The sequence below is a fragment of the Aestuariimicrobium sp. Y1814 genome, from assembly GCF_050113895.1.
Classification (GTDB): domain Bacteria; phylum Actinomycetota; class Actinomycetes; order Propionibacteriales; family Propionibacteriaceae; genus Aestuariimicrobium.
This window is the reverse complement of sequence record NZ_JBNJRW010000013.1, coordinates 1-55657: the sequence shown is the minus strand read 5'-3', so window position 1 is coordinate 55657 and position 55657 is coordinate 1. Positions and strand designations below refer to the sequence as shown.

Here is a 55657-nt window from a genome sequence, read left to right as displayed (position 1 = left end):
GCCGCTGGGGTAGGTGCCGTCGATGGGCAGCGCCGAGACCGGCAGGTCGTCGCCGCGGCCCGACAGCATCGGGGCGGTGACCTCGCGGACGAAGGTGGGTGCGTCCAGCGGCACCGGCGCGATCAGGTCACGCCTGCTGGTCACCCGGCCGGGCACCTCGACCCGGTGCAGGTGCGAAACGGCCATGTCGACGGTGGTGTGGTTCTTGGCCACCACCTCCATCGACTTGCGCGCATAGGTCTTGGTAATCGCATCCTTCTGCGCGGCGATCGCGACCTCCTTGGGCAGCACCCCCGAGATCGCGAAGAAGCAGGTCTGCAGCACCGTGTTCGTCCGCCCGGCGAGCCCGGCATCGCGGGCGACGGTGTTGGCGTCGACGACGTACAGGTCGATGTCGAGGTCGATGACCCGGCGCTGCATCGGGGCCGGCAACCGGTCCCAGGTCTCCTCGGCCGGGTAGGGGCTGTTCACCAGCAGCGTGGTGCCCTGCCGGGCGAACTCGAGCACGTCGACCCGCTCCAGGATGCTCCAGTGGTGGCAGCCGATGAACCCGGCCTGGTTGACCAGGTAGGGCGCGCGGATCGGGTTGGGGCCGAACCTCAGGTGCGAGACGGTTCGGGAACCCGACTTCTTGGAGTCGTAGACGAAGTAGCCCTGGGCGTGGAACTTCTCATCGGACCCGAGGATCTTGATGGTGTTCTTGTTGGCGCCGACGGTGCCGTCGGAACCCAGGCCGTAGAAGACGGCACGCAGGGTCTGCGGGTCCTCCAGGTCGAGGTCGCGGGGGTAGTCGATCGACAGGTGCGAGACGTCGTCGGTGATGCCGACGGTGAACCGCGGCTTGGGGGTGGGCCGGGCCAGTTCGTCGAAGATGCCGACCACCATGCCGGGGGTGAACTCCTTCGACGAGAGGCCGTAGCGCCCGCCCACGACCTGGGGCATGCTGGCCCGTCGTCCGGTGGTGCTGGCCTCACCCAGGGCAGCGACCACGTCGAGGAACAGCGGTTCACCGCCCGAGCCGGGTTCCTTGGTGCGGTCGAGTACCGCCAGCACCCGGGTGGACTCGGGGATCGCGGCCAGCAGCTGCTCGGTGGGCAGCGGGCGGTACAGCCGCAGGTGGACCATGCCCACCTTCGCCTGCGGGTCGCGTTCGTTGATGGCGTTGACGGCCATGGCGACCGTCTCGGCACCCGAACCCATCACCACGACCACCCGCTCGGCCCCAGTGTGACCGACGTAGTCGACCAGATGGTAGCGCCGGCCGGTGAGCTCGGCGAACTCGTCCATCACCTCGGCGACCACGCCGGGGGTCCGGGCGTACATCGGGTTGACCGTCTCACGGGACTGGAAGTAGGTGTCCGGGTTCTGCGCGGTGCCGCGGATGAACGGGTTGGCCGGGCTCAGTGCGCGGGCGCGGTGCTCCCGGACGAGGTCGTCGGGCACCAGGCTGCGCAGGTCGTCGTCGCTGAGCAGTTCGACGGTGTTCAGTTCGTGGCTGGTGCGGAACCCGTCGAAGAAGTGCAGGAAGGGGATGCGGGTGCGCAGGGTGGCGGCATGGGAGATCGCCGCGAAGTCGTGCGCCTCCTGCACCGAGGACGACGACAGCAGCGCGAACCCGGTCTGGCGCACCGCCATCACGTCCTGGTGGTCACCGAAGATCGACAGGCCCTGCGCGGCCAGCGACCGGGCGGCCACGTGGAAGACCGTCGAGGTGAGTTCACCGGCGATCTTGTACATGTTCGGGATCATCAACAACAACCCCTGCGAGGCGGTGAAGGTGGTGCTCAGCGCACCACCCTGCAGCGCACCGTGCATGGCGCCGGCGGCACCGCCCTCGGACTGCATCTCGATCACCCCGGGCACCTGGCCCCAGATGTTGGTGCGCTGCCCGGCCTGCCATTCGTCGGCGAGTTCGGCCATCGTCGAGCTCGGGGTGATCGGGTAGATCGAGCACAGTTCACTGAGCCGGTAGGCGACGTCGACGGCGGCCTCGTTGCCGTCGATGATGGTCTGGCGACGTTCGCTGCTGGTCATGCCTGGCCCTCCGGGATCATCTCGATGGCGTGCACGGGGCATTGGTCGAAGCAGGTCGCGCAGCCGGTGCACTTCTCGTAGTCGAACCGGTAGCGGTGGCCCTTGCCGAGTTTGATGATGGCGTCCTCGGGGCAGGAGCCCAGGCAGCCGTCGCACTCGAAGCAGTTGCCGCACGACAGGCATCGTCCGGCCTCGAAGTGGGCCTCCTCGGGGGTGAGACCGGCGACGACCTCACCGAAGTCGCTGCGCTCGTCCAGCGCCCGTTCGGGGTGCTGGCGGCGGGCATGGTCGCCGAAGTACCAGGGGTTCATCATGTCGAAGTCGACGATGGGGTGCTTCGGCGGACGACTGCCGTCGGCGCGGTTGAGCCACGCGTCGATCTGGCGGGCGGCGGTCTTGCCGTGCCCGACGCCGATGGTGACGGTGCGGTCGCTGGGCACCGCGTCGCCGCCGGCGAAGATGCCGGGCACGTCGGTCATCAGCGACTGCGGGTCGACCTGGACCACGTCGTCGTCGAAGCTCAGCCCCGGGATGTCGTGCAGGAACCGGGTGTCGGCGCGCTGCCCCAACGCCAGGATCACGGTGTCGGCCTCGAGGGTCTCGTAGCGCCCGGTGCCGACGGCGCGGCCCTCCTCGTCGAGTTCCATCACCTCGATCTGCACGGCATGGTCCTCGACCGACGAGATGGTGCGCAGCCAGTTCATGGTGACGCCCTCACGTTCGGCTTCCTCCCGCTCGTCGGCGTGGGCCGGCATCTGGTCGCTGGTGCGCCGGTAGACGACCACCGACTCCTCGGCGCCGAGCCGGCGGGCCACGCGGGCGGCGTCCATGGCGGTGTTGCCGCCGCCGTAGACGGCGACCCGGCGCCCGATCAGCGGACGTTCACCGCTGGCGACGTCACGCAGGAAGCTGACCGCCTCGACGATGCGGGTGGCATCGGCGGCCGGGATGTCGACCCGCTTGGACAGGTGGGCGCCGACCGCCACGAACACGGCATCGAAGCCACCCTCGTCGCGTTCGGCGTTGAGGTCGGTCACGGTGTGGTTCTGGGTGAAGGTGACGCCCAGGTCGACCAGCCGATTGATCTCCGCATCGAGCACGTTTCGGGGCAGCCGGTACTCGGGGATGCCGTAGCGCATCATGCCGCCGGGTTCGTCGGAGGAGTCGCGGACCTCCACGTCGTGGCCGAGCCGGGCCAGGTGGTAGGCGGCCGACAGCCCCGAGGGGCCCGACCCGATCACCAGCACCTTGTAGCCGGTGTTGTTGCGCGGCTTGGAGAACTGCCAGCCCTGCTCGATGGCGACGTCACCCAGGTAGCGCTCCACCGAGTGGATCGAGACCGGGTCGTCGAGCTCCTTGCGGTTACAGGCGGTCTCGCAGGGGTGGTAGCAGACCCGCCCGTGGATCGCGGGGAAGGGGTTGTCCTTGACCAGTTGGCGCCACGCCTGTTCGGCCTGACCGGCCTTGATCAGCCGCAACCATTCCTGGATGTTCTCACCGGCCGGGCAGCCGGCGTTGCAGGGGGGCAGCAGGTCGACATAGATCGGCATGCGGGTGCGCACCGGCCCCACGCGGGCGAATGTGCGCTCCAGGTTCGGCAGCGGTGTCAGGTCGTTGTGCTGGCTCATCCCGAGGCCCCTTCCGGCCATCTCCGTCGATGACCACTACCACGGATAGTAGTAAGCCGGTTTCGGCGCCCGACCCAGGGGGTGGGGTGTGCCATGCTGGGGCGTGCTTGCTGACCAGAACGCTGCTGACCGCGACCGCAACGACCCCGCCGAACCACCCGTGCCGCTGGTGGTTTCCGTCCGTGACTGCGGTGCCCGCGGCGACGGGGTCCGCGACGACGCCGATGCCATCGAGGCCGCCGCGGCGCTGGCCGGGGCCGGTGGGCACGTGTTCTTCCCCAAGGGGGTCTACCAGGTCGGACGAGGACTGACCCTGCCCGCCAACCAGACCTGGTCGGGCCCGACCATGAACATGGATTCCAACGGGCCGCGCACCATCATCCGCGGCACCGGGGAGGGGCCGGTGATCACCTGCCAGGCCGGCACCCTGCAGTCGCTCCGCATCGAGGGCCCCGGTGCCCGGGTGGCGGGCAGCGTGGGCCTCTACGTGCGGGCCAGTTCTTTCACGCTGCGTGATGTGTCGGTGCGTGACGTGGAAACCGGGGTCTCGCTGCTGCAGGTCTGGTACGGGCACCTGGACCGGTTGGCCTGCTACCGGGTCATCACCGGGGTGCGCATCGAGTACAGCTACAACGTGGTGCTCGCCAACGTGCGGGTCGCCGCCGACGATGGCCACGGCACCCCCGGGACGGCGGTCGAACTGGTCGACCGGTCGATGGTGACCCTGCTCGGGGGTGCGATCGAGGCCTACCGGGTCGGTGTCGTGGTGCCCGACGGCGCGTCGCTGGCCTGCTTCGGCACCTACTTCGAGACCAAGCTGGGTGCCGAGGCGGTGGGCATCAAGCAGACCGGGGGAGCACGGTCGAACGTGGTCGCCTCCGGCTGCCAGGTCTACCTGACCCACCACCACGCCTGGATCGACGCCTCCGAGGCAGGCGCCGGCGAGACGGTGACCGCCACCGGGAACAAGTTCAAGGGCGGGGTGGCCGGGGTGACCAGCCACGCCTACTACTGGGGTGGTGACACCGCGGTGCGGATGACCATGGCCGGCGACTCGTGGGCCGATGTCGTGGGCAGCGGCCCGGTCTACGCCCCGGACGAGCCGCTGCCGCCGGGCTCACTGTTGGCGCCGCCGCACCGCCCCGGCGCCGGTGGGGTGGTCGGGCAGCCGGCGGTGCAGGTCAGCAGCAATGTGGTGCTCACCGGCCAGCACATGCTGGCCACCGGCTCGGGCCGCACCCGGCCGGCGACCACCGACATGCCCATCGGGGCGATGTTCTTCGACCAGGGCCTGAAGCGACCCGTCTGGTGGGACGGCACCACCTGGCGCGACGCCGAGGGGCACGCCTCACCCCCACGCCAGCACGGGCTCAGCCACTGACCCGGCGGGAACAATCGCGGCGCGGGTAGGGTGTGCGTTCATGAAGATCACGGTGGTGTCCATGCACACCTCGCCATGGACCCAGCTCGGGTCCGGGGACGGCGGCGGCATGAACGTGGTGGTGCGGCACACATCCGAAGAGCTGGCCGCGCTGGGCCACCAGGTGCAGGTGGTCACCCGCCGCACCGACCCCGACACCCCCGAGCACCAGCAGATGGCGCCCGGTGTCGACCTGGTCACCCTGACCGCCGGCCCGCAGGCCCACCTGGCGAAGTCACGCATCGACGAGCACATCGATGAGTTCCGCACCGGCCTGGCCGGCCTGGCGCCCGGTGACATCGTCCACTCACACCACTGGATGAGCGGGGTGGCCGCGATGCCGGTGGCCGAGCAGTGGGGGGTGCCGCATGTGATGAGCTTCCACTCCATCGCCGCCCCCCAGCTGCACGTCGACCTCGGCCTGGGTGAACCGCCCGAGTCGGGCCGGCGGGTGCCCGGGGAACTGCTCTGCGCCCGGGGCAGCGACCGCATCGTGGCCGTCAGCCACGCCGAGGCCCGCACCGTGGTGGAACGCTTCGGCATCGACGCCGGCCGGGTCACCGTGGTCGCTCCCGGGGTCGACCACGACCTGTTCCGTCCGCTGGCCCCCGGGGAACCCACCCTCGAGCGGCGCGGGGCCGACGACGATTTCCTGCTGTTCGCCGCGCGGCTGCAGCCCCTGAAGGGCGCCGACCTGGTGGTCGAGGCCCTCGGCCACCTCGAGCCCGCGCATCGACCCCGGCTGGTCATCGCCGGTGAGGTGTCGGAGGACTTCGCCGACTACCAGGGCGTCATCGACGAGATCATCGCCCGCCACGACCTGGCCGAGTGGGTCAGCTACGCCGGCGCCCGGCCCCGCGACGGGTTCGCCGCGCTCGTCCGGGAGGCATCGCTGATGGTGATCCCGAGCCACTCGGAAACCTTCGGCCTGGTCGCCCTGGAATCAGCCGCGTCCGGGGTGCCGGTGGTCGCCTCGGCCGCCGGGGGACTGGTCGAGTCGGTCGCCGAGGGACGATCGGGTCGGCTGGTGGCCCGGCGTGACCCCGAGCTGTGGGCCGCCACCATCACCGACCTGCTCACCGACCGCGAGGCGCTGACCGCACTGGGCCGTTCGGCCCACGAGTGGAGCCTCGACTTCAGCTGGGCGGAATCTGCCCGGCGCCTCGAGCAGGTGCTCACCGACCTGCTCTGAGGCGCCGCCGCGTTCGGGGTCCCAGCGGTCTCAGTCGAGCAGGTGCTTGTGGGCGTAGAGCTGCTGCCACAGGCCCTTTCGTTCCTTCACCTGGCGCTCGAAGTAGGCCCGCAGCCGGGACTTGTCCTCGGGTTCGTCCTTCAAGGCCGACCCGACCAGGGCCGAGGCAATTTCGGCGCCACCCGGCGTCCCGTCACCGAACCAGGCCGACTGCATCGCGGCGGCGATCCCGGTCTGCACCGCCTCCGCGGTCGACATGGCCGTCGACAACCGTTCGACGCCACCCTCACCGGCTCGTCCGGTGCGCAGTTCACGGAAGACGGTCACCAGCAGTTCGGTGACATCGGGCCGCAGCCGGGCCGGCACGGAGGCCGCCTCCAGCGCCGCGTTCGCCTCCCGTTCCACCAGCGCCATCTCGACGGCCAGGTCGGGGATCGCCCCGATGGTCTCGAAGTTGAACCGTCGCTTCAACGCCGCCGACATCTCGTTGACGCCACGGTCGCGGGTGTTGGCGGTGGCGATCACCGTGAACCCCCGCGCGGCGAAGACCGCGCGGTGGTCGTCGTCGAGTTCGGGCACCTGCAGCACCCGGTCGGACAGGATCGACAGCAGCGAGTCCTGCACCTCGGCGGGGCAGCGGGTGATCTCTTCGAAGCGGACGACCTTGCCCTGCTTCATTCCCCGGTACACCGGGGCCGGCACCAGCGCCCGCGGGGTCGGGCCCTCGGCCAGCAGCAGGGCGTAGTTCCACGAGTACTTGATGGCGTCCTCGGTGGTGGCCGCCGAACCCTGCACCGTCAGGCTGGTGTCGCCGCTGACTGCTGCGGCCAGCAGTTCCGAGAGCAGCGACTTGGCGGTGCCCGGTTCACCGATCAGCATCAGGCCGCGGTTGGTCGCCAGCGACACCACGCAGCGTTCGACCAGGTCACGACGCCCCACGTACTTCTCGCTGATCGGGCCACCGTCACCGAGCACGAACTCGACCACTGAGGGGGCCGACAGCTGCCAGCCCTCCGGGGCGGTGCGGCCCAGCTGCTGGTCGCGTTGCTTCAGCACCGCCAGCTCCTCGGCCCACCGCACCTCGGCGGGGGGCCGCTGGATCTGCTGCTCGGGCGCTGCGGCGCCCCGTTTCGCGGCGGCCATCAGCCGGCGATCATCTGCAGGGTGGCGATGACCTCGTTGACCAGCGCCTTGGGGGCACGGTTCCACGGCACCTTGACGAAGTTGTCGTCGCGCCAGCCGTCACCGTAGCCCAGGTCCTGGGCATCCCTGATGCCGTCGAGCAGGTACACCGACTCGATGGCCTGGTCCTCCTGTTCGTTCATCGGGCCCATCCACATGCCCGAGTACATGATGACCGCGGTCAGGTCGGCCGACTCGAACTGCAGTGCGTGCAGCACGTAGACCCCGTTGTCGAGGGCTGATCCGCGCTGCCAGCCGTACTTCGTGAATGCCCCGAACAGCTTGCCGGCGGGGAACTCACCCTGGGGGATGTCCAACAGGTTGACCTCGTCGCCCTGGTCGGCGGGCAGTGAGTAGACCGGACGATCCAGCTGCTGGAAGGGGGCGACCAGCTCGTAGTCGGCCAGCACATCGGCCCACTGGGAGATCTGTTCCGGCGCCAGGTCGACCGGGTGGACGATGCCGAGCTGCTGGTCATCGCTGATCTCGACGGGCTCGTCGTCGGGGTCGACCGGGGAGCCGTCCTCGTCGAAACGCACCGTCGCCAGCAGCTGCTGGTCGTTGTCGTAGATGCCCCAGACCAGCGCCGACAACAGGCCCCGCAGCAGCGGTTGGCGGGCGATGAACTGCTGGTGCTCGGCGAAGCTCCAGCGGCGCCCGCTCATCATCGCCTTCTCGAAGCGCGCCGACTGGGTCTTGGCGAGCCCGGTCAGGGTCTTCTTGAGGATCTTGAACTCCTCACGGGCGGCGTTGGCCGCCTCGGCATCGTCCGACTTCAGCACGTTCGGCAGCGTCGTCTTCGGCTTGCCGGTCGGACGTCCCTCGACCAGGTCACGCACGATCACCTTGGCCTCGGGGGTGAGGTTCACCAGGAACTGGCGCGACCCGTAGTCGAAGGTGCGGGTGCCGCGCTCGTCGAGCCCACCGTCGGGCACCACGCGGTCCTCCAACTGTTCGCGGGTGAACCCCCGCGACTCGGCGATCTCGCTCATGGCCTCGTTGGCGCGCTTCTTCAGGGCCGCGAACTTCACCTTCGCGGCGATCCCCGAGATGGACTGCAGTGCGGTGTCGGTGCCGACATTGCGCAGGGCATCCAGCCCGGTGACGGCCCGTTTGTGCTGGCTCATGCCGGGCCACTCACGCACCATCGGGGTCAGGGCGTGGACGAATCGGTCACCGCCCAGCAGGCCGGCGCCGGTCATCAGCCAGTTGTTCTTGGACGGCGCGGCATTGGCCATCCACAGGTTCAGCAGGGCGACGGCGAAGCGGTCGCGGCTGGTCGGGTCGGCGTGCTCACGCACTGCGGTGACCAGCGGGTGGTCCACGTCCCCGCTCGCCAGGGCGGCCAGCAGCAGTTCCACCTGCTCGGGGGCCAGGATGGCGTCGCCGACCAGCAGGGGCGGCAGGGCCGAGGCCGACAGGTAGGCCGGCAGCGTGCCCCGCGTCGGGGCTTCGGTCCGGGCGGCCGCCTCGGCCCACCACGGGGTCTGGTCGTCGAGCCGGGGCAGGTCGGCCTCGGCCAGGATCGCCTCGACCTGGCCACGGACCCCGCCGCCGGTCTGGTCGAGCGCTGCGCGCAGCTGCTCGACGGCCAGTTCACGCAGGAACGGTGCCACCGCTTCGGCTCGCGCCGAGTTCAACGAGGCCCCCAGCAGCAGCGCCGGGTGCTCCTTCAACCAGGCGCTGGCCGCCGCCGCACCCTTGGTGGTCAGGGCGTCGGCAAACAGCGCCACCGCCCCGGGGCCGGTCAGCGCGTAGCCGGCGGCCACCAGCATCTCCTCGGCCACGTCCTTGGCCTGTTCGTCCAGTGAGTCGATCAGCAGCCCGAAGCCTGCCACGCCCGTGCTCACCAGCCAGGGCACCACCTGGTCGGGACGCATCAGTCGGGCGCCGGTGTGCTTGGCCACCGCCACCCGTTCGGCGGCGGTGGGCATCAGCATGCACAGTTCGATGGTGCTGTGGTACATCGTGCCGAAGGCACCGCGCGGCACCTCCCGCAGCGCGGCGGCGATCTGGTCGGAGTGGCTCTCCAGAGCAGCGGCTCGGAAGTAGTCGTCCTGGTCTGCCAGGTTCCAGCCACCCCAACTCTGCTGGGTGACCAATGGGGTCGGCAGAATGGCCGGCAGCATCGCCCTGGCCGCCTCCATCGCCTCGGGCGCCTGGTGGGCCCACAGTGGGCGCAGCGACAGCAGCCGCAGCCGGCCGCTGCCCTTCACCAGCTCGGCGGCCGAAGCCGTGGCATCAGCCTCGATGGCCGCCGGGAACCAGGCCGGGTCCAGGATGGACTGTGGGCGGCGGCTGTTCGACTTGGCTGTCAGTTCGGCATCAGCGGCGTCGAGGAACTCCTGCCAGAACAGTGCCCGCTCGGGGCTGGGGTGGGTGGTGAACAGCGGCTCGGTGAACTGCCAGCGGTGGGTGGGGCGGTAGGAGTTCTTGTCGTAGACGCGGTGCTGGGCGACCCGGGCTGCGCGTTCGGTCTCGGCCTCGGCGTCGAAGGGATCGGTCTCCAGCTCGATGCTGACCGGGGTGGACAGGTCCCACGCCTGCTCGTAGGGGGTGACCCACAGGCCCAGGTCGTCGCCGTCACCGGACACCTCGATGGGTTCGACGGGGGCCGGGGCGGCCGCCGGGGCGGGGGCTGCCTTCTTGGCCGGGGCAGCCTTCGGTGCCGTGGGCTCGACCGGGGTCAGGGCCGCGTCGTCGGCGCCCGCCTCGTCGGTGTAACCCTTCTTGACCTTGGCGGCCACCTGCTTGTGCGCGTCCTCCAGCGCCTTCTCGGCCGAGGGGTAGCTCTTGGTCTTCGTGGTGCCGGCGGTGCCTCGCCTGCCGTAGCTGACGGTGATCTGGTCGCCCTCGGCGTCGATGTACCAGAACTTGTCCGAGGTGCCCTCAGTCAGGGACAGGCGTCGTTTCATGGTGGCGAGTCTACGAACCCGTGGGTCCAGCAGGGCTCAGCCCACGATGCGGGTGCTGGTCACCACGTCATGCACCAGGTGGGCGGGGGCAGCCGACCACGGCAGCAGGGGCCAGGGTTTGCGGGGCACCCGCTTGCGCAGGCCGTCGAGCAGCACCACCCGGGTCACCCTCGTCGATTCGTAGCCTCCTTGGAACTCCAGCAGGGCGGTCTGGTTGCTCCAGTGCCAGGGCAGCAGGGCACGTTTGCCGACGAACTGCCAACCCCAGGCGTCCAGCACGCCGGTGAACTTGAGTTCGTGGCAGCCCATCCCGGACAGGCCGCGCAGGTCGAACTCGTCGCCCTGGTCGGGCGGCAGCACCCCGATCGGGTAGTCAAGCTGCCGGAAGGGGACCGCCAGCTCGTAGTCGCTGAGCACCTGCTGCCACTCGCGGACCAGGCCGGGGTCCAGGTCGACCGGGTGCGCCATCCCGACCGGTTGGTCCCCGACCTGCACGGGCTCGTCGGCCTGGTCCACCGGCTGGCCGTCCTCGTCGAAGCGGAACGCGGCGACCACCTCGTCGTGGGAGCCGTGCAGGGTCCAGACCACCCCGGCCAACAGCGGACGAAGCACCGGGTGCCCCAGCACCTGTCGCTCGACCTCACCGGGCCGCCACCGCAGCTGGGCGCCCAGCGCCTTGCGGTAGACGTCACGCTCGCTCGTGAGCACCGCCTGGACGCGCCTGCGGGAGTCGGCCACCAGTGCCTTCGCCGCAGCCACCAGGTCGGGGTCGTCGGCCTTGCGGGGGGCCGGCAGCGTGGTGCGCCGGGGGCCCGTGGCCACCCCGTCGACCAGTTCACGGATCGTGAGCTTGCCGTCGCTGGACGGCAAGACCTGGAACTGGCGCGGCCCGTAGTCGACCACGAGCTGGCCGCGGGAGTCGAAACCGCAGGTGTCCGGGTTGGTCATCGCAGGTGACATGGCCCGACTCTAGGGGGTCGGCGGCCGGCTCAGACCAGCGGCCGGGCGAACACCGAGGCCACCAGCAGCCGGCGCACCGGCAGCGGGGACTGCTCCCGGCCCACCCGCTCGGCCAGGTCGGCCAGTCGGGTGCTGCCGGCCCGGCGCAGCCGCACCGTCAGGTCGGGCCACACCGACGGGTCGCCGCCGACCCGGTCGAGCCCGGCCACCAGGGTCTGGCCGAGGGCCTGGTCGAGTGCCGAGAGCACCGCCGCCGCACTGGTCAGCTCCTGCTGCTGGGCAGGCGCATCGGCCACCGCGGCCATCCCCTGGTCGTCACCGGGGGCCACGAAGGGCTGCACCGACTGGTCATCACCGCTGAGCAGCAGGGGAGTCACCACCGGTCCGTGGCCGGTCCAGCGCCACCGGCCCGCGACGTGCAGCACCTGCGGGGCCTGCTGGTGCCACTGCTGCAGCAGCGCTGCCGTGGCCTGCGCCGAGGCCGCGGTGCGCCGGGTGATCGGCAGCGCCAAGGTGGCCCGGCTGCCGGTCGCATCGACCAGGACCGCGCGCAGTTGGCGAGACGCCGGGTCCAGGCCGACGGCCTCGACGGCCACGAAGCTCACCGCCGCCAGGTCGGTGCCGGCCGAGCGGTCGTCGAGGGCTGCCGGCAGGCGGGTCTGGTGGTGGGCCAGTTCGTCGAGGGAGTTCACCAGGAACGGTGCGGCCAACTGGTCGAGGCCGGGGCGTGGCATCGCGGTCACCCGCCGGTTCGTCGGGCTGAAGTCGCCCAGCCCGAAGCGCTTGCCGCCGCTGACCAGCACCTGCCCGCCACCCCACTGGTGGAACGGCACCCCACCGAGCAACCCGCCGACCAGTCGCGCGCTGGGCCGGTGGTCGGGGTCGCTGACCAACTTGCGGACCCGCAGCGGCGACCCGGTGCGCGCGTCGACCAGTTGGGCCACGGCCACCACCTCGTCGCCATTCTCGACCAGTTCGGTGCCCATCCCGATCAGCTTCGCCCGGCCCACATCGGTGGCCTCGGCGTTCGACCCGGCGACCAGCCGGTCGGGCACCCGTTCGTCCACGGGGGCGCGCAGGCTGGTGACCCTGGCCAGCAGTTCGCCGGTGAGCCCGACCAGGTAGTCGGGGTCGAACCGGGCATCGGCCCTGGCGTAGTGGCCGGCCTCGGTGAGCACGTCGTCGGCGAGCCCGGCCAGGTGGTGCAGTTCGGCCTCGTGGGCGCGGGTCACCAGCCGCCGCCACGGGCCCTGCAGCGAGCGGTGGCTCGGTTCGAGCCCGACGGTGACCAGTTCGCCGACCAGGTGCTCCACCTCGTCGAGCACCCGGGGGTCGGGACGCCACTGGTCGCCGCTGGTGCTGCGCAGCCCGGTCGTCCCGAACGGGGTGCCCCGGGCCACCGCGACCGCCACCGCCACGTGCAGGCAGGGGTCGGGCTCACGGCAACTGCACTTGGCGTAGTTCAGGTCGGCGCCGGCCAGGAACCGCACCGTCACCGGGCTCGGGTGGTGCAGGCGCACCACGGCCAGCCCGTGGGTCGACCCGACGTGCCCGAGCGGGCCGGCGCCGACCAGCCGCGCGGCCTGCCGCACCAGCGTCGGGCCCAGGGCTGCGGCCAGCGCCTCGTCATTGATCGAACCCGGGTCGAAGACCTCCTCGGGCGCCAGGTCGGACGAGGGGCTGGGCGCCGCGGGCGTCGCTGGTTCGTCCTGGGCAGGTGCCTCGTCGGCCGGTTCCACGGCCTCGACCGGCTCGACGGCATCGGCCTGGTAGGCGAGCACGGCGCGGACCAGGTGGCGGCACTGGGCGCCGGCCAGGCAGGTGCACGTCCAGTCCCCGAAGGGGCGCCCGGCCAACAACTCACAGCGCACCTCGTCGTCGAAGTCGACGACCACGGTGCCGTCGTCGGCCTCGGTGACCTGCCAGGTGACCTTGCGTTCCTCCACCTCCTTGGCGGCGCGGCGCAGCGTCCCCTTGTTGGTCAGGTCGGCCAACGCCTGGGGGCTGAGGGCGAGCAGGTCGGCGCGGCTCACCGGATCGTCTCCGCGACCCAGTCGGCCAGGTCATAGGGGGTCATCGCCGCGACCCGGGCCCCGAGCCGGCTCAGGGCCAACCCCAGCGACTTGTTCCAGTCGGCGGTGCCCTCGGAGTTCAGCGCGCCGAGCACGAGCACTTTCGTCCCCTGTTGGCAGAGCCTCGAGACGCAGTTGCGCAGCGCCTGCTCCGAGCCGCCCTCGTACAGGTCGGTGATCAGCACCACCATGGCCCGGCGTGGGGTCTGCACCAGGCTCTCGGCGTAGAGCATGGCCCGGTCGATGTAGGTGCCGCCGCCCAACTGCACCTGCATCAGGGTCTCGACCGGGTCGATGGACGACTCGGTCAGGTCGACCACCTCGGTGTCGAAGGCGACCAGGTGCGACTTCAGCGCGGGAATGCCGTGGAAGATCGAGGCCGTGACCGCCGAATGGATCACCGAGTCGACCATCGAACCGGACTGGTCGACCACGATGATCACCTGCCAGCGTTCCGACTCGCGCCGAGTGCGCGACGAGAACAGCGGTTCGCGGATGATCATGCCGCCGGTCTCGGGGTTCACGTTCTTCAGGTTGGCGCGGATCGTGGCCTTGGGGTCGAAGTTGCTGGCCACCTTGAACCGGCTGCGCCGGGTCGGGTCGCGCCGCCCGGTCAGCGCCACCCGCAGCCGGGGCCGCAGTTTGGCGACCAGTTCGTCGACCACCTTTCGGACGATCACCCGGGCGGCCCGCAGCACCTCGTCGCTCATCAGGTGCTTGGTGGCCAGCACCGCCTTCAGCAGCGTTTCCGAGGGTTCCACCCGCGCCAGCACCTCGGGGTTGGTGACCAGCTCGGTCATGCCGTAACGCTCCAGGGCATCGTTCTCGAGCACCTCGCGGGTGCGCTGCGGGAACAGGGTGTGCACGTGGTTGATCCACTCCGGCACCGTCAGCTGACTGGACCCCGAGCCGCCCGGGCCCTTGCCGCTGTCGCCCCCGGGTGCCCCGGTGCCCTCCCGGTCGTAGAGGAAGGCGAGTGCGGCGTCCTGCAGTTGGCCCTGGGCGTCGAGGTCACCGAGCTTCTCCGAGCCCTCACCCAGCACCAGGCGCCAGCGTTGCAGTCGTTCGGGGTTGCTCATGCCCAGGCCTCCTCACCCAGGAACCGGACGAGGGTGGCGGCCAGGTCGGCCTCGAAGGCTGCGACCGCCAGGGCGTCCTCGGCGGACCCGCTGAACCGGTCGAGGGCCAGTTCGGCCTGCTCACCCAGCACCAGTTCGGCGACCCGGGCCCGGTCGCGGGGTGGGTAGCGGCTGAACGCCCGGCGCAGGCCCGGCACCGCGTCCATGAAGTCCTCGTTGCTGAACCCGCTCAGCAGCCGGTCGAGTTCCAGCAGCAGTTCGGGGCGGCGCAGGGCGGCCTCCCGGGCCACGGTCAGCAGCCCGGCCATGAAGTCGCCCAGCAGGTCGGCGCGGTGCACCAGCCGCACCATCGCTGCGAGTTGTTCGTCCGGGGCGGCGCCGGTCAGCCACCGCGCCCCGAGCGCGGCCCCCCGCAGCCCGGCAGCCTGGTCGGGGTCATCGACCAGCCCGGCGAGTGCCGCGTCCCAGCCCTCGGTGTCCAGCCCCAGCGATTCACCGACCCGTTCGGCGGCGTCGGTGACGGCCTTGATGGTCGCGATGACCGGGGCCAGCGCCGGCCCGTCGTCCAGTCGGCCCAACTGTTCGACCAGCCGCAGGCAGCGGTCGAAGCTGACCGCGACCAGCCGGCCGATGTCGGTGCGCCCGGTGGTGCGCCGCAACCGGTCATAGCGGTAGAGCTCCATCAGCGCGTCCAGTGCCTCACCGAGCGCGGCGATGTCGCCGCTGGCCGACAGGATCGCGGCGGTGCGCTCCTGCAGGGTCGAGGCCAGTTGCGCCACCCCGCACAGCACCGCGTCGAACAGCACCATGATCGCGGTGCGGCTGTCGGCGGTGACGTTCGCGGCCCGGTCGAGCAGGCGGGCGGTCACCGCCGCTTCAAGGGTGGCGCCGTACTGGGCGGCCATCACCATGCTCGGTTCGAAGTTGTTGGTCCAGGCCACCCGCCAGCGTTCGACCCCCCGCTGGTCGGCGTGGTGCTGCAGGCGGGTGACCTCGATGTCGAGCACCCGCAGGCTGTGCAGCAGCTGGCTGACCTGCAGGTCGCTGGTGGCGGTCAGGTCCAGGTCAATTTCCTGGGCGCGGCCCGGGTGGGGCTCCAGCTCGTGGGCGGCCAGGCGCCGACGGATCTCGGCGACCAGCGGTGGTTGGCGGGTGCCCTCGGCGAGCCTGCCGAGCTTGTCGCCGCGCATCACCAGCCGGGCCCGGTGCAGCAGCGGGTGCTGTTCGCCGGTGTCGTCCTTGACCAGGGTGGTGGTCATCGCGTCGACCAGGTCGGTGCGCCACACCTGCGGGTGGCCGCGCAGCGCCGACAGCCCGCGGGCGGTGGTCAGGGTGGCGATCAGGTCGGCGGGGGAGACGAACTGCTTGGCCGCACGCAGTTCGGCGGCGATGTCGCGCAGCATCCGCTCGACGGTGTCACTGCGACCGGCGGCACGGTCGTGCCAGAGCAGGTCGTAGAAGCCGGGGGTGGGTTGGCCGGCGTTGTAGCCGTCCAGCGCGTCCAGGGCGACATAGGACGTGGGGGTCAGCGCGATGCCGTAGCGCTCGTCGTCCGGGGGTGGTGCCCAGACCTCGATGGGATCGGACGGCCGGGCCAGTTCGGCGCGCAACCCGCCCAGGTGGGCGGCGCCGCAGACCACCAGGACGGTGCCCTCGACCGAGGCCAGGGTGTCGGTGATCCGGGCGGCCATGAAGGTTTCGCGGTGGCGGGTCTCCTCATCGGGCGGCAGGCGTCGCATGATCGAGCCGACGATCTCGGTCCGCTGCTGGTAGTCGGCCAGCCCCAGGCCCGGGTCGACCTCGAGCAGTTCGTCGAACAGGGTGTCGATCCGGTCGACGCCGACCGCGCGGTACAGCGCTTCCAGCGATTCCTCCTGGGCATCCGGCCGGTCGGCACCGTCGGGTTCGGGTTCGGCGAAGCGGTTCTCGGACTGGGCGATGTCGACCAGGGCCAGCCACGGCAGGTCGATGAACGCGGTGGGCACCTCGTGGGCACGGGCCGTCCGGAAGGCCGTCCATTCGGGGGAGTAGTCGCACAGCGGGTAGAACCCGGCCCGCCGCGCCGCCCAGGCGGTCGAACCCTCCTCGGCGTCGGGGTGCAGCGGCGCCCAGGAGTAGATCATGATCGGCAACTCGTGGGGCAGGGCCAACTCGTCCAACTGGTCGTTGAACTCGGTCGGCCCCTCGATCAGCACCGCGGCCGGCGGGTCGGCCGCGATGCGCTCGGCGACCAGCCGCGCGGCGGTCGGGGAGTGGTGGCGGACACCGAAGAACTCGACCCGGCCGACGTCGGCGGGAGTCTGGGTGGCCTCGGTCATGGCCCCCATTGTGCCGCCCTCCCGGGTCGGCCACCCTCGGCGGCGTGCCGAGCGAGTTGCCCGGACGCGTGGCGCTCAGCTGAGGTCAGCGATGCCGACCTGGCAGCTGACCCCGTTGGGGCCGTGGTTGCAGTAGCCGCCGGGGTTCTTGTCCAGGTACTGCTGGTGGTAGTCCTCGGCCAGGTAGTAGGGGCCGGCCTGCTGCACCTGGGTGGTGATCGTCCCGAAACCCTGCTGGGTGAACCGGGGCTGCACGGCCGCGATCACGTCGTTGGCGGCCTGATCCTGCTCGGCGCTGGTGGCGAAGATGGCCGAACGGTACTGGGTGCCGACGTCGTTGCCCTGCCGCGGCCCCTGGGTCGGGTCGTGGTTCTCGAAGAAGACCTGCAGCAGGGTGGTGAAGTTGACCTGCTCGGGGTCGAAGACCACCTGCACCGTCTCGGCGTGGCCGGTCTGGGCGGTGCAGACCTCTTCGTAGGTGGGGTTCGGGGTGAAGCCGCCCATGTAGCCCACCGAGGTCAGCAGCACCCCGTCCAACTGCCAGAAAATCCGTTCGGCTCCCCAGAAACAGCCCATCGCCAGGTAGGTCGTCTCGGCGCCCTCGAAGGTCTTGTCGAGGCGGTGGCCCAGCACCCGGTGGAAGAACGGGTGCGCCAGCACCGCTTGGTCGCGTCCGGGCAGCGCAGTCTCAGCAGTGACCATCGAGGTCTTGTTGGTCAGAAATCGCCACATGCTCGGTGTCCCTTCTGGGTGTGCTCCCTTCCATCGTAGAACTGTGTGAGCGAACCGTCCCAGCATTGGTTTGCGGCGGCATAATGATCCAATGACATCCGCGCGCAGTGGCCACCCGGGCCGGCCTGCCGGCCCAGCCGAACGGTGGTTCGCCGCGTTCATCACCCGACTGCATGGTGCGCTGCCCGGTGTGCTGCGCCACCTGCCGGTGACCTTCGTCGGGTTCGCCATCCTCAACGGGTTCGCCTTCCTGGTCGACCTGGCGCTGCTGTGGGTGACCCACGGGCAGTTGGGCATTGCCTACCCGGTCGCGGTCAGCCTCAGTTTCGGGTTGGCCAGTGTGCTCGCGTTCTTCCTCAACAAGCTGCTGAACTTCCGGGCCCACGGTGACGTCGGCAAGCAGTCGGCGAAGTACCTGGTCGTGATCGTCAGCAACTACGTGATCTGGATCCTGGCGTTCTCGACCCTGCTCGAGTGGCTAGGGGTGCACTACCAGGTGGCCCGCGTGACCGCCGCCTGCCTGGAGGGGCTCTACATCTACACCCTGTCGCGGTTCTGGGTCTTCCCCCGCCGCCGCGCGGTCACGCCGGCGGCAATTCCCAGTGGATCGGCTGTGCGCCAGCCTGTTCCAGAAGCGCATTGACCCGGCTGAACGGTCGCGACCCGAAGAACCCCGAGCGTGCCGACAGCGGTGAGGGGTGGGCACTCTGGACGATCGGGACCCCGGTCAGCATCGGCGCCAGCGAACGCGCGTCACGCCCCCACAGCACCGCCACCAGCGGGCCGCCGCGGGCCGCCAGCGCCCGGATGGCGCACTCGGTGACCTCTTCCCAGCCCTTGCCGCGATGGGAACCGGGGGCCCCGGGGCGCACCGTCAGCACCCTGTTGAGCAGCAGCACGCCCTGCTCGAACCAGGCGCTCAGGTCGCCGTGGGCGGCCGGCGCCACCCCCAGGTCGGTCTCGAGTTCGGTGTAGATGTTGGCCAGGCTGCGCGGCAGCGGCCGCACGTCGGGGGCGACCGAGAAGCTCAGCCCCATCGCATGCCCGGGCGTGGGGTAGGGGTCCTGCCCGACCACCAGCACCCGCACGTCGGCCAGCGGGCGGCTGAAGGCCCGCAGCACCGCCGACCCGGCCGGCAGGTAGCTGCGCCCGGCGACCAGTTCGGCCCGCAGGAAGTTGCCCAACAGGCGGATGGTCGGTTCCACCGGCTCGAGCGCCTCGGCCCAGTCCGGCGCCATCAGGCGGTCCAGCGGAGTAAACGTCACTCCGACAGTCTGCCCCAGCGCAGCCCGACCCCCCATCGAACCCTGAGAATGACAAAGACTTCTTTCGATGACCTAAAGCCGGGGTTAGCATTCATGTATGAGTGACAAGCAGACAATCCTGGAAGACCTTGCCGCCGGCCGCATCGACATCGCCGAGGCCGGCCGCCGCCTGGACGCCCTGGCGTCGCAGAGCCCTTCCGACGCCGACGACGTGGTCGACGCCGAGCCGGTCGAGGATGAACCCGGCCCCTACGAGGCCGGTCGTCCGCAGTACACCACCCACGCCCGCGAAGACTTCCGCGCCCCCCGCGACGAGGCGTCGTCCGAGCCCGAACCCGAGACCGAACCTGAAGCCGAGAAGGAATCGACCCCCGAGGACGAGGACGTCATCGAGGAACCCGAGGTCACCTCACCGAAGCCCACGGGCTCCAAGGGTGTCGACAAGGTGATCGTGCGCAGCGTCGGTCGCCGGGTGCGCATCGTCGGTGACGCGAGCGTGGCCACCCTGAGTGCCTCGGGCCCGCACGTGCTGCGGCGCACCGGCAAGACCCTGGAGGTGTCCAGCGACGGTGAGATCGGCCCCAACTTCGGCGCCTTCAGCATCATCCGCCCCCCGCGCAGCGTCGACGACCTGCGCACCATGGCCACCGGCAAGGAACTGGTCGTCAAGGTCAACCCGAACATCCCCGTCGATGTCGAGGTGACCGCCGGGAGCCTGCACACCTCGAAGGTGCCGGTGCTGGGCAAGGTGCGGGTCACCGCCGGTGGCGCCAGCCTCAATGACGTGCTCGAGGTCGCCGACGCCCTGGTGCAGGCCGGGTCGGCGAGCGTGCGCGGCGACATCTCCCAGGGGCGCAGCCGGGTGCGGGTCGAGTCCGGGTCGCTGACCATCCACCTGGGTGCCGCCTCGAACGTCACCGTGCGCGCCGAAACCCAGCTCGGACGAGTGTCCTGGCCGGGGGAGCAGTCGGGCTCGATCGACGAGTACGTGGCCGGCAACGGCGCGGCCCGCCTCGACATCGGCGTGGTCATGGGGCATGCCTCGGTGCGCGAGGCCCAGCCCGAGGACGAGTCCTGATGGGCCGGCACAAGCACCACAGCGAGCCCGACCTGGAACACCGCGCCCCGTCCGAATGCCCGGTCTGCGACGCCCAGCTGTCGATCCATTCGCTGGGCTGTCGCAGCTGCGGGACCCAGCTGGTGGGGGAGTTCGCGCGCTGTGAGTTCTGCGCGCTCTCGGATGCCGAGCTCGACCTGCTGCGGGTCTTCCTGGCCTCGCGCGGCAACCTCAAGGAGTTGGAGAAGCACCTGGGGGTCTCCTACCCGACCGCGCGGTTGCGGCTGACCCAGCTGTTGAACACGCTGGGGCTGGGTGGGGAGGCCGACTCCGAGAGCGGGTTGACCCGTGAGCAGGTGCTCAGTGAGATCGCGGCGGGTGCGCTGACCCCCGAGGAGGGTTCGCGGCTGCTGGCCGAGCTGGACTCCTGAACAGCCGGAACCGTGAGAGTGTGAGCAATGAGCGACGCCCGCATCCCTTGGTTGGGATGCGGGCGCCGCTCATGTCTGCGACGGGTGCGCTATCCCTGGAAGGGCTCCACCTTGGTGATCGTGACGCTGATCGTCTTGCCGTTGGGTGCCTCGTAGTCGGTCTGGTCGCCGACTCGCTTGCCGACGACGGCGCCACCGATGGGTGACTGGGGGGAGTAGACCTGCAGGTCCTTGACCGAGTCGTCGAGGTCCAGCAGGTCACGGCTGCCGAGCAGGAAGGTGTCGGTGTCGTCCTCGTCGCCGAAGTAGGCGATGGTGACCAGGCGGCCGGGGGCCACCTCGTCGTCGGCGGCCGGGGCCGAGCCGACCTTGGCCTGCGCGAGCTTGGACTTCAGGACGCGGATGCGGTCTTCCATCTGGCCCTGCTCCTCGCGGGCCGCGTGGTAGCCGGCGTTCTCGCTGAGGTCGCCCTCTTCGCGAGCCTGGGCAATCTTGTTGGTGACCTCTTCACGGCCCGGGCCCTCGAGGTGCGCAAGCTCCTCCGTGAGCTTGTCGTAGGCCTCCTGGGTGAGCCAGACGGTCGAATCAGTGTTCACAGACATTGCACAAGCCTAGCCCGTGGCGGTTCGAAACGGCCAATGGCATACCGAATCGCGCGTCCCGGGCGGGTGCGCTCAGTCGAGTGAGCAGCCCGCAACGATCGCGGTGTGGGCCCGCAGGTAGGTCTTCAGGGTGGCGTTGAGTTCAACGTCCTTGTCGGACGACGGGCTCACCGGCAGGTCGAGTTCGGCGACGGTCTCACCGTTGGGTGCCTGGGCCTGGATGACGCAGCTGCCGGCCTTCGACGGGTCTGGCCGGTGGACGTGCACGGTGACCTCAATGGAGGAGTCGTCGATGACCTTGTAGCCGTAGAGCTGGCCGTGGATGCCGGGGTTGGCGGTGGTGAGGCCCGCCCACACCGTCCAGCCGACCAGGGCGAGCAGCAGGACCAGACCGACGGCGGCGAGCGTTCGTCCCGAGGACTTCTTCGGGTAGCGGTTCGCGACCCGGGCGAGGTCGGCCTCGCCGGGGGTGGTCGCGTTGGGGTGCTCAGCCGCGTTGGGGTGCTCAGCCATGGTTGCCAAGCGTACTGCGTCATGATCCGGTGACGGTGACAGGGGTTGGGCGTGAGGGTGCACAATGGGGCGCATGCCCGAACCCGGTCTTCGTCTGCTGCACGTCCATGCCCACCCCGACGACGAGTCGTCCAAGGGGGCTGCTTCCACCGCGATGTACGTGGAGCAGGGGGTCGAGGTGCTGGTGGCGACCTGCACCGGTGGTGAGCGCGGCAGTGTGCTGAACCCGGCGATGGACCGGCCCGAGGTGTGGGCCGACATCGCCGCGATCCGCTCGCGCGAGATGGACCGGGCCCGCGAAATCCTGGGCATCCAGCAGGTGTGGCTGGGCTATGTCGATTCCGGGTTCCCCGAGGGCGACCCGCTGCCGCCGCTGCCGGAGGGCTGCTTCGGGCTGCTCGACCCGGTCGAGGCGGCCAAGCCGCTGGTCAAGGTGATCCGTGAGTTCAAGCCGCAGGTGATGACCACCTACGACGAGAACGGTGGCTACCCACACCCCGACCACATCATGTGCCACAAGATCTCGATGGAGGCGTTCCGGCAGGCGGCCGACGCCTCGCTGTACCCCGAGCTGGGGGAGCCGTGGCAGGTGAGCAAGCTGTACTACCAGATGGGTTTCCACCGGCTGCGCTACATGGCGCTGGATGCCGCGATGCACGAGGCCGGGATGGACTCGCCCTACGGGGAGCGGCTGGCGCAGTGGGAGGACTACAGCCACGAGCAGCGGGTCACCACCCGGGTGCCCTGCGGGGACTGGTTCGCGGTGCGTGACCAGGCGCTGCTGGCGCATGAGACCCAGATTGACCCGAACGGGCACTGGTTTGACGCGCCGCTCGACGTGCAGCGCCGGGCGTGGCCGACCGAGGACTTCGAACTGGTGGCCAGCACCGTCGAGTCCGCGATGCCCGAGAGCGACCTGTTCGCCGGGCTGCGTGGTCAGCGGGACCCGGGATTGGCGGTAGCCTCGGAGTCATGGGTGATCTGAACGCGGGCCTGCTGACCCTGCTGGCCTTCTCGGTGCTCGCCATCTTCGGGGTGGTTGCCTTCTTCAGCCTGCGCAAGCACGTGCGCGGCATCCAGGCGCCGCACAAGCCGGAGCTGCCCAAGGAGGGCGAGGAGTTCAACGACCCCTACCAGGCCGAGGTTGACGCCCGGAACAAGAAGCGCAGCTGAGCATCCCGTCCCGGGTGTGCTGCGGCGACACCTTCGCGCGCACGCCGAACCGTTTGAGTGGCGTGGCGACATGAATCGGTGCATCCCGACATAGGTCGACCTGTGTCGGTGTGAACACAACGCTGTCCGCGTTAATCGGCCATGTCGGCGGACCTGTTCTCGGGCGGCCCTGACGGATATCGTTGCCGCATGGCCGAACGAGCCTCGGCAGGGTGGCATCCGGATCCCTCAGGCCGTCACGAACGCAGGTACTGGGACGGTGCCAGGTGGACTGATCACGTCGCGTCCCAAGGCCGACAAGGAGTCGACCCTCTGATCCCGGCACGGAGCGGAGCGGGACAGCCGCGGCCGACGGGCTGGTGGCCCGATCCTTTCGGCCGGCACGAGCAGCGCTACTGGGACGGTATCCGGTGGACAGAGCGAGTGCTGTCGCGGGGTGTCCCGGGTGTTGACCCGGCAGTGCCGCACGCAACCAGGAGGACGCCCACGAGTCGAACGAGCAACAAGGTTGCGCGCCAAGCCCGCAAGGTGCTGGCTGCTGACGAGACTCCCGAGGGAGGGGGCACCCTTTTCACAGAGCAGGTGCTGGTGGTGAACCAGAAGGCCAAGGTGTTCGGTTCACGGGTCGGGTACTCGGTGTTCAGCCAGCACGGTCACCAACTCGGGACGATCGAGGAACTTCGTCGCGACCTGTCGTCCAAAGTGGCGGACAGCATCATTGGTCGGGCAGAGGACAAACGCGAACGCCGATATCGCCTGGTGGATCCGCAGGGCCGAGTTCTTCTCGCCATGATGCGCCCTGCAATGGGCTTTTTCCAGGTGAAGGGGAAGCTGTCCGTGCAAGGGGAACGAGGAGTGCCAATCGGACAGATTGTCCACGAGTCATGGGGCGTGGCAGGAGCGGTGGCCACGGTGGCGCATACCGGGATCACAAGCGCATCAGCCATCGTGGGCTGGACGATCGGTGGCGTCACGGGACTGCTTGCAGCATCCGCCCTGGGTGGAGCTCAAGAGGTGGTCTCGGCGTCCGTGGAGGGGCTCGACAAGGTCGGTCATGCCCGATTTGGTCTTGAGGCCCAAGGGAAGCGCCTGGGGTCCGTGCACGCCGATGGGATGGACCAGTGGGGGTTCAACGTGCGTGATCTGGAAGGGAAAGAAATCGCTCGCGTGACCAAGACCTGGGCGGGGTGGATGAAAGAGCGCTTCACCACTGCAGACCATTACGTCATCAAGCTGCATGGCCCGATCGACGAGCCATTGCGCTCGTTGGTGATCGCCGCGGCCCTGGCGATCGACATTGAGCTGAAGGAGCGTGGGGAGCAGACGCGTGGGTCGACGTTCTCGGGAACGCGCACCTTCAGGTGAGTTGGGATGAGCCGCTACGCCGATGCGTGGCTCGGCGGCCATGGGGTAATGACCTGTATTTTGTTCATGTGACCAGTAGGATGGTCACATGCACTTTGGTGAAGCCTTCGGCGGTGTGATCCCCGGCGCGCGTGGCGCCGTGCTCGGCGCACTGATGCGGACTGCCGCGCCCCTGACCGGGCGGCGCGTTCATGCACTGGTGGCAGATCGGCACAGCCTGGGTGCGGTGCAGCAGGCGCTTCGGGAGCTTGAGCAACTGGGGCTGATCACGACCGAGACCATCGGCCGAGCTGGTGTCCACCGCATCAACGAACGTCACGTGGCGATCGCGCCACTGCGACTCCTGGCCAGTCCGGTCGAGATGCTGGGTCACGTCGTACGCGAAACTGTGAGTGGTGCCGACGCTGTGATCGTTTTTGGATCCGTCGCCCGCGGTGAGGCACATGCAGACAGCGACATCGATCTGGTCGTGGTCGCATCAGAGGCGTGGGCTGGCAGAGCGGACCTGCAGCGACAGGTCCAGGAACAACTCGGCAATGAGTGTGACATCCTCCACCTCACCCGGGAGGAGCTCGAACGTCCTCCTGAGGACAGCGAGCCCGTTGTCGCCGAGATCCGGCGGGACGGGATCGCTCTGGTTGGTGAACTACCTCGTCGGATCCGGACGGCGTCGTGACGAGCGTGGAGAGCAGGGCCCATGCGCGCCGCTATCGCCAGAAGGCGCAGGAGTACCTCGACTCTGCTCAGGACAATCTCGATCTGGAGCGTGCGAATCCAGCCGCAGGTGACGCCATCCACGCTGGGATCAGTGCAAAGGACGCGATCGTCACCGTACTGACCGGTCACACCAGCAAGGCGAAGGACCACGCCACAGCAGTGAAGGAATTGCGCCAAGCACTAGGGGCACATGTTGAGGCCGCGGCTGCAGAAAAGTCGTTGCGAGAACTGATCGCCATCAAGAGCGAGGTTGAGTACGGCACCATGCTGATCACGCTTGCCAAGGCGAAGCCGTTGGTGCGTAGAGCGGAACTGCTCGTGGGTCTGGCGAAGGTGCTTCTCGGGCAGCGATGAGTGCTGCGGAGCCACTCGTCCTCGGGTCGTGGGTCTGGCGAAGGTGCTTCTCGGGCAGCGATGAGTGCTGCGGAGCCACTCGTCCTCGGGTGGGAGACGGGGAGGAGAGCACTGCCTAAGGGGCCATGGGATCGCCTGCAACGTAGGAGGTGCCACCCCCAATGCTGCTGGCGGCGATGGCATCGGCCAGTGTCGCGATTTCGTGCTCGACCTGCGCCGGTGTTCCGCTCAGGTCAATTGAGTGAAGAACGAGCCTCTTCCCGCTGTGTTTAACCGTCACAACGCTCTGGTGCGTATCGCCCGAGTCGCTGCAATAGATCAGGACGCCTTCGGTCAGATCCATGGCGGTCGTGTAGGCCAGTAACTGGTAGTAATCGCTGCTTCGGCCACGCGCATCGGGAGCAAGCTTGTATTTGATGTCGCCCACGTAACGGATGACTCCGCGAGGGGCGCGGAACACCAGATCCGGTTGCATCGCCACTTGCTGCCCCTGGCCCAAGTGAACGGTCGGCTCACCGATGAGATCCAGTCGGCCCTGAAGCTCTCTTCGCAGGCGCTCCGTCACGAACCGCTGGAAGAGGTCGTTCATGTCGACCATGAATGACAACGCGGTGGTTGAGCCCCGGACGTCGGTCAGAGTGAGATTCGTGAGCACCAGACGGGCCAAACCGAGCGCCGGTGCGTAGTCCCGACGGGTCGCCTGATCCTGCTCATTGCCAGCCGTCGGGTACCCGGTCGACGCCTTGAACTCGGCAACGATCGAGGCCAACTCGTCCGCACCGTCGCCGATGTTGGTATCACCAGCGAGCACGGCGATCAACGGGGCCACGGCCGCTGCGGTCTTGAGGACTTCCTTCGGCAGGTCGAGCGAGGAAAGGGCATCACGGCCGAACCAGCGGGCATAGACCGCCTCACCACTGCCGCCTCCAATGAAGCCGACGTCCTTGCCGATCCGTGAACCACCGGAGGCGAGAAGCTCATAGCCGGGTAGAGGATGACTCTCGACGAGCGCCCTGACGCGCTCGGTACCACCGGCGTTGCCATTCGGGTAGGGACGCAGCCCGATCGCGAGTCCCCGTCCGTTGAGCCACAACCGCACGGCAAGGCCGTAGGTGCCGGGCACCCGCCAATCCACCCAGAGATCCCCTCGCGGCCAGACCCCGTCCCATGTGAGTGATGGTTTGTGCGCCTTGAGCGTACGACCCGTGGCGCCGGAAATCCTGGCTTCGAGGGAGGTTCCGATGTGTTGGGCGACGGCCACCAATGCACGCGCATTACCGCGGTATCTCTCGGGGTCATCGGTCACCTTGTCGGCAGCTTCGCGAAGAGCCGCCCGATCACATAGGGCGGGGTCCATGACTATTGGCCGTTGGTCGGCCCACCAGTCCGTGACCTGCTCGAAACGAAGTGGATCGCCGTCGAGCTCCATTGCATAGCGGTACAGCTCGGCATACCGGTCGCCTTGGTCGTCGTAGGTTGAGACCCCCGTGCAGTACTCCAGGTACTCAGTGGATTTGGGCCATGCCACGGGCCAATCCGTTGGGGCATCGAGGCCCCAGTAGTAGGACGCCACGAATGGTGCGCGGCTGGCGCTGGGGTGCGATCCAACACGAATCGATTCCAAGTGAGTGGCGAGGAGTTGGATCTTGCGTGTTGCGTCGTCGAGGTCGACAGGAGTGGTCAGGACATCCAGCAGGACGGTGACCGCGACAACTGGCTCTGGCGACAACTTGTTGATCTGGTTGATGATCTCTGTCCCGCGGTTCCAGCGTAACCGGAGGGGGAACTTCGCACCCACTTGTCGGTACTCGCCTGGAAGGCGCCCAACTCACGTGACCTTCGCAGCCCGTCAAGAAAGTCGCGTGCCTCGTCTGCATGAGGAGAGAGGTTCTGGGCACGCCACCGGACGTGATTCTCGGTGTCGAGGGTGAACCGCTTGATGTGTGTCTCGTGCCACCGCCGCCGAATCTCGTGCTCCAGGACCCCGATCTCTTCATGGTCAGCCATGTTGCTCCCACCTTCCGCCTCGTGGCGAGCGTAGCGATGCCCGCCGACAAATATCAGTGCCGTGGCCAAGGCGCGGCGCGCGTAGGCTTGATCGTCCCCGACTGGAGACCGGGGTTGGGCGCCGGCCGTTGCTGTCAGCGCCCCGCACTAGGCTTGCCCCATGCCGAACCGCTTGTCCGACGCCACTTCCCCCTACCTGTTGCAGCACGCCCGCCAACCGGTGGACTGGTACCCGTGGGGTGAGGAGGCTTTCGCCGAGGCCCGGGAACGCAACGTGCCGGTGATGCTGAGTGTCGGCTATGCCGCCTGCCACTGGTGCCACGTGATGGCCCATGAGTCCTTCGACGACCCCGAGGTGGCCAAGGTGCTCAACGAGCACTTCGTCTCGATCAAGGTCGACCGCGAGGAGCACCCCGACGTCGATGCGGTCTACATGAACGCCACCCAGGCCCTCACCGGGCAGGGCGGCTGGCCGATGACGGTCTTCCTGACCCCCGACGGCCTGCCGTTCTTCGCCGGCACCTACTTCCCGCCCGAGCCGCGCCAGGGCCTGCCCAGCTTCACCCAGCTGGTCGAGGCGCTCGCCAAGACCTGGGACGAGCAGCACGAGGCGGTGCTCGAGTCCGCCGAGCAGATCCGCACGCAGCTGGCCGAGATCAACCAGGTGCCCGAAGCCGCCGAGAAGGCCCCCACAGCCATGCAGACCCTCGACGCGCTCGGCAAGGACTACGACATGCTGCACGGCGGCTTCGGGTCGGCCCCGAAGTTCCCCGCAGCGATGGTGCTCGACGCGCTGCTCGTCAAGGGTGACCACACCAGCCTCGACATGGCCCAGCTGACCTGCGAGACGATGGCCCGCGGCGGCATCCACGACCAGATCGGCGGCGGCTTCCACCGCTACTCGGTCGACGCCCAGTGGGTGGTGCCGCACTTCGAGAAGATGCTCTACGACAACGCGCTGCTGCTGGGCACCTACACCCGCACCTGGCGGCGCACCGCCGACCACGACCCCGACAAGCGGGCCCTGTTCGAACGGGTCATCTTCGGCATCGTCGACTGGCTGGCCGACGAGATGGCCACCGAGAACGGCGGGTTCGCCTCGTCGCTGGACGCCGACTCGGTCGACATCCGCGGCTCGGTGCACGAGGGCATCTACTACGTCTGGAACCCCGAACTGCTCAACGATGCTCTGGGTGAGGACGACGCCGCCTGGGCGCAGGACGTCTTCCACGTCACCAACCAGGGCACCTTCGAGCACGGCCTGTCGACCCTGCAGCTGCGCAAGGTCGGCGACTGGCCCCGCCTCGAACGGGTCTCGGCCCGGCTCAAGGAGGTCCGCGACGGGCGCTTCCGCCCGGCCCGCGACGACAAGGTCATCGCCTCCTGGAACGGGCTGGCGATCGACTCGCTGGTCACCGCCGGCATGGTCTTCGACAAGCCCGAATGGGTTGAACTGGCCCGCCGTGCCGCCGAGGCGGTCTGGCAGGTGCACCTGGTCGAGGTCGACGGCGTCCGCGAACTGCGCCGCAGCAGCCGCGGCGGCGTGCCCGGCGACAGCCCGGCCGTCACCGAGGACTACGGCGCCCTGGCGCTGGGCTTCACCCGCCTCGCCGGCGCCCTCGGGGACGCCACCTGGCTCGAACGCGCCGCCTGGCTCGTCGACCAGGCCGACGAACTGTTCAGCGCCGACGACGGCGGGTTCTTCGACGCCGGTGACGACGACCTGCGCTTCGCCCGCCCCCGCGACCTGATGGACAACGCCACCCCCAGCGGCACCGCCACCATGGTCCACGCCCTGCGCGCGGTCGGGGTGCTGACCGGTGAGCAGCGCTACGGCGAGCGCGCCGACGCCGCCGCCCGGACGACGTGGGCCACCGTCGCCGCCGCTCCCCGCCACGCCGGCTGGAGCCTGGCCGACGTGCTCGTCATGGACGAGGCCCGCCGCGGCCTGAAACTCGCCGACGTCACCATCGTGGTCGACGAGGACGACCGGATGAACCAGCTCGTCCGCGCCGCCTGGCGGATGGCGCCGGCCGGTTCGGCGATCGTCGCCGGCCCCGCCGGGACGACCGGCTTCGGGCACCTGTTCGACGACCGCGAGCAGCGCGACGGGCAGGCCACCGCCTACGTCTGCCGCGGGCAGGTCTGCTTCGAACCGGTGACCAGCTACACCGAGTTCAAGACCCCGCTGTGGAGCCGCACCTGATCCCGGGAAGAACCCATGGACACCCCGCTGGAGAAGTACGCCCTGCTGTCCGACCAGCACAGCGCCGCCCTGGTCTCCGAACAGGGCAGCATCGACTGGCTCTGCCTGCCCCGGTTCGACTCCCAGGCGGTGTTCACCGCGATCCTCGGCGGTGAGGACGCCGGCCACTGGACCCTCGAAGCCGTCGACGGTGAGGTCGTCGACCGCCGCTACGTCGGCGACTCGTTCGTCCTGCAGACCACCTGGCGCACCCCCACCGGCCAGGTCACGGTGACCGACTACATGCCCGTCGCCGCCCCCGACCAACCCACCCGCCACGACCTGATGCGCAGCGTGCGCTGCGACGCCGGCCACCTGGTCGTGCGCAACGTGCTGCGGATCAGGTTCAGCTACGGCGAGGCCGTGCCCTACTTCCGCAACGTGACCGACGGTGACGCCTGCGAAATCCTGGCCGTCGCCGGTCCCGACTCGCTGCTGCTGCGCGGGCCGCTGCTGGAACAGCGCGACGACGTCCATGTCGGTGAGTTCGAACTGACCGCCGGCGACGAGCTGCACTGGGACCTGTCCTGGTCACCGTCGTTCCACGAGTACCCCGAGGTGCTCGAACCGGTCACCGGCATGGAGGCCACCATCGCCGCCTGGAACGACTGGGCGTCCGCGATCGACGTGCGCGGCCCCTACGCCGAACAGGTCCGCCGATCCCTGCTGACCCTGCGGGCGCTGACCGACGAGGTGACCGGCGGCATCGTGGCAGCCCCGACCACCTCACTGCCCGAGGAGTTCGGCGGCAGCCGCAACTGGGACTACCGCTACGTGTGGCTGCGTGACTCGGCGCTGACCATCGAGGCACTGCTGGCCCACGGCTTCACCGACGGCGCCAACCGCTGGCGCCACTGGCTGCTGCGCGCCATCGCCGGTGACCCCAACAAGCTGCGCATCATGTACGGACTGGGCGGGGAACGCCACCTGCCCGAGTTCGAACTCGACCACCTGCCCGGCTATGAGAACTCGACCCCGGTGCGGATCGGCAACGGGGCAGCCGGCCAGTACCAGGCCGATGTCGTCGGTGAGGTGATGGTCGCCCTGCACACCCTGCGCGAGGCCGGCGTCGCCGAGGACGAGTTCTCGTGGGGACTGCAGAAGTCGATGCTCGACTTCCAGGAAGCCAACCTCGAACGTCGCGACCACGGCATCTGGGAGATGCGCGGCGACCTGCACCACTTCACCCACAGCCGGGCCATGATGTGGGCCGCGTTCGACCGGGGCGTGCGGGCCGTCGAGGAGTACGGCCTCGACGGACCCGTGGAACGCTGGCGCGAACTGCGTGACCGGATGCGCGCCGAGGTGCTCGAACGGGGCTTCAACGAGCAGCTGCAGAGCTTCACCCAGACCTATGAGAACACCGAGGTCGATGCCTCCCTGCTGCAGCTGCCGCAGGTCGGGTTGCTCGCCCACGACGACCCGCGGATGCTGTCCACCGTCGCCCGGATCGAGGCCGACCTGCTCGACGAGCACGGCTTCGTCCACCGCTACCGCACCGCTGCCGGCACCGACGGGCTGCCGGGCGACGAGTACTCCTTCCTGATCTGCGCGTTCTGGCTGGTCGAGCAGTACGCCCGCTCGGGACGCCTGCTCGACGCTTGCGCGATGATGGACCGGCTCGTCGGCGTCAGCACCGACCTGGGCCTGCTCGCCGAGGAGTACTCCCCGGTGTACGGGCGGCTGGCCGGCAACTTCCCGCAGGCGTTCAGCCACCTGGGGTTGATCAGGGCAGCTGATGCGTTGGACGAGGTTCTCGGTTAGCCCGCTCACGTTCGACGTGGATGCGGGCGTGGGCCAGGGCATCGTCCATGGCGACGAACAGGTGCTTGTGGTGGCGCAGTGAGTCGAGCACACCCACCGACCGGAAGATCTGCTCGTGGCCGGGCTGCACACCCTTCAGCAGCACGGTGATGCCGCGCCGTTCCAGGCCGGTGACGATCTCGCTGAGCACCCGGGCGCCGCTGGCGTCGACCAGTTCGAGCTGCGACATCCGCAGGATCACCACGGTCACCCCCTGGATGTGCACGGCCGCGTCGAATACCTTCTCGGACGAGGCGAAGATCAGCGGCCCGTCGAAGCGCAGGATGGCGATCTGCTCGTCACCGGGCAGGTCCTGCCCGCGGATCGGTTCCCGGCTGACCTCGGTGGCGCGCACCATGTTGCGGATCGCGACAATGCCCAGCAGCACCATGCCCACCACCACGGCCACGATCAGGTCGAAGGCCAGGGTGACGACGAAGGTGACCACGAAGCTGATCGCATCGCCCTTCGTGGAACCCATGATCGAGCGCGCGGTGACCAGGTTCACCATCTTCGTGGCGGTGACCACCAGGATGCCGCCCAGGGCAGCCAGCGGGATCATGCCCACCGGGCCGGCGGCGACCAGCACCACCAGCAGCAGCACCAGCGCATGGGTGATCGCCGCGAGCCGGCTGCGACCGCCCGAACGGACGTTCACCGCGGTGCGGGCCAGCGCCGCGGTGGCCGGCATTCCGCCGAAGAACCCCGAGCCGATCGAGGCGATGCCCTGGCCGATCAGTTCCCGGTCGGGGTCGTAGGGGCCGGTGTCGTCCATGGACGCCGCGACCCGCGCCGAGAGCAAAGACTCGATCGCGGCCAGGGCTGCGACGGTGGCCGCGGCCGGCAGCAGTTCGACGGCCAGACCGGGGCTGAGCTGGGGCAGCGACGGCATCGGCAGGGTGTGGGGGAGTTCGCCGATCACCGCCAGCGGGGTGTCGACCAGGGCGGCGACCACGGTCACCACGACGATGCCGATCAGTGAGCCGGGCAGGGTCGGGTGCAGCCGGGGGGCCAGCAGCATGCAGGCCGCCACCACCGCGGCAGCGCCCAGGCTCCACGGCAGGTAGCCGAGTTGGGCCTCGCTGATCGACTGGACGGCGGCGACCACGGTGTTGGACGAGTGCTCGCCGGCCGCCGACTGCACCGGTGAGACCAGCAGCGGCACCTGCTGCAGCAGGATGATCACCCCGATGCCCATGGTGAAGCCCTCGATCACCGGCCAGGGGATGAACGAGACCACCCGCCCCAGCCGCAGCGCCCCGGCGGCGACCACCATGATGCCGGCCATCACCGCGATCGCGGCGACCACGCCGACACCCTGGGTGGCGACGATGGGCAGCAGGACGACCGCCATGGCGCCGGTGGGCCCCGACACCTGCACGTTCGAGCCGCCGAAGACCGCGGCCAGCATGCCGGCCACGATGGCGGTGATCAGGCCGGCCTCGGCGGTCACACCGGAGCTGACCCCGAAACCGAGGGCCAGCGGCAGCGCGACGATGCCGACGGTGAGCCCGGCCAGCAGGTCCTTGCGCCAGGTGGTGCGCAGGTCGCGGTAGTCCGACCACGACGGCAGCAGGGTGCGCCACGACCGCGACCGCCTCGCCGGGATGGCGGCGTTCTGGGTGGGGGCGCTCATGGCGTGGGCAACTTCGGCAGGGACTCGACGTCGTCGACCAGTTCGGTCAACAGCCGGCGGGCGACGCTGAGCAGGTCGGCGACCGCCGGTGAGAACAGCCGGTAGTGCACGTGGCTGCCGCGCCGCTCGGAGATCACCAGCCGGTTGTGGCGCAGCACGGCCAGGTGCTGGGACAGGTGCGAGGCCTCGAGCTCGGTCTGCTCGAGCAGTTCGGCGACGGTGTGCTCCTGGCCGTCAGCGAGCAGTTCGAGCACCCGGATGCGCAGCGGGTGGGACAGGCCGCGGAACAGCCCGGCCTTGACTTCGTACAGGGGTGCCTGCGGGGAGGCCTGCCAATGTGGTGACATGATGAAGTCATCATATCGGTGTTTGCTCAGCGGCCGTAGCGACGCTCACGCTGGGTGAAGGAACGCAGGGCGCGCAGGAAGTCGACCCGGCGGAAGTCGGGCCACAGCGCCTCACAGAAGTACAGCTCACTGTGCACGCTCTGCCAGATCAGGAACCCCGAGACCCGCTGCTCACCGCTGGTACGGATGATCAGGTCGGGGTCGGGCTGCCCCTTGGTGTACAGGTGGTCAGCGATCTGCTCGATCTCCAAGGTGGTGGCCAACTCGGCCAAGGTCGTCCCCTTCTCGGCCTCTTCGGCCAGCAGGGAACGGAAGGCGTCGCGCAACTCGTGTCGTCCGCCGTAGCTGACCGCGATGTTGATGTGCATGCCGGTGCGCCCGGCGGTGGGTTCGGTGGCGGCCTTGAGCCGGGCGGCGATGTCGTCGGGCAGCAGGTCCATCGCGCCGACGATCTGCACCCGCCAGTTGGGGTGGGTGGCCAGGTCGGTGACCATGTCGCCGATCACCTGCAGCAGCCCGTCGAGCTCGTCACGGTCGGCGCGCTGCAGGTTGTCGGTGCTCAGCACCCACAGGGTGACCCGACCGATGCCGGACTCGTCGCACCACCCGCAGAAGTCGCGCAGCTTGTCGGCGCCGGCCCGGTACCCGGTGATCAGTGGCTGGCCGGGGGCGTTCAGTCGGGCCCAGCGGCGGTTCCCGTCGGCCATCACCGCCACGTGCTGCGGCAGCCGGTCGCGGTCGAGCTCGGCGGTGAGTCGCCCCTCGTAGGAGCGGTAGAGCAGTCCGCGCGGGTGCAGTCGGTCGATCAGTTCCTGCCTGCCCTCGGGGCTGCGCAGTCGGCTGAACAGTGACGACTTCGACATGCTGGTCAGCCTAGCGAAGCGGGGCCGTGTTGTACCTGAACCTACGCAAGCGTAGGTTAGTGGTGTGCAGAAGTTGAGTGAGTCGCCCCGGGTGGCGGACGTGGTGGCAGCAGTGAAGCCCCGGCTGAGGGGGTGGCTGCACACCGGCATGACCCCGCTGGCCTTCCTGGGCGGGCTGGTGCTGATCATCTTCACCCCGACCATCGGCGGACGAGTGGCCGTGGCGGTCTACCTGTTGAGCGCCCTGCTGCTGTTCGGCAACTCTGCGGTCTACCACCGCGGCACCTGGAGCGAACGCACCACGAGACTGCTGCGCCGCTTCGACCACGCCAACATCTTCGTGTTCATCGCCGGCACCTACACGCCGCTGGCCGTGCAACTGCTCGAGGGACGCTCCCGGGTAGCGCTGCTGGTGCTGATCTGGGTCGCGGCCGCGCTGGGCGTCGGGTTCCGGGTGCTGTGGCTGTCGGCCCCACGCTGGCTCTACACCGCGCTGTACCTGCTGATGGGCTGGGCGGCGGTCGGCTGGCTGGGCCAGTTCTGGACCAACGGCGGGCCGCTCGTGGTGGCGCTGATCATCGCCGGTGGCCTGGTCTACTCACTCGGTGCGGTGGTCTATGCCCGCAAGCGGCCCAACCCGTCACCGACCTGGTTCGGCTTCCACGAGATCTTCCACGCCGCGACGGTGGTGGCCGCACTGTGCCACTTCGCCGCGATCTGCGTGGCCACCTTCGCCTGAGCCTGCTCGGCAAACACTGGGTGAACTCTCGCGCGGCCGGAATGAATTTCCGGCGCGCCAACCGGGATCGGGCAGTCACGGCGATTAGCGTCGGGACCAGAAGCGGCTGTCAGGGCCCCATGGCCCGCCTTCCCCGACGATGCTTCACCACGGAACGAAAGATCCAGCAAGGGTTGTTCGCCGTTGGTGTGAGGCCCTTGCCACGGGAAGGAAACACCGTGCTCAAGAGCGCCACCGACCAGAACACCACGCCGGACCAGGCGGCCCCGCCCCTCGCGTTCACCGGTTCCTCCCGGCCGCTGACCACCTATGTGATCGACACCTCCGTGCTGCTGAGTGACCCCCGCGCATTGCTGCGTTTCGCCGAGCACGCCATCGTCGTGCCGATCGTGGTCATCACCGAACTCGAGGCCAAGCGCCACCACCCGGAACTGGGCTACTTCGCCCGCTCGGCGCTGCGACTGCTGGACGACCTGCGGGTTGAGCACGGACGACTCGACGAGCCGATCCCGGTCAATGACCGCGGTGGGGTGATCCACGTGGAGCTGAACCACACCGACCAGACCCGGCTGCCGCTCGGCTTCCGGCTGGGCGACAACGACACCCGCATCCTGGCGGTGGCGCTGAACTACCAGGCCGAGGGTGCCGACGTGGTGCTGGTCTCGAAGGACCTGCCGATGCGGGTCAAGGCCTCGGCGGTCGGGCTGCAGGCCCAGGAGTACCGCGCCGAACTGGCCCGTGACACCGGTTGGACCGGCATGAAGTCACTCGAGGTGCCCGGTGAGGTCATCGACGCACTCTACGCAGGCGGGTCGGCCGAGGTCGCCGAGGCGGAGTCGCTGCCGGTCAACACCGGCCTGGTGCTGCACTCGTCCAGCGGTACCGCGCTGGGGCGCAAGACCGCCACCGGGCAGGTGCGGCTGGTGAAGTCCGACCGCGAAGCGTTCGGGCTGCACGGACGATCGGCTGAGCAGCGGGTCGCGCTCGACCTGCTGCTCGACCCGGAGGTCGGCATCGTGTCGCTGGGTGGGCGCGCCGGCACCGGCAAGTCGGCCCTGGCCCTGTGTGCGGGGCTCGAGATGGTGATGGAACGCCGGATGTACTCCAAGATGATGGTGTTCCGGCCGCTGTACGCGGTCGGCGGCCAGGAGCTCGGCTACCTGCCCGGCAACGAGAACGAGAAGATGTCGCCGTGGGGCCAGGCCGTCTTCGACACCCTCGGGGCGCTGACCAACAAGTACGTGATCGACGAGATCATCGAGCAGGAGATGCTCGAGGTGCTGCCGCTGACCCACATCCGTGGGCGTTCGCTGCATGACGCGTTCGTGATCGTCGACGAGGCGCAGTCGCTGGAACGCAATGTGCTGCTGACGGTGCTCAGCCGCATCGGGCAGAACTCGCGGGTGGTACTGACCCACGACGTGGCCCAGCGTGACAACCTGCGGGTCGGGCGCCACGACGGGGTCGCGGCCGTGGTCGAGAAGCTGAAGGGCAACCCGCTGTTCGGCCACGTGACCCTGACCCGCTCGGAGCGTTCCCCGATCGCCGCCCTGGTCACCGACATGCTGGAGGAATCCCTCTGATGGGGCTGATTGGTCCCCGGTTGGTGTAGCTGGGACACTGGCCGGGTGGCTGGACCCAACAAGAACGCAACTGCCCGCGACATGATCTGGACCATCATCGTGTTGATGGTGCCGGTGCTGCTGATCACCTGGTTCTTCACCCGCGACCCCGAGGGGCCGCCGGTGACCTCGGTGGACTGGCAGTCGGTGGTGGCCCAGGCGCAGCAGGCCGACGAGTTCGAGGTGCAGACGCTGAAGGCGTTGCCCGCCGGGTGGACGGCCACCAAGGCGGTCTGGGTGGAGACCGGCCAGGTGCTGCCCTCGGGTGACCCGGCCGGTGGCCCGACGTTGGAGTTGGGGTTCCTGGCCGATCACCAGGTCTACTTCGCGATCAACCAGACCAGTGCCCCGGCCGCGCCCTACCTGGTGCACGTCACCCGGGAGGGCACCCCGGTCGGGCCGGTCGAGGCCGCCGGCCGGGAGTGGCAGCACTACCTCTCGGCCGACCGGCGCACCCATTCGCTGGTGCACACCAGTGATGCCGGGGTGACCACCGTGCTGGTCTCCGACGCCGGGGTGGAACGCCTCAGTGAGGTCGCCGGGCTACTCGAGTGACTTGTCGACTGACTTGCGGGCGGCCTCGACCGTGGCGCGGGCCCCGTCCAGCCACTGCTGGCAGATCTCGGCCAGCTGCTCGCCGCGCTGCCACAGCTGCATCGACTCGGCCAGCGGGGCGCGGCCCGACTCGAGTTTGGTGACCACCTCGGCCAGTTCGGCGCGGGCCTGCTCGTAGGGGATCTGCGGGGTCTCAGTCATGGTCGCCTCCGGCCGGTGCTTGGGGGTGGGGGTTCGGGGTGCTCTGGCGCACTTCGAGGACGAGCTCGCCGTCGGCGAGGTAGGCCAGCAGGTCGTCGCCCTCGTCCACCGAGGTGACCGAGGTGATGGTGTCGGTGCCGTCGGTGAGGATGGCGTAGCCGCGTTCCAGGGTCCGCTGCGGTGACAGGGACCGGACACGTTCGAGCAGGTGGCGCAGCTGGCGTGACTCGTCGTCCACGGCGCGGCTGATGGCCGCGTGCAGGCTGGCGCGCTGGGAGTCGAGACGTTCCTGGTGCATCTCGAAGCTGGCCAGCGGGTTCAGCAACACCGGGCGGGAGCGCAGCTGGTCGAGCAGCCGCTGTTCGTTCTCGAGCCGGGAAACCACCGCCTGCGCCATCCGGCTGCGGGCCTGCTGCACCAGGGCACGTTCCTCGGTGGCATCGGGGACGATCCGTTTCGCGGCATCGGTCGGGGTCGAGGCGCGCAGGTCGGCGACGTTGTCGAGGATGGGGGAGTCCTTCTCGTGGCCGATCGCCGAGACCACCGGGGTGCGGCAGGCGGCGACCGCCCGCACCAGGCCCTCGTCGGAGAAGGGCAGCAGGTCTTCCAAGGAACCGCCGCCGCGGGCGATCACGATCACCTCGACGCCGGGGGTGCGGTCGAGCTCGGCCAGGGCGTCGATGATCTCGGCCGCCGCGGTGGCGCCCTGCACCGGGGTGTTGCGCACCTCGAAGCGGGCCGAGGGCCAGCGGCGGCGGGTGTTGGTGACCACGTCGCGTTCGGCGTCGGAGTTGGCGCCCGAGATCAGCCCGATGACGGCCGGGACGAACGGCAGCCGCTGTTTGCGGTGCGGGTCGAACAGGCCCTCAGCTTGCAGGGTGCGTTTGAGGTGTTCGAGGCGGGCCAGCAGCTGGCCCTCGCCCATGGGGCGCAGTTCCCGGCACTCGAAACTGAGTTGGGTGTTCTGCTCCCACACGCGGGCCTTCACCCACGCGGCGACGGTGGCGCCTTCGGTGAGCGGGCCGGCATTGTCGAGCACGAGCCGGCTGCAGGTCAGTGTGGCCGACACGTTGACCCGCGAGTCACGCAGCTTGAGGTACTGGGTGGCGCCGCTGCGGCGGTTGATCTCGAGCACCTGGCCCTCGACCCAGATGTCGCCGGTGCGTTCCACCCAGCCCTTGAGCGCAGCGACCACCCGCCCCAGCGGTTGGGGGCGGTCAGCAGAGCTCTGGAGTTCGGCCACGCAACCACCCTAGGTGGTGGGTCCGACAGAATCGTCAGCCGCGGCGGATGGTGTCCAGGGTGGTGCGGATCTGCTCGTCGATCGCGGTGTCGCCAGCCTGGTCGTGGTAGCCGATGAAGCTCACCAGTGCGCTGCCGGTGTGGTGGACGCGGATGGTGAGGACCACCTTGCCCTGGCTGGTCTCGGCGGTGATGTCGGCCTTCGCCCCGGGGACGCCGTTGGTCTCGATGGTCTCGACGTCGGCCGGTAGTTCGTCGGGCAGGCCCTCGTCCTGCAGGAAACCGCGGTCGACGAAGCACAACCAGTTCTGCTGCACGGCCAGGGTCAGGTCGGTGGGCAGTGCGGCGGGCTGTCGTCCGATGATGATGGCGGCCTCGATGTCGTTCGCGATCGTGCCGAAGGGGTAGACGTCTTCGAGCCAGGGGAACTGGTCGACGTCGAGGCGGAAGCCCCAGTCCTGCGGGAAGTCGATGGCCAGGCCCGTGTGCACCACGTTCTTCTGCTTGGATGCCGACAGGTAGCGCCCATTGCCGGCGGTGCACAGGTCACGGGAGGTCTGGGTGGCGCCCGGGGTCTGGGGGTCGGTGGGTGCCTCGGTCGTGGTGGTCTGCTCGGTGGCGTCGGTGTCGGGGTCGGTGCCGCCGCGGGGCAGCAGCAGGGTGAGCACCACCGCGAGGGCGACGACACCGGCGACCAGGAACAGGGCCCATCGATACCGGGGGCCGCGACCCCCAGGCAGTTCCTGGCTGGTGGATGTCGACCAGCTCGAGCCGTCCCAGTAGCGGTAGCGCTCAGTTCCGGTGGGGTCGTGGTACCAGCCCGGTTCGGCCATGCGGCAACGTTCTCCTTGAAGTGGGGTCGGGTTCCAGTGTGCCGCTGCACCGGCTCACCCCCCGGTAGACTGACGGCATGACTGAGACCTCCAAGCGTGTCGTGGTGGCCGCACCCCGTGGGTACTGTGCGGGTGTCGACCGGGCCGTGATCACCGTCGAGAAGGCCCTGGACCTGTACGGCCCGCCCGTGTACGTGCGCAAGCAGATCGTGCACAACAAGCACGTGGTGGAGACCCTGGAACAGCGTGGGGCGATCTTCGTGGAGGAACTCGTCGAGGTGCCCGAGGGCGCCACCGTCGTCTTCTCCGCCCACGGGGTCTCCCCGGCGGTGCACGCCGAGGCCGCCGAGCGGGAACTGAAGACCATTGACGCGACCTGCCCGCTGGTGACCAAGGTGCACCACGAGGCCAAGCGGTTCGCCGCCGACGACCGCGAGATCCTGCTGATCGGCCACGCGAACCACGAAGAGGTCGAGGGCACCATGGGTGAGGCCCCCGACCACATGACCCTGGTCGAGCACCCCGAGGACGTCGACGCCCTCGAGGTCAAGGACCCGAGCAAGCTGGCCTGGCTCAGCCAGACCACCCTGAGCGTCGATGAGACCTATGAGACGGTGCGCCGCCTGCGGGAGAAGTTCCCGCTGCTGATGGACCCGCCCTCGGACGACATCTGCTACGCCACCTCGAACCGGCAGGCCGCGATCAAGCAGATCGCCGAGCACAGCGACCTGGTCATCGTGGTCGGCTCGCAGAACTCGTCCAACTCGGTGCGGCTGGTCGAGGTCGCGCTGGATGCCGGCGCCAAGGCCGCCTACCGCGTCGACAACGCCGGGGAGATCGACGATGCCTGGCTCGAGGGAGTCGAGTCGGTCGGGGTCACCAGCGGTGCCTCGGTGCCCGACGAACTGGTCCAGGGCGTGCTGTCACACCTGCAGGACCGCGGCTTCCCGGCCGCGGTCGAGGAGCGCCTGACCGAGGAGTCGCTGGTCTTCGCGCTGCCGCCGGAACTGCGCAAGGACATCAAGCGCGCTCAGCAGCACTGACGGGCTTCTGCGGCCCGGCTCAGACGAGCAGTCGGGTGAAGGGGCTGTCGGCGGGCAGCACCTCGGCCTGGATGTTGGTGGCGTCGAGGCGTTCGACCAGCTTCGGGAAGTCGAAGGGGTCGGACAGTTCGATGCCCACCAGCGCCGGGCCGGTGTCGCGGTTGGACCGCTTGATGTACTCGAAGTGGACGATGTCGTCATCGGGGCCGAGCACCTCGTCGAGGAAGCGGCGCAGCGCTCCCGGCTCCTGCGGGAAGCTGACCAGCAGGTAGCGCTTGCGGCCCTGGTGCACCAGGGAGCGCTCGACGATCTCGGCGTAACGGGAGACGTCATTGTTGCCGCCCGAGACGATCGAGACGACTGTCTTCCCGGGCCCGATGACCACGGCGCTGTCGACCTCGGAGGTGCGCAGCGCGGCCGACGACAACGCCCCGGCCGGCTCGGCGATGATGCCGTCGACCTGATACATGTCGAGCATCTCCGTGCAGACCTGCCCCTCAGGCACGGCGATCATCTCGGGGGCGACCTGCCTGACCAGCGGCAGGGTGAGGTCGCCGGCGCGGCTGACCGCGGCGCCGTCGATGAAGGTGTCGATGCCCTTCAGCGAGACCGGCTGCCCGGCCTCCAGTGCGCGGATCATGCTGGGCGCCCCGGCGGGTTCGACGCCGATGATGCGGGTGTCGGGGTAGTTGATGCGGAACCACGCGCCCAGGCCCGACAGCAGCCCGCCGCCGCCGACCGGGACGAGCAGCACGTCGGGGGCCTTGCCGAGTTGTTCGACGATCTCGGGGGCCAGGGTGCCCTGACCGGCGACGGTGCGCAGGTCGTCGAAGGCCGGCACCATGGTGGCCCCCTCGGTGGCGGCCACCTTCTTCGCCAGGGTGGAGGCGTCGTCATAGGTGTCGCCGCCGACCACCAGCTCGATGTGGCCCTGGCCCAGCGCGTTCATGCGGTCACGCTTCTGGCGCGGGGTGGTGGACGGGATGAAGATGCGTGCGTTGATGCCGAGCCGCGCGCAACTCCAGGCGACTCCCTGGCCGTGGTTGCCGGCCGAGGCGCAGATCACGCCGGCGGCCCGCTCGTCGGCGGTGAGCCGGCTCATCAGGAAGTAGGCGCCGCGCAACTTGTAGGAGCGCACCGGCTGCAGGTCTTCCCGCTTGAGCCAGACCTCGGCCCCGCTGGCCTGTGACAGGCGCTCGTTGTGCTGCAGGGGCGTCATCGTGGCGACACCGTGCAGGACGCCGGTGGCGGCCTCGATCAGGGCAGCGGTTTCAGCGAGAGTGGTCACAAGGTTCATTTGTACTCCCACCCGGGCGAACTCGCACCCCTTGGCCGTCGGCGGCGGGTCAGCCGAGCTGGCGCAGGTGTGCGGTGCGCGCCGGTGTGGTGTCCTCGACCAACTCCGCCAGGCTCGGGTCGGGGCGCCTCATCTCCAGTTCGGGGGCGGTGAGCGGGCGCACCTCGGCGTCGACCCGGCTGGGGGACTCCAGCGCCGCCTCGGTGACATGCAGGTCGTTCAGCTTGCGGGCGGTGGGCAGCACCCGGGCCTCGAGGGAGCCGACCGAGGCGTTGTAGGCCTTCACCGTGCTGCCCAGTGCGCGGCCGAGCTTGTCGATGTTGGCGCCCATGGTGGCGAGCCGGTCGTGCAGTTCGCGGGCCAGGCTGAGCACCTTCCCGGCGTTCTCGGCGAGTTCGGCCTGCCGCCACGAGTGGGCCACGGTCTTGAGCAGTGCGATCAGTGAGCCGGGGTTGGCCAGCACGATGCCCCGGGCGGTGGCGTGCTCGAACAGGTCGGGCATGCGGTGCATGGCCTCGGCGTAGAGCGACTCCATCGGGATGAACATGATCACGAACTCCGGGGTGGCCACCTCGGAGGACCAGTACTTCTTGTCGGCGAGCTGGTCGATGTGGGTGCGGACGTTGCGGGTGAACTGGACCAGGCGCTGCTCGCGTTCGACCTCGGACTCGCTCTCGTGGGCGTCGAGGAAGGCCGACAGCGGCACCTTCGAGTCGACGTGCACCTGCTTGCCGTCACCCAGCAGGATCGTCATGTCGGGCCGGATGGTGGTCTCGGCACTCGTCGTGGTGGTCGCCTGGGTCACGAAGTGGATGTTCTCGACCAGGCCGGAGAACTCGACCAGCCGCTTGAGCTGCAGCTCACCCCACTGGCCGCGCACCTGCGGCTTGCGCAGCGCGGTGGCCAGGGCGTGGGTCTCGCGGCGGACCTGGTCGCCGGTCGCGCTGACCAGCTTGACCTGCTCGCGCAGTTCGGTGGTCAGGGCGGTGCGCTCGCGCTCCATCAGGGTGATCTTCTGCTGGAACTCGGCCAGCTGCTGGGTCAGCGGGGTGACCACTGCTTCGACGGCCTTCTGGCGCTCGGCCGCCGCGGCGTCGGCGGTGCGCCCCTGCTGTTCGAGCTGCTCGGCCGAGAGCAGCTTGAACTGGTCGGTCATCCGCTGCTGGTCGGCGCTGATAGCCGCGACCTGGGCCCTGGCGGCATCGCGCTGGGCGATGGCGCCGGCCAGGTCGGCCTTCGCCTCGGCCGCCTCGGTGCGGGCCTGGCTGACCATGGCCTGGTGCTCGGCCCGGTCGGCGTCGGCATTGGCGGCCTCGGTGCGGTGCTGGGCCAGCAGTTCACGCTGGGTGGCCAGCTCGGCCCGCACCTGTGCGGTCTCGGCTCGGGCCCGTTCGGCGCCGGCCCGGGCCTCGTGCAGGTCGGCCTGGCCCCGGGAGCGGGCCACCAGCCAGGTGCCGAGGGCGCCCACGACCAGGCCGGTCAGCAGCAGGACGAGCGATGCGGAAGTCATGTCTTCACTGTGCCGCAGCACTCTGACAAAACTTGTCGGCCACCCCGCTGGGGGCCGAATCGGTGGGTCGCCGCAGCACGGCCACCAGCCACAGTGCGGCGCAGGCCGCCACCACCAGGCCGTAGCCGATGCGCCCGGCCGGCGGCAGGTAGAACTGCACCGGGAACAGTGCCATGGCCACGCCCAACGGCCACGCCGCCCAGCTCATCGTCCGGCTGTGGCGGGCCCAGGCCAGCGCCACCAGCACCCCCGCCACCGACAGTGCGAGCAGGCCGATGCCGAACGTCGCCAGCGCGACCGGCTGGTTGCGCACCTGCTCGGCCACCGCGAGCATCCCGGCGGAGGGATCGGCCCGGTGCGCCCGGCCCAGGGCATGCAGGCCGAAGGTCTCGGTGCCGTAGTAGGGCAGGCACAGCACGAGGCCGACCAGGGTCAGGGTGCGCGCCGGGCGGGCGCTGGTGGAGCGGCGCCCGGTCGAGGCCAGCGCCTCGTCCAGCCGTAGGGCAAGCCGGGCGAACTGGGCGATCGCCAGCACCCCGCACAGGTGGGCGGCAACCCACAGCGGACTGGCGAACGCGGCAGCGGTGGCCGCCGTATCGCCGGAATCGCCGTAGGGGCGCAGCAGCAGGTAGGCGGCCATCGTGACCCCGAGGCCGAACAGGGGAGTGGCTGTGGTCTTCATGGGTCCAGTATGAGAGCAGTGCTCTCGAAAAAGCAAGAGCATTGCTCTCGCAATTTCCTGGCGGGGTCGGCATGATGGGGTCCATGGCGGGAATCCGGGAACAGGGCAGGGCCGAGAACACCGCGCGCATCCTGGCCAGTGCGCGCAGCCAGATCGCCCAGCAGGGCGCGGCGGGGTTGTCCATGCGGGCGGTCGCGCGCGACGTGGGCATGGTCTCCTCGGCGGTGTTCCGCTACTTTCCCAACCGCGAGGCGCTGCTGACCGAGTTGATCATCGAGAGCTACGGCCACCTCGCTGGCGCCGTCGAGCAGGCCGTCGCCGAGGTCGACGGTGGTCCGGCGCAGCTCTGGCGTGCCGCGGCCCTGGCTGCACGCGACTGGGCCCGGGCCTTCCCGCACGAGTTCCAGCTGATCTACGGCACGCCGGTGCCTGACTACCAGGCACCCCCGCAGACCATCCCGGCCGCGGCCCGGGTGGCGGCCCCCTTCCTGGACATCTCTGCCACCGGTGCGGTGGCCGAACTCGCGCAGGTGATCGGGTTCATCTCCCTGGAGTTGGCCGGCCACTTCCGCGGCGTGGTGGACGACACCGACGCCTTCTTCCGGGAGGTGGTCGAACGCCAGGTGTCCACCCTGGGGCTGGACTGAACTCTGGTTGGATGGGTCCATGTCTGCACGCGATCACCTCGAGGGCCTGGCATCATTCGTCAAGGCCTCGCCCAGCTCGTACCACGCCGCTGATGTCGTGGCCGCGCACCTGGAGGCCAGTGGTTTCACCCGCTTGGACGAGGCGCGACCCTGGGAACGCAGCCACGGCGGGCAGTTCGTCGTCCGCGACGGGGCGGTGGTGGCCTGGCTGGTGCCCGACACCGTCGATGACACGACCGGGTTCCGTATTGTCGGGTCGCACACCGACTCACCGGGCTTCAAGTTGAAGCCGAACGCCACCGCGAGCGTCGCCGGCTGGCAGCAGGCCGGCATGGAGATCTACGGTGGGCCGCTGCTCAACTCGTGGCTCGATCGCGAACTGGGGCTGGCGGGTCGGCTGACCACGGTCGAGGGCGAGGTGCGGATGGTGCGCACCGGGCCTATCCTGCGGATCCCGCAGTTGGCCATCCACCTCGATCGCACGGCCAACGACGGTTTGACGCTTGACCGGCAGCAGCACACTCGTCCGGTCTTCGCGGTCGGCGACGCCGACCTCGACATCGAGGAGTACCTCTGTGAACAGGCCGGCATCGAGCGGGCCGACCTGGCCCACCACGACGTGGTCGCCTTCACCACCCAGGAACCGGGCATGTTCGGCGTGGGGGAGCAGTTCTTCGCCTCGCCGCGGCTGGACAACCTGAGCAGTGTGCACGCGGGTCTGGTGGCGCTGAGCCGGGTGGAACTGGGCTCCGACATCGCGGTCATGGTGGCCTTCGACCATGAAGAGGTCGGTTCGGCCACGGCGAGTGGTGCGGCCGGTCCGCTCCTGGAGGACGTGCTGCGCCGCATTGCTGCCGGGCACGGCATTGCGGGTGACCGGTTTGCCGCGATGATCCGTCGCTCGAGCTGCATTTCGGCTGATGCCGGGCATGCGGTGCACCCCAACCATGTCGGTCGCCACGACCCGCAGAACCAGCCGCTGGTGAATGCCGGTCCGCTGCTGAAGATCAACGCGAACCAGCGCTACGCCACCGATGCGGTCGGTGCGGCGCTGTGGCGTCGGGCCTGTGATGCCGCCGAGGTGCCCAGCCAGCCGTTCGTGTCGAACAACTCGGTGCCCTGCGGCTCGACCATTGGGCCGATCACGGCCTCCCGGCTGGGCATCACCACGGTCGATGTCGGCATCCCGCTGCTGTCGATGCATTCGGCGCGCGAAATGTGCGGGGCCGACGACCCCTGGTACCTGTCACGGGCGCTGGAAGCGTACTGGTCGGGGGTGTGAGCCGGGGCGGCGCTCACGGGTAAGCTTGCCTCTCGTGGCTCTTACCATCGGAATCGTCGGACTGCCCAACGCCGGCAAGTCGACCCTTTTCAACGCCCTGACCAAGAACGATGTGCTCGCCGCGAACTACCCGTTCGCCACGATCGAGCCGAACGTCGGCGTGGTCGGGGTGCCCGACCCGCGGCTGGCCAAGCTGGCCGAGATCTACGGCTCGGAGCGGCTCGTGCCCGCCACGGTGTCATTCGTCGACATCGCCGGCATCGTCAAGGGAGCCAGCCAGGGTGAGGGCATGGGCAACGCGTTCCTGGCCAACATCCGTGAGGCCCAGGCGATCTGCCAGGTGACCCGGGTGTTCGAGGACGCCGACGTCACCCACGTCGACGGCAAGGTCGACCCCGGCAGTGATATCTCGACGATCACCACCGAGCTGATCCTGGCCGACCTGCAGACCCTGGAGAAGGCCCTGCCGCGCGTCGACAAGGAAGCCCGGATCAAGAAGGACGTCCAGCCCAAGCTGGCGGCCATGAACGAGGCGATCGAGGTGCTCAACTCGGGGACGACCGTCTTCGCCTCGGGGATGGACACCGAGCTGCTGCGCGAGTTCTTCCTGCTCACCGCCAAGCCGTTCATCTACGTGTTCAACTGCGACCAGGACGAGCTGGCCAACGAGGACCTCAAGTCGCGGATGCGCGAAATCGTGGCCCCGGCCGAGGCGATCTTCCTGGATGCCAAGTTCGAGTCGGAGCTGGTCGAGATGACCGACGAGGAGGCGCGCGAGTTCCTGGCCGACAGCGGTGTCGACGAACCCGGCCTGGACGTGCTGGCTCGGGTGGGCTACGACACGCTGGGGCTGCAGAGCTACCTGACCGCCGGCCCCAAGGAGGCTCGCGGGTGGACGATCCCCAAGGGCGCGACCGCGCCGGAGGCAGCTGGTGTGATCCACACCGACTTCCAGAAGGGCTTCATCAAGGCCGAGGTGGTCAGCTTTGACGACCTGGTGGCCGCCGGTTCCGAGCAGGCCGCGAAGGCTGCAGGGAAGATGCGCCTGGAGGGCAAGGACTACGTCATGCAGGACGGTGACGTGGTCGAGTTCCGGTTTAACGTCTAGCGTTATTGACGGTATCCGCCATACACTGGTCTCGTGATCAGATCGTTCGGCAGCAAGGACACCGAACGCATCTGGCATGAGCAGTACGTCAAGCGCGTCGACCGGACCGTGCAGCGGGCGACCTTGCGGAAGCTCGAACTGATCCATGCGGCGAAAGATGTCGAAGACCTCCGGGTCCCACCGGGGAACCGCTTGGAGCGGCTCGTCGGTGACCGACGTGGGCAGCACAGCATCCGCGTGAACGCGCAGTGGCGTCTCTGCTTCGTCTGGAGAGATGGAGGTGCTGAAGATGTCGAACTCGTCGACTACCACTGAGCCTGACCTGATCGAGCCGATCCATCCGGGAGAGATCCTGATGGAGGACTTCATCGAGGGCTTCGGGATCACGCAGAACAAGCTGGCGGTGTCGATCGGTGTGCCGCCGCGGCGCATCAACGAGATCGTGCACGGCAAGCGAGGGATCACCGCGGACACGGCGATCCGTCTGGCGCGCTACTTCGGGACATCCGAGGAGTTCTGGATGAACCTGCAGTCGAACTATGAGCTGCGGCTCGAGCGGCGGGCACTGCGTGACCAGGTTGCGGCGATCGCGCCGCTGCAGTCCGCGTGACATTCTGAAGCCACGGGGGCTGGGTGCGTGACGTTGCCCTGCGCCGGAATGTGGTCGAATTTCGATTCTATGTCTAAACCCTGGTCAGCGCCGCACGATCCTCAATGCCCGCCGTCGCCGGTATCCTGAAGGTGTGCCTGAGGTTGCTGCGACGCCCGAGACGCTCGCTCCGCGAGTTCCTCGACGCGCGTCGAGACGGGTTTGAGGTGCTACTTGACCGGTACGGCGCGACGAACCAGAAGCTGTTCGGCTGCGTCGCTCGCGGCACGGCGACCCCGGGGTCGGACATCGACATCCTCGTCGAGACGAACCCCGCGGACGGGAACCTGCTGATGCGGGCGTCCGGCCGGACCCGGCAGGGATACGCCGCGACCGAGACGGCCATGCTCGTGTTTGTAAGCCACGGACGCTCACGTTTGCTAAGTTAGGCTCATGGAGCTGGATGGATTCGTCCCCCGTCGCATCAGTGATCTCCTGGCGGAGCGGGTGCAGATCGAACCGGTGATCGCCTTGCACGGTCCACGGTCGGTAGGCAAGTCAACGGTGCTCCGCGGCTTTGCTGAATCTGTTGGCAGTTCGGTGATCGACCTCGACGACGTCGGGGTGCGCGAGGCTGTCCAGGGGAATCTGGCAGCCACAGTGAGAGTCGGGGCCCCAGTGTGCATCGACGAGTATCAGCGAGTCCCGGATGTGCTTGATGCGCTCAAGGCGCGCCTGAATCGTGAGGGGAGCCCTCCGGGAACGGCGGTCATCACAGGGTCGACGAGGCAGGATGCCCTGCCAGCGACAGTGCAGGCGCTGACCGGACGCCTCCATTCGCTCGTCATCTGGCCACTCTCCCAAGGGGAGCTGGAGGGAGCGCGGGAGAACCTGCTCGAGGCGCTCTCAGCGGATGCCGATGCGGTCGTGAGCGCCGACCCATTGTCGACGACGACGCGAGCTGAGTATGTCGATCGCGTGTGCTCCGGAGGAATGCCCCTCGCGCTGCGGCGATCGGGTCCGGCCAGGGCTCGCTGGTTCGACGACTTCGTCCGAGCGTCCGTCGAGCGCGATGCCGTGGAGCTGAGCAGGATCCGCGAGCGTCAGGCGCTGGCAGACCTGTTGGCGTACGTCGCGGCACAGACTGGTCAGCTGCTGAACGTGACGACGGCAGCTGAGAAGCTTGGCGTCAGCAGGCCCACCGCCGAGAATCATCTCCGGCTCCTTGAGGATCTCTTCCTGGTCGTGCGTCTCCCCGCGTGGGGCAAGAATCTTCGCTCGCGCGTGAGCGCGAAGCCAAAGGTCCACGTCGTCGACTCCGGGCTGGCCGCCCGACTGCTCCGACTCACCCCCGAGAAGCTCACCGGTATCGACCCGTCGTCACTCACCGACTTCGGCCACCTGCTGGAGACCTTCGTCGTCGGGGAACTGCGCAAGCAGGCGTCCTGGTTGGAGGAGCCCGCAGCGCTCGGGCACTGGCGCACGAGTGACGGAGCTGAGGTCGATCTCGTTGTCGAGCTCGACGACGGGCGAGTTGTCGCGTTCGAGGTCAAGGCCAGTGAACGAGCCCCCGGGAAGGAGTTTCGTGGTCTGGCTCAGCTTCGTGACTTGCTGGGCGCGAGATTCATCGGAGGCATCATGCTGACGACCGGTTCTCGTTCCTACACCTACGAGGACCGGCTGCATGTGATGCCCGTCGACCGGCTCTGGACGCCCGTGCCCACCTGATCGGTCGTGAGTCATCGCCCCCGGCAGCTTGTCCTGATCTCCCATGCCGGTGTCGTCGCCGCCGGCCTGGCCCAGCTCCGTGCCGGGGAGCGAGGACTGGCCCCGATGGCTATCATTAGTGATATCAGGGGAGGTGGTTGAAGATGTCATCCATCGTTGTTCGTGGGCTCGACGAGGCAGTGAAGCGGCAACTCGCCAAGCAGGCCAAAGAGCACGGGCGGTCCATGGAGGCTGAGGTTCGCGACATCCTCACCAAGGCAGCTCGAAGGCCGCACGTCGGCTTGGCGTTGTTGGCTGCGGCGCAGGATGTCGGGGGTGCTGAGGGGTTGACGGTTCCGGAACGCGACGACGTCGCGAGGTGGGTGGACTTCGAGTGATCATCCTCGACACCAACGTCGTCTCGGAGATCTTCCGACCCGCGCTGGAGCTGCGGGTGATCGAGTGGATGGAGGCATTGACGGACGACGTCGCGATCACCTCGATCACCCTCGCGGAGTTGCTGGCAGGCGTTCGCCGACTTCCGGACGGTCAGCGAAGAGCACGCCTGGCCTCCCGGATCGATGAGGCGCTCGGGCCTTACCGGGGGAGTCGTGCACTACTTCCTTTCGACGAAGCCGCGGCGGAGTGCTACGCCGACGTGCTCGTTGCCCGAGCGGCCGCGGGCGCTCCCATCAGCACTGCCGATGCGCAGATAGCTGCGATCTGCCTGGCTCACGACGCGACCTGTGCAACACGGAACGTGAAGGATTTCGAGCACACGGGTGTGGGTTTGATCGACCCGTGGTTGGCTTCCTGACATGTGCGTTACCGTCGACGAGACCACCCTCAGCAGGAATGAGACCGTCAGGAGGCCCTGTTATCGGCAGTGACCTGAGTGCGATCGGACTTGAGCCCGCCCACGTGGCGCAGTGGCGGGACTTCTTCGGCGCCGGGCGCGTCTACACGGCCGAGCGCTCCAACAGGTCCGCGCTCGTCGGCGTCTGGATCGTGTTCGCACTGCTGGTGCTTACGGCCGTGTACTTGGTCGTCTCCGGCGTGGGCCGGGTGCCGACCTACGTGCTGATTGTGATCTTTGCGGTCATGCTCGTGCTGGTCGCGCTGCCCATCCGAACCGCGAGGCTCCGGCTCCGTGCCGGGCTCGCCTCGTCCGACGACTTCCTCGTGGTCTCTGCCGCGGGTCGGTCGTCACGCTAGGTGTGGCCTTCGACACGCGGGATGCGCCCGTGCAGGTGGCGTCTCGATTCGGCGGGTGGCTGTCACACCACGCCGGTGCGGCCCAGGCAGAGCTCACCACGGCGGCATGCGCACCCCCCTGGACCCGATCGTGCGGCCCGAGCACGTCCGCGCTGCGATCGCGGCGGCCTGCGTCGCCGCGGCGGAGGCAGGCGTCAAGGTCGTCGTCACCGATGACCGACACGTCGTCTTTCGCCGCACGATGGCGGCACTCGGGACGCCCGCGCCGACTGGCGGCGTGGAGTAGTGCTGTCGCCTACCCCGGTGTTCGCGCTTGCCAATTTGGGACGCTCCCCAACTCCTCCCTATTGCACCGCGGTCGACTTCAGGTCTAGCGTCTAGCCGTAGCAAGAACGGGGCGTTTCATGAAGCGGATTCGGGTCAATGGTTGGGGTGCGATCGCATTGATCTGCGCGCTGGTGCTTTCGGGGTGCGGCTCGAGCGACCCCGCAACAGGCAGTCCATCAACGGTCTCAGCAGCTGGGCCGACGACAACTGAGTCGAGCGAATCCGTCCTCGCGACGACCGCGGCCCCGGCGAAGGAGAATTTCGACCTCGTCCCATTCCCCCCGCTCGAGACGTTCCCCTGCCAGCGCTACGGGGAATTCTTTCCCGGACTGGTGGGCGAAATGGTGCCCGTCGACCACGTCTACGTCGAGACCGGTGGGGCCGACAATCCGCATGTCACCTTGCGATGCAACTGGAAGTCAGAGCCGGTCGCGGCCCGCTACAACACCACCCCCTTCGAGGTGGAGATCATGGTTCAGTCCCAGCCGGACGATGTCAATGTTGAGGTCGTTCGTAGGCAGGGAGAGAAGACCGGGTCACTGGTGAACTCTGACGTCGCCCAGTCTCGCGGAGGAGTGATCATCGGGGTCGGCCTGCTGCAACAGGACCGTGACCGGCCTCACCTCACCCTGCAGCTCCCCGGCCTCACCGTGCACGTCATCTACAAGTGCGACAGCGAGTTCGAGTCGGGTGGTGTTTGCACCAATGCACCCGCGTCCTACACATTCGAGAACGCGGTGAAGGACCTGGAAGAACTCATCAAAGCCATCCCCGGCTAGGGCGCCTGCCGCCTTGCCTCGGGCGGGAAAAGAGCGGAGTTCTGACGCCTGATCCAGGCGTGGTCGGCGATCGCCATCCCGACCCGCTGGCGCCACCGACGCCCCTCGGGGGAGCGGTACAGGTCGCGCTCGTGGAACACGGAGGTGGGCCGATACGGTGCGCTCTCATGCACGGCTGCTGCCAGCTCACCTATCGAGTCCCGTCCGCGCGCGAGGTAGTCGTGACGCTCACGGTCGGTCAGGCGGATCAACGCCGAGTCGTCGATGAGCGCACTGTACGTGTAGCGGGCATCCAGGTAGAGCGCGTCATCGTGCTCGACCAGGAACCAGGCCCCGGGTTCGTGGTCGACGTAGTGCATGGCGTCCTCGTCCACACTGAGGGACTCGACCACATCGGCCAGTTCGCGGACGGGTCGGCGCCCGTCGAGCTCCAGGCTCGCCCCGCGTCGCAGGAGCGGCTCCACCTCCCGCACATACCTACGGATCTCGTCCTGCTGCTCGGGGGTGCGTCCGTAGGGATTGTTCGTCCGAGTCGCGACGCGTTCGATGAGGGTCTCGACCGGGGCGCTGAGCAGGATCACGTGCTCAAACCGGTCGTAGAACTGCCCCTGGTTCTCTGCGGTTCCCGACACCACGAGGTCGCCGTGCTCGGCGAGCAGATCGCTGATCTGTTCCCAGCCGTCGTAGTCGGTGTCGACAGTCAGGTGCCCGCGGGCCGCCAGCTCAGCCAGCAGCGTCGACTTGCCGGCACCGGACATGCCGGTGATCAGGATCCGAGCCATGGTGCGGTCAGTCGTTCGTGGGTGGCGTGGAGCCCCCAGAAGGCGCTCAACGGAATCGGTTCGCCACGCAGCGAGGCCTCGAGGAAGGTGAGGTGCGTGATCCACCCCGGCAGGTATGACCCGACCAGGTCGCCGAGGGCGGTGTGCTCGAGCTCCAGTCGTCCGGGTGGATCCAGATTGATGCTGAGCCGGGAAGCCGGCTCGTCCGGGAAGTGCCACGTCATCGCGAGCACCCGGGGTTCGTCGGCAACCTGCACGATGCTGCGACACAGGTATCCCTCGCCGTGGTCGATCACGAGCTCGTCGCCCACCGTGAAGCTTCCGAACCGCAGCTGCCCCAGCCATTCCGTCAACCGGTCGACGTCGGTCAGGTGCTGCCAGACGCTTCTCGGGTCATGGGGGAGTTCCCACGTGAGCCTGACGGTGCCTTGTTCGGCGGCGGCAGTGAGCAAGGGCATGCGCCCAGTCTGCCGCGCCCGGTAGCGTGCAGGCGTGACCAAGGACGAACAGCTGGCGTGGATGCAGTCACTGCGCCCTCGGACGGCCCACATTGAGTTCGTCTTCAACGACGGGGACGAGGGGCACCCGCTGCTCGTCCAGTTGGCACACCTCGCCTCGACCCGGACGATCGGCGTCGCGGCGGGCAATGGCTACGCCCGCCCGCGGCCCACGGCGGTGAAGCGACGCTACCCCTACGACCGCGACATCATCGCTGCCATCGAGGCGCTGGGCGGGTTCTTCGCCGAGGACTCCAAGCCCGCGCCGTGGACCGGGCTCGGCAATGTGGACGTGGTGTTCCTCGACGAGCGGGGCACGGTGCTCGGAGCCACCGTGACCCACGAGAGCATGATCATCGACGCCGCCGGGCACGCCGTGGAATAATGGCCACAGGCGTGCTCGTGTCGCCTCTTCCTCGCTGGTCAGCAGCGGGTTGAAGTGCCGCCGGGCCCAGGGACAGCGTCCGCCGACCACATCGGGGTGGGAGCGACATGTCCTCCACGCAGCGAATCCAACAACCGCGTCGCTACCTCATGTGCCGACCCGAGCACTTCGCGGTCAGCTCCGAGATCAATCCATGGATGAACCGGGGTCGGCAGCCCGACCGGGCCAGGGCGCTGGCCCAGTGGCAGGCATTGCACGATACCTACCTGCGCCTGGGCCACGAGGTCGAACTGATCGACCCGGTCCCGGGCCTGGACGACATGGTCTACACGGCCAACGCCGGCCTGGTCATCGACGGCATCGCGCTCGGCGCCCGGTTTGCCGTCGCCGAACGGCGCGGCGAGGAACCCCACTTCCTGGACTGGTGCGCCGCCCACGGGTTCGACGTGGTCGAGCCGGTCGCCACGCAGGAGGGGGAGGGCGACCTGATGCTGGTGGGTGACACGATCCTGGCCGGCCACGGCTTCAGGTCGGTTCGCGCCAGTCACGATGAGGTCGCGCGGGTGTTCGGACGAGAGGTCGTCTCGCTGCGGCTGGTCAACCCCACCTACTACCACCTCGACACGGCGCTGTGCGTGCTCGATGAGGAGACCATCGCCTACCTGCCCGCGGCCTTCGACCAGCCCAGCCAGGACGAGCTCGCGGTGCGCTTCCCCGACGCGATCCGACTGCCCACCCCCGCACCGGACGCGCTGGTGGTGAACGCGACCAGCGATGGCCGCCACGTGATCATCCCGCCGGACACCGGGCACTTCGAGGCCGAGCTGCGTGAGCGCGGCTACCTCCCCGTCCCCGTCGACGTGTCCGAACTGCACCTCGGCGGCGGCGGGATCAAATGTTGCACGCTGGAGCTGCGAGGAGGCAGATCATGAGCACGACAACTCGCCACATCTACGAGGAGAACCAGCACGTCGCCCACAACTACCACCCGTTGCCGGTGGTCGTGGCCTCGGCGCAGGACGTGTGGGTCACCGACGTCGAGGGCAGGCGCTACCTCGACCTGCTGTCGGCCTACTCGGCCCTCAACTTCGGGCACCGCCACCCCGACCTGGTCGGGGCGGCGGTTGACCAGATCGGACGACTGACCCTGACCAGCAGGGCCTTCCACAACGACCAGCTCGCTGGTTTCTGTGCTGCCCTGGCCGAGTTGTGCGGCAAGGACCTCGTGCTGCCGATGAACACCGGCGCGGAGGCCGTCGAGACCGGCATCAAGGCCGCTCGCGCCTGGGCCTACCGGGTCAAGGGGGTGCCTGCCGACAGCGCCCGCATCATCGTCGCCGCGGGCAACTTCCACGGCCGCACGACCACCATCGTCGGGTTCAGCGACGACCCGCTCGCCCGTGACGGGTTCGGTCCGTTCACCCCCGGCTTCGACATCGTCCCGTACCAGGAGGCGGACGCCATCGAGGCCGCGATCGGGGAGTCCACGGCCGCGGTGCTCATCGAACCCATCCAGGGTGAGGCCGGCGTCATCATCCCGCCGGCGGGCTACCTGCGCAGGGTCCGCGAGCTGTGCACCCGGCACAACGTGCTGCTGGTCGCCGACGAGATCCAGTCCGGGCTCGGACGAGCCGGGGTCACCTTCGCGTGCGAGCGCGACGGTGTCGTCCCCGACCTGTACCTGCTGGGCAAGGCCCTGGGCGGCGGGATCCTGCCGGTCTCGGCGGTCGTCGGGGACCGCGAGGTGCTCGGTGTGTTCCAGCCCGGCGAGCACGGGTCGACGTTCGGAGGGAACCCGCTTGCCGCGGCCGTCGGCCTGCGAGTGGTCGAATTGCTGCGCACCGGCGAGTTCCAGGACCGCTCCGCGACCCTGGGGCGCCACCTCAAGGCGCGACTGGACGCCCTGCTCGGACACGGGCTCACGGACGTGCGCGTGGCCGGGCTCTGGGCAGGGGTCGACATCGAACCCTCCCGCGGCACCGGACGCGAGGTCGCCGAGCGCATGCTCGCGCGCGGAGTGCTCGTCAAGGACACCCACGGTCATACCGTCCGACTGGCACCGCCACTGACGATCCAGCAGTCCGAGCTGAACTGGGCCGTCGACCAACTGGCGCTGGTGCTGGCCGAGTAGTGCTCAGCCGGCGAGGGTGGTGATGTGGGTGGTGGGGTCGTTGATCATCCAGGATCCGGTGGGGGTGACGAGGTAGCGGAATCCCAGGGGTGAGGTCCAGATGAACATGCCGGGGTGGAGTTGTTCGAGGTGCCAGCCACCGTGGGTTTTCGCGCGGTGGACCCGCCGGGACAACGGCCCGAGGTTGTCCGCCCTGGTGAGTCCGCGGGTGGGGGTCCAGGGGGTGGTGTGGTCCAGGTCGAGGCCCGGGGACAGGCGGCTGGAGAACGGGAACACCTCGTAGGGGTTGCGCAGTTCCACGGCCCGGCGCATGTTCGGTGGGCATTCGTAGGAATCCACCGGCACCTGGTTGCCCGCGTCGAGGACCGGGCGCACCTTCACGCGACTGTGGCCGACCAGGGTCTTCACCCAGCCGGCGAGCAGGGGGCCGACCTGTTCACTGCGGGCCACCCCGGCACCGTCGCGGAGGACCTGGTCGGTCAGGTGCACCACCACCTCGACGGTGGGCAGCAGTTTCGCCGGGTCGGTGGTGATGGTGCCGCACTCATGCCCGGCCCACCCGGCCATCGGGCAC

General features: G+C 69.0%; 55 protein-coding genes and 2 pseudogenes (1 of these 57 cut by a window edge). 32 read left to right on the top strand and 25 right to left on the bottom strand.

Features of this window, described 5'->3' with window-relative positions:
- Together nifJ and ACQE3C_RS13515 are read right to left on the bottom strand one after the other, a co-directional pair.
- Window positions 1–2034 carry the 5' portion of a pyruvate:ferredoxin (flavodoxin) oxidoreductase gene (gene nifJ, locus ACQE3C_RS13520; RefSeq protein ID WP_434539674.1) on the bottom strand. The gene continues 1569 nt to the left of window position 1, outside the view, so only the first 2034 of its 3603 coding nucleotides appear in the window; its start codon is at window positions 2032–2034; its stop codon lies beyond the left edge, outside the window.
- The gene (locus ACQE3C_RS13515) at window positions 2031–3662 is read right to left on the bottom strand and encodes an NAD(P)-binding protein (protein WP_434539673.1); all 1632 of its coding nucleotides are present in this window, start codon (window positions 3660–3662) and stop codon (window positions 2031–2033) included. Before ACQE3C_RS13515 ends, nifJ begins: the two co-directional genes overlap by 4 nt.
- A 103-nt stretch (window positions 3663–3765) precedes the next feature.
- On the opposite strand from ACQE3C_RS13515, the gene ACQE3C_RS13510 reads away from it, so the two are divergent.
- Both ACQE3C_RS13510 and ACQE3C_RS13505 read left to right on the top strand, forming a co-directional pair.
- Window positions 3766–5043 carry a glycosyl hydrolase family 28-related protein gene (locus tag ACQE3C_RS13510; RefSeq protein ID WP_434539672.1) on the top strand — a complete coding sequence of 426 codons (1278 nt, stop codon included), beginning with the start codon at window positions 3766–3768 and terminating at the stop codon, window positions 5041–5043.
- A gap of 40 nt (window positions 5044–5083) precedes the next feature.
- The gene (locus tag ACQE3C_RS13505) at window positions 5084–6274 is read left to right on the top strand and encodes a glycosyltransferase (RefSeq protein ID WP_434539671.1); all 1191 of its coding nucleotides are present in this window, start codon (window positions 5084–5086) and stop codon (window positions 6272–6274) included.
- 30 nt (window positions 6275–6304) lie between these two features.
- Here ACQE3C_RS13505 and ACQE3C_RS13500 read toward each other — a convergent pair whose 3' ends face one another.
- The 7 genes from ACQE3C_RS13500 to msrA form a co-directional block, all read right to left on the bottom strand.
- On the bottom strand, window positions 6305–7417 hold the full coding sequence (locus tag ACQE3C_RS13500) for an ATP-binding protein (RefSeq protein WP_434539670.1): 1113 nt from the start codon (window positions 7415–7417) through the stop codon (window positions 6305–6307).
- Window positions 7417–10371, bottom strand: a complete 2955-nt coding sequence (locus tag ACQE3C_RS13495) for a DUF4132 domain-containing protein (protein WP_434539669.1) — start codon at window positions 10369–10371, stop codon at window positions 7417–7419. Before ACQE3C_RS13495 ends, ACQE3C_RS13500 begins: the two co-directional genes overlap by 1 nt.
- Before the next feature lie 36 nt (window positions 10372–10407).
- Window positions 10408–11331, bottom strand: coding sequence for a DUF4132 domain-containing protein (locus ACQE3C_RS13490; RefSeq protein WP_434539668.1), 924 nt, complete (start codon window positions 11329–11331; stop codon window positions 10408–10410).
- A gap of 29 nt (window positions 11332–11360) precedes the next feature.
- Entirely contained in the window at window positions 11361–13364 is a 2004-nt protein-coding gene (locus ACQE3C_RS13485; protein WP_434539667.1) for an SWIM zinc finger family protein, read from the bottom strand.
- Entirely contained in the window at window positions 13361–14482 is a 1122-nt protein-coding gene (locus ACQE3C_RS13480; RefSeq protein WP_434539666.1) for a VWA domain-containing protein, read from the bottom strand. The genes ACQE3C_RS13485 and ACQE3C_RS13480 overlap by 4 nt, the downstream gene beginning before the upstream one ends.
- Complete coding sequence (locus ACQE3C_RS13475; protein WP_434539665.1) at window positions 14479–16800, bottom strand: DUF5682 family protein; 2322 nt, start codon at window positions 16798–16800, stop codon at window positions 14479–14481. Before ACQE3C_RS13475 ends, ACQE3C_RS13480 begins: the two co-directional genes overlap by 4 nt.
- Before the next feature lie 75 nt (window positions 16801–16875).
- Entirely contained in the window at window positions 16876–17532 is a 657-nt protein-coding gene (gene msrA / locus ACQE3C_RS13470) for a peptide-methionine (S)-S-oxide reductase MsrA (protein WP_434539664.1), read from the bottom strand.
- A 91-nt stretch (window positions 17533–17623) separates the two neighbouring features.
- Here msrA and ACQE3C_RS13465 point away from each other — a divergent pair, with 91 nt between their 5' ends.
- Window positions 17624–18175 carry a GtrA family protein gene (locus ACQE3C_RS13465; RefSeq protein WP_434539663.1) on the top strand — a complete coding sequence of 184 codons (552 nt, stop codon included), beginning with the start codon at window positions 17624–17626 and terminating at the stop codon, window positions 18173–18175.
- On the opposite strand, the gene ACQE3C_RS13460 is transcribed toward ACQE3C_RS13465, so the two are convergent.
- Window positions 18114–18770, bottom strand: a complete 657-nt coding sequence (locus ACQE3C_RS13460; protein ID WP_434539688.1) for a uracil-DNA glycosylase — start codon at window positions 18768–18770, stop codon at window positions 18114–18116. The genes ACQE3C_RS13465 and ACQE3C_RS13460 overlap by 62 nt on opposite strands.
- Before the next feature lie 124 nt (window positions 18771–18894).
- Between ACQE3C_RS13460 and ACQE3C_RS13455 the strand changes: the two genes are divergently transcribed.
- Complete coding sequence (locus ACQE3C_RS13455; protein ID WP_434539662.1) at window positions 18895–19875, top strand: hypothetical protein; 981 nt, start codon at window positions 18895–18897, stop codon at window positions 19873–19875.
- Window positions 19875–20285 (top strand): DUF2089 domain-containing protein, encoded by a 411-nt coding sequence (locus tag ACQE3C_RS13450; RefSeq protein WP_434539661.1) that lies wholly within the window; start codon window positions 19875–19877, stop codon window positions 20283–20285. Before ACQE3C_RS13455 ends, ACQE3C_RS13450 begins: the two co-directional genes overlap by 1 nt.
- Before the next feature lie 89 nt (window positions 20286–20374).
- Here ACQE3C_RS13450 and greA read toward each other — a convergent pair whose 3' ends face one another.
- Both greA and ACQE3C_RS13440 read right to left on the bottom strand, forming a co-directional pair.
- The gene (gene greA, locus ACQE3C_RS13445; protein WP_434539660.1) at window positions 20375–20887 is read right to left on the bottom strand and encodes a transcription elongation factor GreA; all 513 of its coding nucleotides are present in this window, start codon (window positions 20885–20887) and stop codon (window positions 20375–20377) included.
- Window positions 20888–20959: 72 nt separating this feature from the next.
- Entirely contained in the window at window positions 20960–21400 is a 441-nt protein-coding gene (locus tag ACQE3C_RS13440; protein WP_434539659.1) for a DUF4307 domain-containing protein, read from the bottom strand.
- Window positions 21401–21473: 73 nt separating this feature from the next.
- On the opposite strand from ACQE3C_RS13440, the gene mca reads away from it, so the two are divergent.
- From mca to ACQE3C_RS13410, 6 genes and pseudogenes are all read left to right on the top strand, one after another.
- On the top strand, window positions 21474–22385 hold the full coding sequence (gene mca, locus ACQE3C_RS13435) for a mycothiol conjugate amidase Mca (protein ID WP_434539658.1): 912 nt from the start codon (window positions 21474–21476) through the stop codon (window positions 22383–22385).
- Complete coding sequence (locus ACQE3C_RS13430) at window positions 22373–22573, top strand: hypothetical protein (RefSeq protein WP_434539657.1); 201 nt, start codon at window positions 22373–22375, stop codon at window positions 22571–22573. The genes mca and ACQE3C_RS13430 overlap by 13 nt, the downstream gene beginning before the upstream one ends.
- Window positions 22574–22714: 141 nt before the next feature.
- A pseudogene (locus tag ACQE3C_RS13425) lies at window positions 22715–22990 on the top strand (DUF2510 domain-containing protein); the annotation flags it as partial.
- A gap of 174 nt (window positions 22991–23164) precedes the next feature.
- Window positions 23165–23938: a phospholipid scramblase-related protein gene (locus ACQE3C_RS13420; RefSeq protein ID WP_434539217.1), complete on the top strand. Its 774-nt coding sequence runs from the start codon at window positions 23165–23167 to the stop codon at window positions 23936–23938.
- 88 nt (window positions 23939–24026) lie between these two features.
- Window positions 24027–24614 carry a nucleotidyltransferase family protein gene (locus ACQE3C_RS13415; RefSeq protein ID WP_434539060.1) on the top strand — a complete coding sequence of 196 codons (588 nt, stop codon included), beginning with the start codon at window positions 24027–24029 and terminating at the stop codon, window positions 24612–24614.
- On the top strand, window positions 24611–25009 hold the full coding sequence (locus ACQE3C_RS13410) for a hypothetical protein (RefSeq protein ID WP_434539061.1): 399 nt from the start codon (window positions 24611–24613) through the stop codon (window positions 25007–25009). The genes ACQE3C_RS13415 and ACQE3C_RS13410 overlap by 4 nt, the downstream gene beginning before the upstream one ends.
- A gap of 115 nt (window positions 25010–25124) precedes the next feature.
- Here ACQE3C_RS13410 and ACQE3C_RS13405 read toward each other — a convergent pair whose 3' ends face one another.
- Window positions 25125–26807 (bottom strand): 5-methylcytosine restriction system specificity protein McrC, encoded by a 1683-nt coding sequence (locus ACQE3C_RS13405; protein ID WP_434539062.1) that lies wholly within the window; start codon window positions 26805–26807, stop codon window positions 25125–25127.
- 369 nt (window positions 26808–27176) lie between these two features.
- Between ACQE3C_RS13405 and ACQE3C_RS13400 the strand changes: the two genes are divergently transcribed.
- Both ACQE3C_RS13400 and ACQE3C_RS13395 read left to right on the top strand, forming a co-directional pair.
- Complete coding sequence (locus tag ACQE3C_RS13400) at window positions 27177–29222, top strand: thioredoxin domain-containing protein (protein ID WP_434539063.1); 2046 nt, start codon at window positions 27177–27179, stop codon at window positions 29220–29222.
- Window positions 29223–29237: 15 nt separating this feature from the next.
- Window positions 29238–31025: a glycoside hydrolase family 15 protein gene (locus tag ACQE3C_RS13395; protein ID WP_434539064.1), complete on the top strand. Its 1788-nt coding sequence runs from the start codon at window positions 29238–29240 to the stop codon at window positions 31023–31025.
- Here ACQE3C_RS13395 and ACQE3C_RS13390 read toward each other — a convergent pair.
- Genes ACQE3C_RS13390 through ACQE3C_RS13380 form a run of 3 tightly spaced genes read right to left on the bottom strand, consistent with a single transcriptional unit; the run spans window position 30988 to window position 33910 of the window.
- A complete protein-coding gene (locus ACQE3C_RS13390) occupies window positions 30988–32700 on the bottom strand; it encodes a SulP family inorganic anion transporter (RefSeq protein WP_434539065.1) in 1713 nt (570 codons plus the stop codon). The two genes, ACQE3C_RS13395 and ACQE3C_RS13390, sit on opposite strands and share 38 nt — an antisense overlap.
- Window positions 32697–33047: an ArsR/SmtB family transcription factor gene (locus ACQE3C_RS13385; RefSeq protein WP_434539066.1), complete on the bottom strand. Its 351-nt coding sequence runs from the start codon at window positions 33045–33047 to the stop codon at window positions 32697–32699. The genes ACQE3C_RS13390 and ACQE3C_RS13385 overlap by 4 nt, the downstream gene beginning before the upstream one ends.
- A 26-nt stretch (window positions 33048–33073) precedes the next feature.
- Complete coding sequence (locus ACQE3C_RS13380) at window positions 33074–33910, bottom strand: isoprenyl transferase (protein WP_434539067.1); 837 nt, start codon at window positions 33908–33910, stop codon at window positions 33074–33076.
- A gap of 64 nt (window positions 33911–33974) precedes the next feature.
- Here ACQE3C_RS13380 and trhA point away from each other — a divergent pair, with 64 nt between their 5' ends.
- From trhA to ACQE3C_RS13365, 3 genes are all read left to right on the top strand, one after another.
- Window positions 33975–34649 carry a PAQR family membrane homeostasis protein TrhA gene (gene trhA / locus ACQE3C_RS13375; RefSeq protein ID WP_434539068.1) on the top strand — a complete coding sequence of 225 codons (675 nt, stop codon included), beginning with the start codon at window positions 33975–33977 and terminating at the stop codon, window positions 34647–34649.
- Between the two features lie 299 nt (window positions 34650–34948).
- On the top strand, window positions 34949–36232 hold the full coding sequence (locus tag ACQE3C_RS13370) for a PhoH family protein (RefSeq protein WP_434539218.1): 1284 nt from the start codon (window positions 34949–34951) through the stop codon (window positions 36230–36232).
- Between the two features lie 45 nt (window positions 36233–36277).
- Window positions 36278–36826, top strand: a complete 549-nt coding sequence (locus ACQE3C_RS13365; RefSeq protein WP_434539069.1) for a DUF4245 domain-containing protein — start codon at window positions 36278–36280, stop codon at window positions 36824–36826.
- On the opposite strand, the gene ACQE3C_RS13360 is transcribed toward ACQE3C_RS13365, so the two are convergent.
- Genes ACQE3C_RS13360 through ACQE3C_RS13350 form a run of 3 tightly spaced genes read right to left on the bottom strand, consistent with a single transcriptional unit; the run spans window position 36815 to window position 39102 of the window.
- Window positions 36815–37027, bottom strand: coding sequence for an exodeoxyribonuclease VII small subunit (locus ACQE3C_RS13360; protein WP_434539070.1), 213 nt, complete (start codon window positions 37025–37027; stop codon window positions 36815–36817). The two genes, ACQE3C_RS13365 and ACQE3C_RS13360, sit on opposite strands and share 12 nt — an antisense overlap.
- Window positions 37020–38270 (bottom strand): exodeoxyribonuclease VII large subunit, encoded by a 1251-nt coding sequence (gene xseA / locus ACQE3C_RS13355; RefSeq protein ID WP_434539071.1) that lies wholly within the window; start codon window positions 38268–38270, stop codon window positions 37020–37022. The genes ACQE3C_RS13360 and xseA overlap by 8 nt, the downstream gene beginning before the upstream one ends.
- 34 nt (window positions 38271–38304) lie before the next feature.
- Complete coding sequence (locus ACQE3C_RS13350; protein ID WP_434539072.1) at window positions 38305–39102, bottom strand: DUF2510 domain-containing protein; 798 nt, start codon at window positions 39100–39102, stop codon at window positions 38305–38307.
- Between the two features lie 77 nt (window positions 39103–39179).
- On the opposite strand from ACQE3C_RS13350, the gene ACQE3C_RS13345 reads away from it, so the two are divergent.
- Window positions 39180–40145, top strand: a complete 966-nt coding sequence (locus ACQE3C_RS13345; RefSeq protein WP_434539073.1) for a 4-hydroxy-3-methylbut-2-enyl diphosphate reductase — start codon at window positions 39180–39182, stop codon at window positions 40143–40145.
- Between the two features lie 19 nt (window positions 40146–40164).
- Here the strand turns inward: ACQE3C_RS13345 and ilvA are convergent, their stop codons facing one another.
- The 3 genes from ilvA to ACQE3C_RS13330 are packed head-to-tail and all read right to left on the bottom strand — an operon-like array spanning window position 40165 to window position 43634.
- A complete protein-coding gene (ilvA, locus tag ACQE3C_RS13340; protein ID WP_434539074.1) occupies window positions 40165–41442 on the bottom strand; it encodes a threonine ammonia-lyase IlvA in 1278 nt (425 codons plus the stop codon).
- A 49-nt stretch (window positions 41443–41491) separates the two neighbouring features.
- The gene (gene rmuC, locus ACQE3C_RS13335; protein WP_434539075.1) at window positions 41492–42952 is read right to left on the bottom strand and encodes a DNA recombination protein RmuC; all 1461 of its coding nucleotides are present in this window, start codon (window positions 42950–42952) and stop codon (window positions 41492–41494) included.
- Window positions 42953–42956: 4 nt separating this feature from the next.
- Window positions 42957–43634: a hypothetical protein gene (locus ACQE3C_RS13330; RefSeq protein WP_434539076.1), complete on the bottom strand. Its 678-nt coding sequence runs from the start codon at window positions 43632–43634 to the stop codon at window positions 42957–42959.
- 83 nt (window positions 43635–43717) lie between these two features.
- Between ACQE3C_RS13330 and ACQE3C_RS13325 the strand changes: the two genes are divergently transcribed.
- The 12 genes from ACQE3C_RS13325 (at window position 43718) to ACQE3C_RS13270 (ending at window position 51288) form a co-directional block, all read left to right on the top strand.
- The gene (locus ACQE3C_RS13325; protein WP_434539077.1) at window positions 43718–44281 is read left to right on the top strand and encodes a TetR/AcrR family transcriptional regulator; all 564 of its coding nucleotides are present in this window, start codon (window positions 43718–43720) and stop codon (window positions 44279–44281) included.
- 19 nt (window positions 44282–44300) lie between these two features.
- On the top strand, window positions 44301–45563 hold the full coding sequence (locus tag ACQE3C_RS13320; protein ID WP_434539078.1) for a M18 family aminopeptidase: 1263 nt from the start codon (window positions 44301–44303) through the stop codon (window positions 45561–45563).
- 34 nt (window positions 45564–45597) lie between these two features.
- On the top strand, window positions 45598–46671 hold the full coding sequence (gene ychF, locus ACQE3C_RS13315; protein ID WP_434539079.1) for a redox-regulated ATPase YchF: 1074 nt from the start codon (window positions 45598–45600) through the stop codon (window positions 46669–46671).
- Between the two features lie 33 nt (window positions 46672–46704).
- The gene (locus ACQE3C_RS13310) at window positions 46705–46986 is read left to right on the top strand and encodes a type II toxin-antitoxin system RelE/ParE family toxin (RefSeq protein ID WP_434539080.1); all 282 of its coding nucleotides are present in this window, start codon (window positions 46705–46707) and stop codon (window positions 46984–46986) included.
- Window positions 46946–47281 (top strand): HigA family addiction module antitoxin, encoded by a 336-nt coding sequence (locus ACQE3C_RS13305; RefSeq protein WP_434539081.1) that lies wholly within the window; start codon window positions 46946–46948, stop codon window positions 47279–47281. The genes ACQE3C_RS13310 and ACQE3C_RS13305 overlap by 41 nt, the downstream gene beginning before the upstream one ends.
- Before the next feature lie 104 nt (window positions 47282–47385).
- Window positions 47386–47709: a nucleotidyltransferase family protein gene (locus tag ACQE3C_RS13300; protein ID WP_434539082.1), complete on the top strand. Its 324-nt coding sequence runs from the start codon at window positions 47386–47388 to the stop codon at window positions 47707–47709.
- Window positions 47710–47713: 4 nt separating this feature from the next.
- Window positions 47714–48988, top strand: a complete 1275-nt coding sequence (locus ACQE3C_RS13295; RefSeq protein WP_434539083.1) for an ATP-binding protein — start codon at window positions 47714–47716, stop codon at window positions 48986–48988.
- 143 nt (window positions 48989–49131) lie between these two features.
- Entirely contained in the window at window positions 49132–49365 is a 234-nt protein-coding gene (locus ACQE3C_RS13290; RefSeq protein ID WP_434539084.1) for a FitA-like ribbon-helix-helix domain-containing protein, read from the top strand.
- Window positions 49362–49784, top strand: a complete 423-nt coding sequence (locus ACQE3C_RS13285) for a type II toxin-antitoxin system VapC family toxin (RefSeq protein ID WP_434539085.1) — start codon at window positions 49362–49364, stop codon at window positions 49782–49784. The genes ACQE3C_RS13290 and ACQE3C_RS13285 overlap by 4 nt, the downstream gene beginning before the upstream one ends.
- Before the next feature lie 38 nt (window positions 49785–49822).
- Entirely contained in the window at window positions 49823–50182 is a 360-nt protein-coding gene (locus ACQE3C_RS13280; RefSeq protein ID WP_434539086.1) for a hypothetical protein, read from the top strand.
- A 106-nt stretch (window positions 50183–50288) separates the two neighbouring features.
- Window positions 50289–50468 (top strand): hypothetical protein, encoded by a 180-nt coding sequence (locus ACQE3C_RS13275; RefSeq protein ID WP_434539087.1) that lies wholly within the window; start codon window positions 50289–50291, stop codon window positions 50466–50468.
- 373 nt (window positions 50469–50841) lie between these two features.
- On the top strand, window positions 50842–51288 hold the full coding sequence (locus ACQE3C_RS13270) for a hypothetical protein (RefSeq protein ID WP_434539088.1): 447 nt from the start codon (window positions 50842–50844) through the stop codon (window positions 51286–51288).
- Here the strand turns inward: ACQE3C_RS13270 and ACQE3C_RS13265 are convergent.
- A complete protein-coding gene (locus tag ACQE3C_RS13265; protein WP_434539089.1) occupies window positions 51285–52070 on the bottom strand; it encodes a hypothetical protein in 786 nt (261 codons plus the stop codon). The two genes, ACQE3C_RS13270 and ACQE3C_RS13265, sit on opposite strands and share 4 nt — an antisense overlap.
- Window positions 52055–52528: an SRPBCC domain-containing protein gene (locus ACQE3C_RS13260; protein ID WP_434539090.1), complete on the bottom strand. Its 474-nt coding sequence runs from the start codon at window positions 52526–52528 to the stop codon at window positions 52055–52057. The genes ACQE3C_RS13265 and ACQE3C_RS13260 overlap by 16 nt, the downstream gene beginning before the upstream one ends.
- Before the next feature lie 34 nt (window positions 52529–52562).
- Between ACQE3C_RS13260 and ACQE3C_RS13255 the strand changes: the two genes are divergently transcribed.
- From ACQE3C_RS13255 to rocD, 3 genes are all read left to right on the top strand, one after another.
- A complete protein-coding gene (locus tag ACQE3C_RS13255; protein WP_434539091.1) occupies window positions 52563–52952 on the top strand; it encodes a hypothetical protein in 390 nt (129 codons plus the stop codon).
- A gap of 107 nt (window positions 52953–53059) precedes the next feature.
- On the top strand, window positions 53060–53884 hold the full coding sequence (gene ddaH, locus ACQE3C_RS13250; protein ID WP_434539092.1) for a dimethylargininase: 825 nt from the start codon (window positions 53060–53062) through the stop codon (window positions 53882–53884).
- Window positions 53881–55083: an ornithine--oxo-acid transaminase gene (gene rocD / locus ACQE3C_RS13245; RefSeq protein WP_434539093.1), complete on the top strand. Its 1203-nt coding sequence runs from the start codon at window positions 53881–53883 to the stop codon at window positions 55081–55083. The genes ddaH and rocD overlap by 4 nt, the downstream gene beginning before the upstream one ends.
- A 3-nt stretch (window positions 55084–55086) precedes the next feature.
- Here the strand turns inward: rocD and ACQE3C_RS13240 are convergent.
- Window positions 55087–55657 (bottom strand): annotated as a pseudogene (locus ACQE3C_RS13240) (hypothetical protein); the annotation flags it as partial.

Bases quoted from the DNA above. Each gene is read 5' to 3' on its own strand.
- ACQE3C_RS13515 (WP_434539673.1), bottom strand. From the start codon at position 3,662: ATGAGCCAGCACAACGACCTGACACCGCTGCCGAACCTGGAGCGCACA.
- ACQE3C_RS13505 (WP_434539671.1), top strand. From the start codon at position 5,084: ATGAAGATCACGGTGGTGTCCATGCACACCTCGCCATGGACCCAGCTC.
- ACQE3C_RS13500 (WP_434539670.1), bottom strand. From the start codon at position 7,417: ATGGCCGCCGCGAAACGGGGCGCCGCAGCGCCCGAGCAGCAGATCCAG.
- ACQE3C_RS13495 (WP_434539669.1), bottom strand. From the start codon at position 10,371: ATGAAACGACGCCTGTCCCTGACTGAGGGCACCTCGGACAAGTTCTGG.
- ACQE3C_RS13490 (WP_434539668.1), bottom strand. From the start codon at position 11,331: ATGTCACCTGCGATGACCAACCCGGACACCTGCGGTTTCGACTCCCGC.
- ACQE3C_RS13480 (WP_434539666.1), bottom strand. From the start codon at position 14,482: ATGAGCAACCCCGAACGACTGCAACGCTGGCGCCTGGTGCTGGGTGAG.
- ACQE3C_RS13475 (WP_434539665.1), bottom strand. From the start codon at position 16,800: ATGACCGAGGCCACCCAGACTCCCGCCGACGTCGGCCGGGTCGAGTTC.
- msrA (WP_434539664.1), bottom strand. From the start codon at position 17,532: ATGTGGCGATTTCTGACCAACAAGACCTCGATGGTCACTGCTGAGACT.
- ACQE3C_RS13465 (WP_434539663.1), top strand. From the start codon at position 17,624: ATGACATCCGCGCGCAGTGGCCACCCGGGCCGGCCTGCCGGCCCAGCC.
- ACQE3C_RS13460 (WP_434539688.1), bottom strand. From the start codon at position 18,770: ATGGCGCCGGACTGGGCCGAGGCGCTCGAGCCGGTGGAACCGACCATC.
- ACQE3C_RS13455 (WP_434539662.1), top strand. From the start codon at position 18,895: ATGAGTGACAAGCAGACAATCCTGGAAGACCTTGCCGCCGGCCGCATC.
- ACQE3C_RS13450 (WP_434539661.1), top strand. From the start codon at position 19,875: ATGGGCCGGCACAAGCACCACAGCGAGCCCGACCTGGAACACCGCGCC.
- greA (WP_434539660.1), bottom strand. From the start codon at position 20,887: ATGTCTGTGAACACTGATTCGACCGTCTGGCTCACCCAGGAGGCCTAC.
- ACQE3C_RS13440 (WP_434539659.1), bottom strand. From the start codon at position 21,400: ATGGCTGAGCACCCCAACGCGGCTGAGCACCCCAACGCGACCACCCCC.
- mca (WP_434539658.1), top strand. From the start codon at position 21,474: ATGCCCGAACCCGGTCTTCGTCTGCTGCACGTCCATGCCCACCCCGAC.
- ACQE3C_RS13430 (WP_434539657.1), top strand. From the start codon at position 22,373: ATGGGTGATCTGAACGCGGGCCTGCTGACCCTGCTGGCCTTCTCGGTG.
- ACQE3C_RS13415 (WP_434539060.1), top strand. From the start codon at position 24,027: ATGCACTTTGGTGAAGCCTTCGGCGGTGTGATCCCCGGCGCGCGTGGC.
- ACQE3C_RS13400 (WP_434539063.1), top strand. From the start codon at position 27,177: ATGCCGAACCGCTTGTCCGACGCCACTTCCCCCTACCTGTTGCAGCAC.
- ACQE3C_RS13395 (WP_434539064.1), top strand. From the start codon at position 29,238: ATGGACACCCCGCTGGAGAAGTACGCCCTGCTGTCCGACCAGCACAGC.
- ACQE3C_RS13390 (WP_434539065.1), bottom strand. From the start codon at position 32,700: ATGAGCGCCCCCACCCAGAACGCCGCCATCCCGGCGAGGCGGTCGCGG.
- ACQE3C_RS13385 (WP_434539066.1), bottom strand. From the start codon at position 33,047: ATGTCACCACATTGGCAGGCCTCCCCGCAGGCACCCCTGTACGAAGTC.
- ACQE3C_RS13380 (WP_434539067.1), bottom strand. From the start codon at position 33,910: ATGTCGAAGTCGTCACTGTTCAGCCGACTGCGCAGCCCCGAGGGCAGG.
- ACQE3C_RS13360 (WP_434539070.1), bottom strand. From the start codon at position 37,027: ATGACTGAGACCCCGCAGATCCCCTACGAGCAGGCCCGCGCCGAACTG.
- ACQE3C_RS13350 (WP_434539072.1), bottom strand. From the start codon at position 39,102: ATGGCCGAACCGGGCTGGTACCACGACCCCACCGGAACTGAGCGCTAC.
- ACQE3C_RS13345 (WP_434539073.1), top strand. From the start codon at position 39,180: ATGACTGAGACCTCCAAGCGTGTCGTGGTGGCCGCACCCCGTGGGTAC.
- ilvA (WP_434539074.1), bottom strand. From the start codon at position 41,442: ATGAACCTTGTGACCACTCTCGCTGAAACCGCTGCCCTGATCGAGGCC.
- rmuC (WP_434539075.1), bottom strand. From the start codon at position 42,952: ATGACTTCCGCATCGCTCGTCCTGCTGCTGACCGGCCTGGTCGTGGGC.
- ACQE3C_RS13330 (WP_434539076.1), bottom strand. From the start codon at position 43,634: ATGAAGACCACAGCCACTCCCCTGTTCGGCCTCGGGGTCACGATGGCC.
- ACQE3C_RS13325 (WP_434539077.1), top strand. From the start codon at position 43,718: ATGGCGGGAATCCGGGAACAGGGCAGGGCCGAGAACACCGCGCGCATC.
- ACQE3C_RS13320 (WP_434539078.1), top strand. From the start codon at position 44,301: ATGTCTGCACGCGATCACCTCGAGGGCCTGGCATCATTCGTCAAGGCC.
- ACQE3C_RS13305 (WP_434539081.1), top strand. From the start codon at position 46,946: ATGGAGGTGCTGAAGATGTCGAACTCGTCGACTACCACTGAGCCTGAC.
- ACQE3C_RS13300 (WP_434539082.1), top strand. From the start codon at position 47,386: ATGCCCGCCGTCGCCGGTATCCTGAAGGTGTGCCTGAGGTTGCTGCGA.
- ACQE3C_RS13295 (WP_434539083.1), top strand. From the start codon at position 47,714: ATGGAGCTGGATGGATTCGTCCCCCGTCGCATCAGTGATCTCCTGGCG.
- ACQE3C_RS13290 (WP_434539084.1), top strand. From the start codon at position 49,132: ATGTCATCCATCGTTGTTCGTGGGCTCGACGAGGCAGTGAAGCGGCAA.
- ACQE3C_RS13280 (WP_434539086.1), top strand. From the start codon at position 49,823: ATGAGACCGTCAGGAGGCCCTGTTATCGGCAGTGACCTGAGTGCGATC.
- ACQE3C_RS13275 (WP_434539087.1), top strand. From the start codon at position 50,289: ATGCGCACCCCCCTGGACCCGATCGTGCGGCCCGAGCACGTCCGCGCT.
- ACQE3C_RS13265 (WP_434539089.1), bottom strand. From the start codon at position 52,070: ATGGCTCGGATCCTGATCACCGGCATGTCCGGTGCCGGCAAGTCGACG.
- ACQE3C_RS13260 (WP_434539090.1), bottom strand. From the start codon at position 52,528: ATGCCCTTGCTCACTGCCGCCGCCGAACAAGGCACCGTCAGGCTCACG.
- ddaH (WP_434539092.1), top strand. From the start codon at position 53,060: ATGTCCTCCACGCAGCGAATCCAACAACCGCGTCGCTACCTCATGTGC.
- rocD (WP_434539093.1), top strand. From the start codon at position 53,881: ATGAGCACGACAACTCGCCACATCTACGAGGAGAACCAGCACGTCGCC.